This is a genomic window from Ammoniphilus sp. YIM 78166, from assembly GCF_004522215.1.
In the GTDB taxonomy this organism is placed as follows: Bacteria; Bacillota; Bacilli; order Aneurinibacillales; family RAOX-1; genus YIM-78166.
Window position 1 is genome coordinate 971770 of record NZ_SDLR01000001.1, and the last position, 57457, is coordinate 1029226.

General features: G+C 44.3%; 63 protein-coding genes (2 of these 63 running past the window's edge). 44 read left to right on the forward strand and 19 right to left on the reverse strand.

Annotated elements, in window-relative coordinates; translation table 11 throughout:
• A protein-coding gene (locus tag EIZ58_RS04805) for a hypothetical protein (RefSeq protein ID WP_134699349.1) crosses the window boundary here: on the forward strand, positions 1 to 345 show its 3' portion. It extends 285 nt beyond the left edge of the window; only the last 345 of its 630 coding nucleotides appear in the window; its start codon lies beyond the left edge, outside the window; its stop codon occupies positions 343 to 345.
• Between the two features lie 97 nt (positions 346 to 442).
• Here EIZ58_RS04805 and EIZ58_RS04810 read toward each other — a convergent pair whose 3' ends face one another.
• Positions 443 to 688, reverse strand: a complete 246-nt coding sequence (locus tag EIZ58_RS04810; protein ID WP_134699350.1) for a hypothetical protein — start codon at positions 686 to 688, stop codon at positions 443 to 445.
• A 346-nt stretch (positions 689 to 1034) separates the two neighbouring features.
• On the opposite strand from EIZ58_RS04810, the gene EIZ58_RS04815 reads away from it, so the two are divergent.
• The 13 genes from EIZ58_RS04815 to EIZ58_RS04875 all read left to right on the forward strand — a co-directional run bounded on the left by EIZ58_RS04815 (position 1035) and on the right by EIZ58_RS04875 (position 12616).
• Positions 1035 to 1697: a CAP domain-containing protein gene (locus tag EIZ58_RS04815; protein ID WP_134699649.1), complete on the forward strand. Its 663-nt coding sequence runs from the start codon at positions 1035 to 1037 to the stop codon at positions 1695 to 1697.
• 280 nt (positions 1698 to 1977) lie between these two features.
• Positions 1978 to 2991, forward strand: a complete 1014-nt coding sequence (locus tag EIZ58_RS04820) for an SIS domain-containing protein (RefSeq protein WP_134699351.1) — start codon at positions 1978 to 1980, stop codon at positions 2989 to 2991.
• Positions 2992 to 3063: 72 nt separating this feature from the next.
• On the forward strand, positions 3064 to 3801 hold the full coding sequence (locus tag EIZ58_RS04825; RefSeq protein ID WP_134699352.1) for a GntR family transcriptional regulator: 738 nt from the start codon (positions 3064 to 3066) through the stop codon (positions 3799 to 3801).
• 100 nt (positions 3802 to 3901) lie between these two features.
• The gene (locus EIZ58_RS04830) at positions 3902 to 5206 is read left to right on the forward strand and encodes an ABC transporter substrate-binding protein (RefSeq protein ID WP_167577490.1); all 1305 of its coding nucleotides are present in this window, start codon (positions 3902 to 3904) and stop codon (positions 5204 to 5206) included.
• Between the two features lie 59 nt (positions 5207 to 5265).
• Positions 5266 to 6150, forward strand: coding sequence for a carbohydrate ABC transporter permease (locus EIZ58_RS04835; protein WP_134699354.1), 885 nt, complete (start codon positions 5266 to 5268; stop codon positions 6148 to 6150).
• Between the two features lie 6 nt (positions 6151 to 6156).
• The gene (locus EIZ58_RS04840; protein ID WP_134699355.1) at positions 6157 to 6984 is read left to right on the forward strand and encodes a carbohydrate ABC transporter permease; all 828 of its coding nucleotides are present in this window, start codon (positions 6157 to 6159) and stop codon (positions 6982 to 6984) included.
• Positions 6985 to 7113: 129 nt separating this feature from the next.
• Entirely contained in the window at positions 7114 to 7950 is an 837-nt protein-coding gene (locus tag EIZ58_RS04845; protein WP_167577491.1) for a TIM barrel protein, read from the forward strand.
• Positions 7951 to 7968: 18 nt separating this feature from the next.
• Positions 7969 to 8631 (forward strand): HAD family hydrolase, encoded by a 663-nt coding sequence (locus EIZ58_RS04850; RefSeq protein ID WP_134699357.1) that lies wholly within the window; start codon positions 7969 to 7971, stop codon positions 8629 to 8631.
• Between the two features lie 14 nt (positions 8632 to 8645).
• Positions 8646 to 9659 (forward strand): SIS domain-containing protein, encoded by a 1014-nt coding sequence (locus EIZ58_RS04855; RefSeq protein ID WP_134699358.1) that lies wholly within the window; start codon positions 8646 to 8648, stop codon positions 9657 to 9659.
• 20 nt (positions 9660 to 9679) lie between these two features.
• Positions 9680 to 10534, forward strand: coding sequence for a PfkB family carbohydrate kinase (locus tag EIZ58_RS04860; RefSeq protein WP_134699359.1), 855 nt, complete (start codon positions 9680 to 9682; stop codon positions 10532 to 10534).
• 228 nt (positions 10535 to 10762) lie between these two features.
• Positions 10763 to 10945 carry a hypothetical protein gene (locus EIZ58_RS04865; RefSeq protein ID WP_134699360.1) on the forward strand — a complete coding sequence of 61 codons (183 nt, stop codon included), beginning with the start codon at positions 10763 to 10765 and terminating at the stop codon, positions 10943 to 10945.
• Between the two features lie 359 nt (positions 10946 to 11304).
• Complete coding sequence (locus tag EIZ58_RS04870; protein ID WP_134699361.1) at positions 11305 to 12183, forward strand: DUF1002 domain-containing protein; 879 nt, start codon at positions 11305 to 11307, stop codon at positions 12181 to 12183.
• A gap of 175 nt (positions 12184 to 12358) precedes the next feature.
• Positions 12359 to 12616 carry a MerR family transcriptional regulator gene (locus EIZ58_RS04875; protein ID WP_167577492.1) on the forward strand — a complete coding sequence of 86 codons (258 nt, stop codon included), beginning with the start codon at positions 12359 to 12361 and terminating at the stop codon, positions 12614 to 12616.
• A gap of 48 nt (positions 12617 to 12664) precedes the next feature.
• On the opposite strand, the gene EIZ58_RS04880 is transcribed toward EIZ58_RS04875, so the two are convergent.
• Positions 12665 to 13111 (reverse strand): hypothetical protein, encoded by a 447-nt coding sequence (locus EIZ58_RS04880; protein ID WP_134699363.1) that lies wholly within the window; start codon positions 13109 to 13111, stop codon positions 12665 to 12667.
• A 189-nt stretch (positions 13112 to 13300) separates the two neighbouring features.
• Here EIZ58_RS04880 and EIZ58_RS04885 point away from each other — a divergent pair, with 189 nt between their 5' ends.
• The 3 genes from EIZ58_RS04885 to EIZ58_RS04895 are packed head-to-tail and all read left to right on the forward strand — an operon-like array spanning position 13301 to position 14313.
• On the forward strand, positions 13301 to 13546 hold the full coding sequence (locus EIZ58_RS04885) for a hypothetical protein (RefSeq protein ID WP_134699364.1): 246 nt from the start codon (positions 13301 to 13303) through the stop codon (positions 13544 to 13546).
• Positions 13547 to 13560: 14 nt separating this feature from the next.
• Positions 13561 to 13806, forward strand: coding sequence for a hypothetical protein (locus EIZ58_RS04890; RefSeq protein WP_134699365.1), 246 nt, complete (start codon positions 13561 to 13563; stop codon positions 13804 to 13806).
• Between the two features lie 12 nt (positions 13807 to 13818).
• Positions 13819 to 14313: a hypothetical protein gene (locus EIZ58_RS04895; RefSeq protein ID WP_167577493.1), complete on the forward strand. Its 495-nt coding sequence runs from the start codon at positions 13819 to 13821 to the stop codon at positions 14311 to 14313.
• A gap of 5 nt (positions 14314 to 14318) precedes the next feature.
• Here the strand turns inward: EIZ58_RS04895 and EIZ58_RS04900 are convergent, their stop codons facing one another.
• From EIZ58_RS04900 to EIZ58_RS04915, 4 genes are all read right to left on the reverse strand, one after another.
• Positions 14319 to 14648 (reverse strand): hypothetical protein, encoded by a 330-nt coding sequence (locus EIZ58_RS04900; RefSeq protein WP_134699367.1) that lies wholly within the window; start codon positions 14646 to 14648, stop codon positions 14319 to 14321.
• A 13-nt stretch (positions 14649 to 14661) separates the two neighbouring features.
• Positions 14662 to 14886, reverse strand: a complete 225-nt coding sequence (locus EIZ58_RS04905) for a hypothetical protein (protein ID WP_134699368.1) — start codon at positions 14884 to 14886, stop codon at positions 14662 to 14664.
• 193 nt (positions 14887 to 15079) lie between these two features.
• The gene (locus EIZ58_RS04910; RefSeq protein WP_134699369.1) at positions 15080 to 15280 is read right to left on the reverse strand and encodes a hypothetical protein; all 201 of its coding nucleotides are present in this window, start codon (positions 15278 to 15280) and stop codon (positions 15080 to 15082) included.
• 267 nt (positions 15281 to 15547) lie between these two features.
• On the reverse strand, positions 15548 to 16534 hold the full coding sequence (locus EIZ58_RS04915) for an extracellular catalytic domain type 1 short-chain-length polyhydroxyalkanoate depolymerase (protein WP_205672108.1): 987 nt from the start codon (positions 16532 to 16534) through the stop codon (positions 15548 to 15550).
• Positions 16535 to 16943: 409 nt separating this feature from the next.
• Between EIZ58_RS04915 and EIZ58_RS04920 the strand changes: the two genes are divergently transcribed.
• Entirely contained in the window at positions 16944 to 18719 is a 1776-nt protein-coding gene (locus EIZ58_RS04920) for an SLC13 family permease (RefSeq protein WP_134699370.1), read from the forward strand.
• A 49-nt stretch (positions 18720 to 18768) separates the two neighbouring features.
• On the opposite strand, the gene EIZ58_RS34775 is transcribed toward EIZ58_RS04920, so the two are convergent.
• Both EIZ58_RS34775 and EIZ58_RS04925 read right to left on the reverse strand, forming a co-directional pair.
• Positions 18769 to 18903 (reverse strand): hypothetical protein, encoded by a 135-nt coding sequence (locus EIZ58_RS34775; protein WP_255438203.1) that lies wholly within the window; start codon positions 18901 to 18903, stop codon positions 18769 to 18771.
• A 46-nt stretch (positions 18904 to 18949) separates the two neighbouring features.
• Positions 18950 to 19213, reverse strand: coding sequence for a hypothetical protein (locus EIZ58_RS04925; protein WP_134699371.1), 264 nt, complete (start codon positions 19211 to 19213; stop codon positions 18950 to 18952).
• 157 nt (positions 19214 to 19370) lie between these two features.
• On the opposite strand from EIZ58_RS04925, the gene EIZ58_RS04930 reads away from it, so the two are divergent.
• Positions 19371 to 19631, forward strand: a complete 261-nt coding sequence (locus EIZ58_RS04930; protein ID WP_134699372.1) for a hypothetical protein — start codon at positions 19371 to 19373, stop codon at positions 19629 to 19631.
• Between the two features lie 83 nt (positions 19632 to 19714).
• Here the strand turns inward: EIZ58_RS04930 and EIZ58_RS04935 are convergent, their stop codons facing one another.
• The gene (locus EIZ58_RS04935; RefSeq protein WP_134699373.1) at positions 19715 to 21382 is read right to left on the reverse strand and encodes an AAA family ATPase; all 1668 of its coding nucleotides are present in this window, start codon (positions 21380 to 21382) and stop codon (positions 19715 to 19717) included.
• Between the two features lie 172 nt (positions 21383 to 21554).
• Here EIZ58_RS04935 and EIZ58_RS04940 point away from each other — a divergent pair, with 172 nt between their 5' ends.
• The 6 genes from EIZ58_RS04940 (at position 21555) to EIZ58_RS04965 (ending at position 26504) form a co-directional block, all read left to right on the forward strand.
• Entirely contained in the window at positions 21555 to 22085 is a 531-nt protein-coding gene (locus EIZ58_RS04940) for a DUF3231 family protein (RefSeq protein WP_134699374.1), read from the forward strand.
• A gap of 156 nt (positions 22086 to 22241) precedes the next feature.
• Positions 22242 to 22823 carry a hypothetical protein gene (locus EIZ58_RS04945; protein ID WP_134699375.1) on the forward strand — a complete coding sequence of 194 codons (582 nt, stop codon included), beginning with the start codon at positions 22242 to 22244 and terminating at the stop codon, positions 22821 to 22823.
• Complete coding sequence (locus tag EIZ58_RS04950) at positions 22823 to 24502, forward strand: GMC family oxidoreductase N-terminal domain-containing protein (RefSeq protein ID WP_134699376.1); 1680 nt, start codon at positions 22823 to 22825, stop codon at positions 24500 to 24502. Before EIZ58_RS04945 ends, EIZ58_RS04950 begins: the two co-directional genes overlap by 1 nt.
• Positions 24503 to 24609: 107 nt before the next feature.
• The gene (locus EIZ58_RS04955; RefSeq protein ID WP_134699377.1) at positions 24610 to 25224 is read left to right on the forward strand and encodes a PH domain-containing protein; all 615 of its coding nucleotides are present in this window, start codon (positions 24610 to 24612) and stop codon (positions 25222 to 25224) included.
• A gap of 125 nt (positions 25225 to 25349) precedes the next feature.
• Positions 25350 to 26276, forward strand: a complete 927-nt coding sequence (locus EIZ58_RS04960) for a ketopantoate reductase family protein (protein ID WP_134699378.1) — start codon at positions 25350 to 25352, stop codon at positions 26274 to 26276.
• 33 nt (positions 26277 to 26309) lie between these two features.
• Positions 26310 to 26504: a CDGSH iron-sulfur domain-containing protein gene (locus tag EIZ58_RS04965; RefSeq protein WP_134699379.1), complete on the forward strand. Its 195-nt coding sequence runs from the start codon at positions 26310 to 26312 to the stop codon at positions 26502 to 26504.
• Positions 26505 to 26865: 361 nt separating this feature from the next.
• Here the strand turns inward: EIZ58_RS04965 and clpP are convergent, their stop codons facing one another.
• Together clpP and EIZ58_RS04975 are read right to left on the reverse strand one after the other, a co-directional pair.
• Positions 26866 to 27444: an ATP-dependent Clp endopeptidase proteolytic subunit ClpP gene (clpP, locus tag EIZ58_RS04970; protein ID WP_305033873.1), complete on the reverse strand. Its 579-nt coding sequence runs from the start codon at positions 27442 to 27444 to the stop codon at positions 26866 to 26868.
• A 69-nt stretch (positions 27445 to 27513) separates the two neighbouring features.
• Positions 27514 to 28272 carry an RNA polymerase sigma factor gene (locus tag EIZ58_RS04975; protein WP_167577494.1) on the reverse strand — a complete coding sequence of 253 codons (759 nt, stop codon included), beginning with the start codon at positions 28270 to 28272 and terminating at the stop codon, positions 27514 to 27516.
• A 213-nt stretch (positions 28273 to 28485) separates the two neighbouring features.
• Here EIZ58_RS04975 and EIZ58_RS04980 point away from each other — a divergent pair, with 213 nt between their 5' ends.
• Complete coding sequence (locus EIZ58_RS04980) at positions 28486 to 29829, forward strand: flavin monoamine oxidase family protein (protein WP_134699382.1); 1344 nt, start codon at positions 28486 to 28488, stop codon at positions 29827 to 29829.
• 127 nt (positions 29830 to 29956) lie between these two features.
• Positions 29957 to 30940, forward strand: a complete 984-nt coding sequence (locus EIZ58_RS04985; RefSeq protein WP_134699383.1) for an aldo/keto reductase — start codon at positions 29957 to 29959, stop codon at positions 30938 to 30940.
• 61 nt (positions 30941 to 31001) lie between these two features.
• Here EIZ58_RS04985 and EIZ58_RS04990 read toward each other — a convergent pair whose 3' ends face one another.
• A complete protein-coding gene (locus EIZ58_RS04990) occupies positions 31002 to 31985 on the reverse strand; it encodes a glycoside hydrolase family 43 protein (RefSeq protein WP_134699384.1) in 984 nt (327 codons plus the stop codon).
• A 190-nt stretch (positions 31986 to 32175) separates the two neighbouring features.
• Between EIZ58_RS04990 and EIZ58_RS04995 the strand changes: the two genes are divergently transcribed.
• From EIZ58_RS04995 to EIZ58_RS05015, 5 genes are all read left to right on the forward strand, one after another.
• Positions 32176 to 33888, forward strand: a complete 1713-nt coding sequence (locus EIZ58_RS04995; RefSeq protein WP_167577495.1) for a cache domain-containing sensor histidine kinase — start codon at positions 32176 to 32178, stop codon at positions 33886 to 33888.
• The gene (locus EIZ58_RS05000; protein ID WP_134699386.1) at positions 33885 to 34649 is read left to right on the forward strand and encodes a response regulator transcription factor; all 765 of its coding nucleotides are present in this window, start codon (positions 33885 to 33887) and stop codon (positions 34647 to 34649) included. Before EIZ58_RS04995 ends, EIZ58_RS05000 begins: the two co-directional genes overlap by 4 nt.
• A gap of 121 nt (positions 34650 to 34770) precedes the next feature.
• Positions 34771 to 36090 carry an extracellular solute-binding protein gene (locus EIZ58_RS05005; RefSeq protein ID WP_240688973.1) on the forward strand — a complete coding sequence of 440 codons (1320 nt, stop codon included), beginning with the start codon at positions 34771 to 34773 and terminating at the stop codon, positions 36088 to 36090.
• Positions 36091 to 36189: 99 nt separating this feature from the next.
• On the forward strand, positions 36190 to 37068 hold the full coding sequence (locus tag EIZ58_RS05010) for a carbohydrate ABC transporter permease (protein WP_134699387.1): 879 nt from the start codon (positions 36190 to 36192) through the stop codon (positions 37066 to 37068).
• A 55-nt stretch (positions 37069 to 37123) separates the two neighbouring features.
• A complete protein-coding gene (locus tag EIZ58_RS05015; RefSeq protein ID WP_240688974.1) occupies positions 37124 to 37978 on the forward strand; it encodes a carbohydrate ABC transporter permease in 855 nt (284 codons plus the stop codon).
• A gap of 24 nt (positions 37979 to 38002) precedes the next feature.
• Here the strand turns inward: EIZ58_RS05015 and EIZ58_RS05020 are convergent, their stop codons facing one another.
• Entirely contained in the window at positions 38003 to 38599 is a 597-nt protein-coding gene (locus EIZ58_RS05020) for a YesL family protein (RefSeq protein WP_167577496.1), read from the reverse strand.
• A gap of 119 nt (positions 38600 to 38718) precedes the next feature.
• A complete protein-coding gene (locus EIZ58_RS05025) occupies positions 38719 to 39096 on the reverse strand; it encodes a VOC family protein (protein WP_134699390.1) in 378 nt (125 codons plus the stop codon).
• Between the two features lie 138 nt (positions 39097 to 39234).
• Here EIZ58_RS05025 and EIZ58_RS05030 point away from each other — a divergent pair, with 138 nt between their 5' ends.
• The 8 genes from EIZ58_RS05030 to EIZ58_RS05065 all read left to right on the forward strand — a co-directional run bounded on the left by EIZ58_RS05030 (position 39235) and on the right by EIZ58_RS05065 (position 47744).
• Complete coding sequence (locus EIZ58_RS05030; protein WP_134699391.1) at positions 39235 to 39705, forward strand: DUF2306 domain-containing protein; 471 nt, start codon at positions 39235 to 39237, stop codon at positions 39703 to 39705.
• Between the two features lie 42 nt (positions 39706 to 39747).
• On the forward strand, positions 39748 to 40620 hold the full coding sequence (locus tag EIZ58_RS05035) for a VOC family protein (protein ID WP_134699392.1): 873 nt from the start codon (positions 39748 to 39750) through the stop codon (positions 40618 to 40620).
• Between the two features lie 136 nt (positions 40621 to 40756).
• The gene (locus tag EIZ58_RS05040; protein ID WP_167577497.1) at positions 40757 to 41833 is read left to right on the forward strand and encodes a ParM/StbA family protein; all 1077 of its coding nucleotides are present in this window, start codon (positions 40757 to 40759) and stop codon (positions 41831 to 41833) included.
• A gap of 12 nt (positions 41834 to 41845) precedes the next feature.
• Positions 41846 to 42334, forward strand: coding sequence for a hypothetical protein (locus EIZ58_RS05045; protein WP_134699394.1), 489 nt, complete (start codon positions 41846 to 41848; stop codon positions 42332 to 42334).
• Between the two features lie 122 nt (positions 42335 to 42456).
• Positions 42457 to 44106, forward strand: a complete 1650-nt coding sequence (locus tag EIZ58_RS05050) for a spore germination protein (protein WP_134699395.1) — start codon at positions 42457 to 42459, stop codon at positions 44104 to 44106.
• Between the two features lie 24 nt (positions 44107 to 44130).
• Entirely contained in the window at positions 44131 to 45225 is a 1095-nt protein-coding gene (locus EIZ58_RS05055) for a GerAB/ArcD/ProY family transporter (protein WP_134699396.1), read from the forward strand.
• Entirely contained in the window at positions 45218 to 46366 is a 1149-nt protein-coding gene (locus EIZ58_RS05060; protein ID WP_134699397.1) for a Ger(x)C family spore germination protein, read from the forward strand. The genes EIZ58_RS05055 and EIZ58_RS05060 overlap by 8 nt, the downstream gene beginning before the upstream one ends.
• A gap of 115 nt (positions 46367 to 46481) precedes the next feature.
• Positions 46482 to 47744 (forward strand): Glu/Leu/Phe/Val family dehydrogenase, encoded by a 1263-nt coding sequence (locus tag EIZ58_RS05065; RefSeq protein WP_134699398.1) that lies wholly within the window; start codon positions 46482 to 46484, stop codon positions 47742 to 47744.
• A 51-nt stretch (positions 47745 to 47795) separates the two neighbouring features.
• Here EIZ58_RS05065 and EIZ58_RS05070 read toward each other — a convergent pair whose 3' ends face one another.
• Positions 47796 to 48734, reverse strand: coding sequence for a response regulator (locus EIZ58_RS05070; RefSeq protein ID WP_134699399.1), 939 nt, complete (start codon positions 48732 to 48734; stop codon positions 47796 to 47798).
• A gap of 4 nt (positions 48735 to 48738) precedes the next feature.
• Positions 48739 to 50058: an ATP-binding protein gene (locus EIZ58_RS05075; RefSeq protein ID WP_370297609.1), complete on the reverse strand. Its 1320-nt coding sequence runs from the start codon at positions 50056 to 50058 to the stop codon at positions 48739 to 48741.
• A 168-nt stretch (positions 50059 to 50226) separates the two neighbouring features.
• Here EIZ58_RS05075 and EIZ58_RS05080 point away from each other — a divergent pair, with 168 nt between their 5' ends.
• Positions 50227 to 51189 (forward strand): glutaminase, encoded by a 963-nt coding sequence (locus tag EIZ58_RS05080; RefSeq protein WP_134699400.1) that lies wholly within the window; start codon positions 50227 to 50229, stop codon positions 51187 to 51189.
• Between the two features lie 31 nt (positions 51190 to 51220).
• Positions 51221 to 52648, forward strand: coding sequence for an alanine/glycine:cation symporter family protein (locus EIZ58_RS05085; protein ID WP_134699401.1), 1428 nt, complete (start codon positions 51221 to 51223; stop codon positions 52646 to 52648).
• 80 nt (positions 52649 to 52728) lie between these two features.
• Here EIZ58_RS05085 and EIZ58_RS05090 read toward each other — a convergent pair whose 3' ends face one another.
• The 3 genes from EIZ58_RS05090 to EIZ58_RS05100 form a co-directional block, all read right to left on the reverse strand.
• Positions 52729 to 53367, reverse strand: coding sequence for an ABC transporter ATP-binding protein (locus EIZ58_RS05090; RefSeq protein WP_134699402.1), 639 nt, complete (start codon positions 53365 to 53367; stop codon positions 52729 to 52731).
• Positions 53368 to 53369: 2 nt separating this feature from the next.
• Positions 53370 to 55001 carry an ABC transporter permease gene (locus EIZ58_RS05095; RefSeq protein WP_134699403.1) on the reverse strand — a complete coding sequence of 544 codons (1632 nt, stop codon included), beginning with the start codon at positions 54999 to 55001 and terminating at the stop codon, positions 53370 to 53372.
• Positions 55002 to 55123: 122 nt separating this feature from the next.
• Positions 55124 to 56215, reverse strand: a complete 1092-nt coding sequence (locus EIZ58_RS05100; RefSeq protein ID WP_134699404.1) for a Fe(3+) ABC transporter substrate-binding protein — start codon at positions 56213 to 56215, stop codon at positions 55124 to 55126.
• A gap of 300 nt (positions 56216 to 56515) precedes the next feature.
• Here EIZ58_RS05100 and EIZ58_RS05105 point away from each other — a divergent pair, with 300 nt between their 5' ends.
• The gene (locus tag EIZ58_RS05105) at positions 56516 to 57013 is read left to right on the forward strand and encodes a PTS sugar transporter subunit IIA (protein ID WP_134699405.1); all 498 of its coding nucleotides are present in this window, start codon (positions 56516 to 56518) and stop codon (positions 57011 to 57013) included.
• A gap of 25 nt (positions 57014 to 57038) precedes the next feature.
• On the forward strand, positions 57039 to 57457 hold the 5' portion of the coding sequence (locus EIZ58_RS05110) for a PRD domain-containing protein (RefSeq protein WP_134699406.1). Its footprint extends 436 nt past the window's final position; only the first 419 of its 855 coding nucleotides appear in the window; its start codon is at positions 57039 to 57041; its stop codon lies beyond the right edge, outside the window.

Here is a 57457-nt window from a genome sequence, read left to right on the forward strand (position 1 = left end):
ATACGCCTCCGTGCTGTAGCTCTACTTGCCCAAGAAAAAGGATATACCCCCCAACCGGAAGAGGTTGAGGAAGGTCTGATGGAAGCGAAAAAGGCCTATCAAACTTCACCGGTTGCCATGAAGCTCATCCAGGGCTATGGAGAGGAAAAATTTTGGGAACAGCAGGAAGTTCAGCATGAGAGGATTGTACTAGTAAAGAAGGTTCAGCAAGACATCCTAGCTAACGTGAAGCGAGCCAATCCGGAAGCAGCCGGCAATGAACTCGTAATGCTCGCCGAGAAGAAGTATGAAGAATTGTTGGTTTCCCAGGTAGGAAGCTTAAATATCTTAATCGCCAAGAAGTAGATTAAAGGATTTATGTCTTGTCTAGCCGGACACAGGAGTGGCTTGCTCACATTAAATGACAAACAGAAAAGGCCTGCCGCTGGGCAGACCTTTCTTTTTATTGCATTCGCTTAGCTTGTGCTTTCGCTAGATCCTGTTGAATTTCTGCTTGAACTTTATGCGCTCTTGTCCCGGCAAATCCTGGTTGTAAGATATCCTGATAGGTGGGAGGAACGACTGGCGCTGTATCCCTCGCGATATCCTCTTTCACTTCTTGTACATTGGTCATCGAAAACTCAGCATTAAGTATGGCACCTGCACTAGGATCTTGATTTTCTCCATTTGGATAGGGATTGGGATTCATAAGGTTTGCTCCTTTTTGTCGAGATAAGGTTAGCTTTTCCTCATTCCTAAGTATTCTTGCAAGGTTTGCAGTTTTACCTGTCGGCAAAGAGAGTTCAATGTAAAATTTGTTCATTCTGAAGACGGCGCGGGTATTCTCCTTTAACTCCAGCTTTTGACTCTTCTAACAAGATCTGATTGAATCTTTATCGTCACCAAGGAAGAATTTGCGTGTTTACTTTACCTAGCAATCTTTTCTATTATAGTAGCAACTCTATTGACCCATAAAAAGTAATAGAGTTGCGAAAGTATAAGAGTACCAACTAGATTCAACATATGGAGGAGAGGAAAGCATGCTCAAAAAAGCGATGAAACGAACGATGATTGTAACTGCATCTGCTGCACTTCTAGCTATCGGCTTGTCTTCACCTAGCTATGCTGCAACCGAGAACACAACGAGAACGTATTATACTTTCACATGGAATGGCTATCAATTTAAAGTTCCTATTGTCTATCAAGTTCAGCCAACTCAACCGAAGCAAACAACACCGGTACCGACGCAAACCACGCAACCGACACAGGCGCCGGCACCTACACCTACACAGACGACTCAACCGACACAAACGACTCAACCGACATCGACTGTCGTGTCTGAAGTGCAACAAGTTGTCAATTTAGTTAATGCGGAAAGAGCAAAGGCCGGTCTGGCACCATTGAAGGTGAATACCTCCTTAGCCAACGTAGCGAAAGTAAAAGCTGAGGACATGCGAGACAACAAGTATTTTTCCCATACTTCACCAAAGTATGGATCACCATTTGATATGATGAAATCTTTTGGAATCAAGTACTCCACTGCCGGTGAAAACATCGCCGCAGGACAAAAAACTCCAGAAGAAGTGATGAAGGGCTGGATGAACAGTCCTGGTCACCGAGCGAATATCCTTAGCAGCAACTTTACCGAAATTGGCGTAGGCCTAGCTAAGGGTGGAAGCTACGGAACCTACTGGGTACAAATGTTCATGAAACCATAAGAGTGCCTGTCACTCCCCGAATATTGTCGAATGTAGAGCCTTTTCTTCCAGATTCAAGTCCTTCTTGGGTCTGGGGAGAAAGGCTCTTTATTATTGCCGACAAATTAAAATCCAACTTTTCAAATAAGGTTGAGATCAATGCAATAAAAATATATTGATTTTTTAGAATAGATGTTATATTTTAATATCAGTAACCAATATAGGAGGTAATAGTAATAAGTCAAATGGTATATACCATTTAGGTTTAACTCAATCAATCTAACTAATCTGGAGGTCGACTATGCTGAATTTTGACAGGGAAAGGTTTTTACGCATCCAGCAAGGAGCTGTCGCTTTGAAGGAACAGATTGATGAAGTCATTGATCAGCTAAGCACAAAAGGATTCGAGAATCTATTTTTTATAGGTTCTGGTGGTGCGGCCATTCTCATGCAGCCAGCTGCTCATTTTCTGAGGAAGCATACTGATCTGCCTGTGTTTACCGAGATGGCTTCGGAACTTATGCTCCTGGACCTAGCGCAGTGCAATGGTAAGTCCTTAGTTGTGTTGCCTTCACTATCTGGGACCACAACAGAAACTATTGCAGCTGCCGAGTATTGTAAGGCAAAAGGGGCGGTGACGATATCGCTCGTAGGACATGCCGGAACCCCTTTAGCTGAAGCGACAGACTATACATTTATTAACTTTGCGGAAGATGATACGTCTTGTGAATCTTTTTATCTGCAAACGTATTTGCTGGCTGCACGGATCCTGTATAACCGCGGGCAATTCTCTGACTATGAAAGGTTTGTAAGTGAAATGACAGCACTTCCTCCACTGTTGATTGGGGTAAAGGAAGCCACCGAAGAGAAGGCTAGGGAGTTTGCCGCGAAGTATAAGGACGAAGCCTATCATATTTTAGTTGGATCTGGTAATTCATGGCCGGAAACCTACTACTATGGGATGTGTATCCTTGAAGAGATGCAGTGGATCAAAACAAGACCCGTCCATGCGTCTGACTTTTTCCACGGCACGTTAGAACTCGTCGAATCTGACACCAGTCTTTTGCTGCTCAAAGGGGAAGACTCAACACGCCCATTAATGGAGCGAGTACAAAAATTCGCTGAAGGTTATACTAAAGAGTTGACGATCTTCGATACAAAGGATTATGAACTTCCAGGGATATCGGATGACCTCCGTGGATATTTTTCACCCATCGTACTCGCAACCCTATTGGAACGAGTCAGCAGTCATCTGGAGAGGATAAGGAATCATCCCTTGACGACGAGAAGATATTATAGAAGAGTGAAGTATTAGCCCCTTGACAGAATCGTCAGACTATTATAAACTAAACTCAAATCGGTATATACCAATCAGGAGTTGTAGAGTATGAGTCGAATCCATCGTGAAGATGAGGATATCCCTTACTATAAGGTTCTAAAAGACAAGATTATAGAAGACATCGAGAGCGGAAAGCTAAACCATGGGGATAAGCTGCCATCTGAGAGGGAACTGGCTGAACAGTTCGGGATTAGCCGAATGACGGCGAGGCATACTCTTTCCATCTTAGAAAGAGAAGGGTTAGTGGAGCGCAGAGTCGGCGCGGGCACCTTTATCACCAACAAACGAATTGAATTAGACACCATTACGTTTAACAGCTTTTCCAAGAATATGCTGGGCAGAGGCTACATTCCAAGCACTAAGAAGCTATCTATTCAAAGAATTCCGGCAAAAGCAGTCTTAGCAAAGAAGCTTAGAATTTCTGAAGGGGAAGAGCTTATAGCAATCAAACGTCTGAGGCTCGTGAACGATACCCCGGTTGCCATCGAGGAATCCTGTATCCCTTATAAGTATTGTGTAGGCATTGAGGACTTGATCCAAGAGGATGCATCACTATACCAATTGCTAGAGGAGAAGTTTGGCATTGTGCTCGTCCGAGCACAGGAATATATGCAAGTCACCTTTTGCGACGAATCAGAAAGTAAACTGTTGCGAATTAAAACGGAAAGTCCATGCATTTTACTAGAGGCCGTGGCCTTTGACAAGGAGGAGCGAGAAATCGAGTTTTCCAGGTCTATCACGCGAAGTGATATCGTAAGATACTATTCGGAATTGCGCCTTAGATGATTTTTGTTTTTTTAGAGGAAATGGTATATACCATTAGTGCAAAGCCACTAGGTAACGGAATAATGCTGTAGCAATGAAAGAAAAAGAGGAGGGTTACATTTTGCTAAAACTAAACAAAAAATTAGCACTAGCCGCTACATTGATTTTTTCCTTACTCATCAACGGATGTTCCAGCACAACCTCGAATCCTCAGGATGCAGCAAAAGATGGACAGATCGAGTTAAAGTTTTTGCACAAGTGGCCTCAACCAGAATATGCTCCTTACTTTGATGAAGTAGTAAAGGACTTTGAGGAGAAAAATCCCCATATTAAGATCAAGATGGAAGCGGTTGCAGATGAGCCAATGAAGGATAAGCTCCGCGTGGTGATGGGGGGAGGAGCCGTGCCTGACATCACCTTCTCTTGGTCGGGTGAGTTTGCTCGAAAATTTGTCCGTTCGGGAGCAGCCCTGGATCTGACACCGCATCTGAACGCGGATCCGGAATGGAAGAACAGCTTTATCCCTGCCTCCTTACAGCCATTTACTTCGGACGGTAAGAACTATGGGATCCCTCTTCGTTTCAATGGCAAGTTCTTTGTCTATAACAAAGAAATCTTTGATAAGCATGGATTACAAAAGCCGCAAACTTGGGACCAATTCTTGCAGGTTCTTGACCAATTAAAGCAAGCGGGTGAGACCCCTCTTATTCTAGGAAACGCCAGTCCTTGGGCTGCCATTCATTACCTAACGGGCCTAAATCAAAAAATGATCGACACGAATGTAAGAATGAAAGATTATAATCCGAGTTCCGGTGAATTTACGGATCCCGGTTATATTAAAGCGATGGAATATTTAAAAAACTTAGAGGTTAAAGGGTACTTCAACAGCAATGTGAATTCCAATTCGCATGACATGGCCTCCCAATTATTCTATACAGGAAAAGCGGCGATCGTTTACCTGGAGTTAGAGGAGTTTCCTTTAGTAGAGGGTAGTCTCAATGCAGAGTGGGATTTCTTCCCAATGCCGGATATTACGGAAGGAAAAGGGAATCCGAAATATATTACAGGGGCTCCAGATGGGTTTATTGTCTCTTCCAAAACAAAGTATCCAGAAGAAGCTCTGGCATTCTTGAAGTTCTTGACCAGCAAGGAAAATGCAGAAAAAATGGTGAAGCAAATTGGCTGGCCTAGCCCGATTGATGGGGCTACGAATCCGGACACTGCACTAAAGCATGTGGTCGAAGGCGTACAAGTTATGAAGACGGCAGAGGGAATGGCTGAGTGGTTAGATACCGATGTTCATGCCAAAGTGGCGGATGTCTATTTGACCAATATTCAGTTGCTTCTAGACGGGTCAAAAACCCCTGAACAAATCATGAAAGAAGTTCAAGCCGTAGCACATGAAGTAGCGAAGGAAGTTAAATGATTCTAAAGGGTTGGTCGCCTAAGTAGGCGGCCGGCCCCCTCCAAGGAGGGAGAAGGAAGTTGAACTCATATCAATCTGCTCGAGCCGCACTCCCTTACATTGTACCCGCACTCCTTCTTGTCCTGATTTTCGTGTTTCTTCCGGTTTGCTTCAACCTTTATTACAGCATGTTCAGGTGGAACGCTTTTGAGATCAACCGGGTGTATGTAGGGTTAGAGTATTATGTGAGATTGTTTTCCGATCCAGTTTTTTATATCGCCTTAAAAAATAATGTCATCTACGCTGTGATCTCCATTCTATTTCAAGTCGGAGGTGGTCTCGTATTAGCTGCTGTACTGGAGGATAAGGTCATCCGAAGATGGCAAACGTTGTTTCGCACCATCTTTTTTATCCCCTCTGTAATATCCATTGCCGTAGTCGGGTTGATGTGGCAATTACTGTACAATCCTGACATCGGTTTAATTAACGGAGCCCTGCGGGCAATCGGTCAGAATGAATGGGCGCACGCCTGGCTGGCGGATAGCAAAACGGCCATCTATGCTGTCGTAGCGGTATCTCAATGGCAATTTACTGGGTATATGACCATGCTATTCTTAATTGCCATGCATAAAATCCCTGGAGAATTATATGAAGCATCCATGATTGATGGAGCCAATCGCATTCAAACCTTTTTTCATATTACGATACCACAGATCAAAGAAATGATTTTGGTAGGAACGATGATAACAGTCATTGGCGCCTTTCGAGTATTTGATGAAGTCTACGTCATGACCTTCGGAGGACCCGGGCGTTCCACCGAGGTCATGGGTACAATGCTTTATCGGGCTGCCTTCCGTAATGATGAGATGGGGTACGCTTCCGCCATTGCGACCATTATCTTTGTGGTCACTCTATCCCTATCTTTACTGCAAATGAAGCTGGCGAAATCTGGACAGGAGGACTAGGGCTTCATGACGTTGAGAAATCGATTGTTTCAATCCGTGGTATTGATTTGGTTTTTGTTATACTCTATCGCCGTTGTTTATCCTTTGATTTGGCTGATCATGAATGGCTTAAAATCGAATCGGGAGTTTTTCCTCGATACCTGGTCTTTACCTAAAGAATTGTTGTGGAGCAATTATGTCCTTGCTTGGAATGCGGGGGTAGGAAGGTTTTTTTTCAACAGCGTGTTCGTTACTGTTGTTTCGGTATTGCTTGTTTTGGTGCTCGGTTCCATGGCTGCATACGGCCTGAGTCGTTTTCGCTTTAAGGGTGCTAATGTTCTCCTGATTATAATTCTTAGTGGCCTGATGTTGGCTCCGCAAGTGAGTTTGATTTCCTTGTATAAAATGCTGCAGACCATTGGGCTTTACAATACGTATTGGGCATTAATTATTCCTTACGTAGCCTTTCAGTTGCCTTTTGCTATCTTCCTCATGAGATCTTATTTTCTCTCAATCCCTAGAGAACTAGAGGAATCCGCGGTCATGGATGGCTGTAATACCTTCAAGGTTTACTGGCATATTATTCTTCCGATTGGCAAGCCCATCTTGGCTTCCGCCGCGCTGCTAACCGGGATGAACGTATGGAATGAGTTTATGTTTGCTTTGGTATTCGTCGAGGACACGGCCTTACGGACCATTCCCGTAGGATTAATGAATCTAAGAGCACAGCTCAATACCAATTTTGGCGTCCAGCTGGCGGGCTTAGCGATTTCAGCTTTTCCTATGATTATGGCATTTATGTTGTTCCAGAAACAATTTGTGCGAGGATTATCTGCTGGGAGTGTAAAGGGGTAGGCGGTGAGCCTTCCTCATCTTGAATAATTGGTATATACCAAATGATGCAGGGGATGAGCGCATGGCCATAAGAGGAAGTCCGTCATCTTAAGTCGTGGCATGATAGTTTCTGTGATGGGAGGAGTAAGAATGAACAGAATCTTAAGGTCTCAGCTTACAGGCATGAATTTTCATTATCTGCATTACCCTTTACCTTATTTTTTGGACGCCATGGCTCTTTACGGGTTTGAGAAGATCGAGCTGTGGGGGGCAGCGCCTCATCTTTATGTGGAAGATGCCTCGTTGTCGGAGATTCATCAGGTCAAGCAGGAAATCGTTCAGCGCGGATTAGAGGTCGTCTGTTTTACGCCGGAGCAATGCATGTATCCGATTAATCTCGCGGCAAAAGAAAAGGAGATACGGGATCGAAGTCTTCGCTATTTTAAAAAGTCGATGGACATCAGTGTCGAACTTGAGTGCCCCATGGTCTTGGTTACCGCAGGCTGGGGCTATCGAAATGAACCGATGCAGGAAGCGTGGGATCGGGCGAAGGAGTCCTTGCATAATCTCTGCGACTATGCTGAGCAGCGGGGGTTGACTCTGGCCCTCGAGCCGTTATCGAGGGTGGAGTCCAATTTGATCACCGACCTTCCTACCTTGACAACTATGTTGGATGCAATCTCTTCTCCTGCGTTAAAAGGAATGGTCGATACGGTTCCGATGGCCATGCTCGGAGAGGAACTAAGGAGTTATTTCGATAGGCTAGGCGACGACCTGATTCATATCCACTTTATAGACGGGAATCCTGGCGGTCATTTAGCCTGGGGGGATGGCTGTCTTCCCTTAGAGTCGCTGATGGAAACCTTATGCGAAGTGAATTACACAGGGGCCCTGTCGTTGGAATTTACATCAGCCCAGTATCTCGAGAATCCGAATCTAGCAGTGGAAAAGAGCTTGAAACGGCTGGAGCCCTATCTGAGAACTTAAGAAGGAGTCCCTATTAAGATGTCTGAGCTAAAAGCAGTGATATTCGATTTTGACGGATTAATTATCGATACCGAGACCGTTTGGTTTGAGTGTTATAAGGAGGTTCTAGCTCGGTATCAGGTGAACTTTACGATTGAAATGTTTGCTCCCTTTATCGGTACCGAAGGCAATGTTTTTCATGAATCCCTTGCCCAACAAGTTGGGGAACAAGTAAAGATCGATGTCGTAAGGAGGCTTGTGGGGGACCTTCACCGGGAGAAGATGAAACAAGTCAGCCCTCGTGGAGGCGTCCGAAATTATTTGGAAGAAGCGAAGGAAATGGGACTAAAGATCGGTCTGGCCTCAAGTTCCGACCGTGAGTGGGTTGAAGGATTCCTCCGAAGACTTGAACTCCTTCCTTATTTTAGCGTGATGAAAACCGAGGAGGACGTGCAACACGTCAAGCCAGATCCGGAGCTTTACCTTCAAGCGATTGAAGCTCTTGGCTTACGTGCAGACCAAGCGTTTGCGTTTGAGGACTCGGTCAATGGGTTGAAGGCGGCTAAGGCGGCCGGGTTAATTTGCGTAATTGTTCCGAATCCGTCAACCGAGGGGCTAGTTTTTGAAGATTATGATTTGAGAATTCGTTCCATGGCAGATCAGTCGCTAGCTGAATTACTTAAAAAACTTCAATATGAATAATGGAGGGGTTTACTTTGTTAAAATTTGATACTGAAATGTTCTATAAGCATGTGGGAGATGAAGCGTTAGCTCTTCGAGGACAAATTGAAGCGATCGTAGATGAGGTGACGGCAAAAGGTTATAAAAATATTTTCCTGATTGGATCAGGCGGTACAATTGCCATGATGTATCCTTTTGAATATATCCTCAAATCTCAATCAACAATCGAAGTTCATGCCGAAATTGCCGCGGAACTTCTAGTAATGAACCATAGGAAGCTCAGCAAGGATTCCGTATGCATCTTTGCTTCTGTGACTGGGACGACAAAGGAAACTGTAGCTGCCGCCCAATATTGTAAGGACCAGGGGGCAACGACGATCGGTCTCGTTGCTATGCCAAATACGCCATTGGCCAACACGGTAGATTATTGCATTTCAACAGGGAGAGAAAAATACGCGTTTGATGTTTTCTTCATCCATCTCTATATGCTGACCTTCCGATTCATGCACAACCATGGTGAGTTCCCGGAATATGAACAGTTTGCCAAAGAAGTCGTCCGCCTTCCGGAAGGGATGGTGGCAGCCATGGAATCCTTCGATCAAAAAGCCGAGGCCTTTGCCATCAAGCATAAGGATACCGCCTACCACATGCTGACTGGAGCGGGAATTCTCTGGGGGAATACGTATTCCTACGGCATGTGCATCCTCGAAGAGATGCAATGGATCCGCTCCAAGACGATCCATGCCGCAGAGTTTTTCCATGGTACGCTAGAATTATTAGAAAAGGATACGAGCTTGATCCTGTTCAAAGGGGAAGACGAAACGCGGCCACTCGTGGACCGAGTAGAACGCTTTGCAGAAAATATCACTGATGAATTGTTTATTATTGATACCAAAGATTTTTCTCTTGACGGAATCAGCGAACCCTTCCGAAAGTTTTTTGCAGTCAGTGTGAACTGGGCGGTTCTGGGTCGTATCAGTGTGTTCCTTGAGCGGGAGCGTAATCATCCCCTCGAGACACGTAGATATTACCGCAAGATGGAGTATTAGGAGAAAAGGGAGGAAGCGGCATGAAGGTCGTCGGGTTCGGAGATAATGTGGCTGACGTTTATATCCATACGAGAACAAGATATCCTGGCGGAAATTCCGTTAACTTTGCCGTCTATGCCAAGCAACTGGGGATACCTTCAGCCTATATGGGTGTTTTCGGTACAGATGAGATTGCGGACTTCATTCAAAGGGAACTAAGAGAGATCGGTATCGATCTCTCCCACTGCGAACGGCGGGAAGGAGAAAACGGGATCGCTAAAGTAAATCTCGTGGATGGCGATCGCGTATTTGTTGGAGGAAATGGCGGGGGAATCTCCGTTCAGTGTCCGCTTCGCCTCACCCAGGATGGGCTAAGGTATCTAAGCGAATTTGATCTTATTCACTCCGGTTGTTATGCAAATATGGAATCCGAACTTGCAAGACTAAGAGAACTTAACGGGTTGGTAGCTTTCGACTTTTCTGAAGAAGCGTCCCATCGTGAAGAGGCTTACTTGCAGCGAGTGTGTCCTTATATTGATTTTGCCTTGTTCTCGGGAAGCCAATTGCCGGATGAAGAAATCCAACAGCTCGTAGAGCGAGTTCGGGCGTATGGGGTGGTACACGTCCTAGTTACCAGAGGGGTAAAAGGTCCTTTGTTCTTCAGCAGTGGGAACGAGGTCTTTGAGGGGCGAGTCGAGTTGATTGATGCGGTGGATACCATGGGGGCAGGGGATTCTTTTCTAACAGCCTTTCTTATCCATCTCGTGCAAAACGGCTGGTCTAAGACCTCCGGCCCTTCATCTCAAGCCATTGAAGAAGGATTGAGAAAAGCCGCTACCTTCTCCGCCCAAACCTGCCTAATCGATGGTGCTTTTGGCCACGGGCAGAAGTATTAGGGTGCCTGTCACTCCCCGGTTTTTGTCGATGATGAGCTGAACCTGAGTGTTTTTCATTCAAAAGGCAAAAGGGAAGCGAATTGGTATCCTAGCCTGCCAGGGGAATGAATTTCATACTGGTGCGGAGGGACTCGCTTAAATTGCACATGCAATTTAAGTAACAAACCTAGTCCTCTATTAATCTAGCTACATATATTATTACTAGATTAATAGAAAGGAGGGAAGACCATGAATAAATTCTGGTCATACGTAGGTGGGTTAGCTGCAGGGCTAGTGATTTCCGCAACTACCTTCACAGGCACCTTCTTATCCGATTTCGGACCATTTTTTGACGTCGTTTCTCTACTTGTTGTGCTAGTTTTTGCTGGTGGACTTGTCTGGGAAGGCGTAAAGTCTATGTTTAGAGATTAAAAAATCTGAACTCCTGAGTAATCAGGAGTTCTTTTATCTGATTCAAGTAAATTCACTCAAGACATAAGCCATCTTTAGATGGCTGCTTTATAAAATTATTCCATTAAATACATATGTATTGAGGGGGGGGGGAAGGAAGATACATGAATTTCCCTTCACCAAAGAGGCGCAACAGGATAACTCTAAAGCCGCAAGAGAATGGTTGGTCTTTCCACTCCGATGGCTTATCCACTCTGGGATTACTAGGTTCTGCTAGTAATTGCAACTTGCAACTTGTCAGCCCCATCCCTTCATTTTTAAAGAGACCAGCCCCTTTCTTAGAATTTATGCTATATTAATCTTTGGAGGTGGAGAAAAAAATGAAGATGAAAAAGAGTCTACTAAGCATTCTACTCGTGGCTTTAATGATGTTCAGTTCGGTTGCTTCTGCTGACGTTGCCGTTGGGGACCGGGTGATTACGCTTGGAGCGGACCTGAACGCGAGTCAAAAAACTCAGATCTTGAACGGATTTGGGCAGAAGAGCGAGGACTTGATGGTAACGATTACTCACCAAGACGAGGTGAAGTACCTGACCGGGCTTGTTCCTCCATCGGTCATTGGAACGCGTGCTATTTCGTCGGTCCTCATCACCTTTGGAGATCAAGGGGACGGGTTAACCGTAGAAACGAATAATATTAATTGGGTAAGCCAGGATATGTATCGTAACAGTCTTCTTACAGCAGGGATTAAAGATGCTCATGTTGTAGTTACCGCTCCGTTCGCTGTGTCCGGAACCGCCGCACTTGTGGGGATCACCAAGGCTTTTGAAACGGCAACGGGCGAGAGTCTTCCTGAACAAAATAAAAAAGTGGCCAATGAAGAGATGGTCAAAACCGCCACCTTAGCAGATCAAATCGGGGACAAAGAAAAAGCAGCTCAGTTCATCTCGGCCCTAAAAGAAGAAATTCAAAAGAAAAACCCAGTGAGCGATGCCGATTATACTACGATCATTCAAACTGTCGCCGAACAAATGGGAATCACGCTAAACGATGAGCAGATGACATCTCTTATGGATCTTTTAAAAAAGATCAAAGAGCTCAACATTGACTGGCAGGGTGTAGCTAATCAAATCAGCGATATTGCGCAAAAAGCGAATGCCTGGTTTGAGAACAATCCCGAAAAAGTAGAAGCAGGAAAAAACTTTTTGGCATCCATTTGGAACGCGTTAATTCAACTTTTGTCCACATTCTTCTCTTAAAATGAGGGCCTATTCTCAACGATTTGCAGTTGAGGGTAGGCTTTTTTCACTTTTTATCCGTAACTTTAGGAAACGGTACCTCGTCAAATATGGAGGAGGGATATTATGAAGAACGAAAGCATCTTATTGCCACTTTCCCTTTGTTCTTGGGGGGTGTATAGTCTTTTCTACTTTGATGATAACCAAAGGAATGCAAACGAGCGCACCGGCAGTAACAACGAAAGCACTGATGTCTGCAGAAGAAGCAGCACACTATATGGGGATTCCGTTAGAGGATTTCCAGATGCTCATCGAGGCTCAAATCAAGCAAAAAGCGAATCTTCCGTCATATGATACCTATCGGTTCATACCCTATATCGACATCGGAAGCAACAGGCTTTTTAACCAAGAGGAGATCAATAAGTGGATTGAGTATAATATGATTAATAAGTAATTTTTAACTGAATGGGATTAGGCGCTCTCCGCCTAACCCTTGTCCCACCTAGTCTAATTTCCTAATCGGAAGAGAGACATACTCATGATCCTCATGTCTAACGAGTCTAATTTCTAATACGCCATCCTTCAATATCGCCTTGCCGCCCCTACGATGAACCATCCCCGGTAGTGTCACCTCAAAGGGCAACCCGCTAGGTAATCCAGAGACTACAATTTTATAGGAATTCTTATCGACTTGTAGGAGGTCCATGTTGGTTTCTTCCGATAATTTAATCTGAACAATGATAAAACCGTGGATTTCGATAATTTTGACCTCTGGCTCAAGTGGATTTTTCTCGTGTGGTTGAGGATTCGATGGATCTTTCCAATCGATAGCGTCCTCTCTCATACACTCCGAGATGATGTTTTGTACATATTGATCTACCCCTGAAGCCCATTTTTTTTCCCTAAGATGAGCTAGTTGCCTAAAAGCTTCTGTTTTTCTCCAATCCATTCTTCATCATCCTTACGCTAATCTTGCTTGCTTTATCCTATGATATGGACCTATACAATGTTCTACAAACTAAGGAGACTCACCCGGTAGGTAAGTCTCCTTAAACACCTTCTCTTTCACTTGTGCATAAAGTGAAGTGAAGTGTACGCATAGTTATTTGCCTAACTCGAATAAAAGGGTGGGGAATAGGTGGCTGTTATCGTTAATGTATTTGCAATTAATGTGGTTGTAGTGAATAATAACTCAGGCGTTTTTATAGGAGCCAATAACCAAGCTGGATGGGACTCTCATGCGAAATTTAACATGGGTACGGGAACTGTCTTCGGATCCAATGCAATCGGTCATAATCTAACCACATTAAATGACACGGATTTTATTGATGCCCCTATGGTCAACGCAGATTTTAAGCCGGGGTATCAGACGCAAGTCTTATAATAAGGGGGTATATCATGGCCATCGCGGTTAATTTTGGTGCGTTAAACGTGGGTTCGCTTAGCAACAATACGGGAATCTTTATCGGTTCAAACAACCAGGTCGGATGGGACTCCCAGACCAAATTTAGTCAAGCAAATGGACAGTTTAATGGGGCAAACGGTTCCGTAAATAATTTTAATATACTTCTTGATTCCGATATTATTGATGCTCCAGCTAATATTCAAAATGTGAAGCCCGGATTCCAGAATCAGCAGGTCTAGGATGTGTTAGATGTGACAAAGTCAAATGTCCAAGTCTCCTTTTCCCATTTTCAAATTAATAGTGTGCAAGATGGATCAGGGGTATTTACCGGGACGAATTATGCAGATGGGTGGAGTAGCTTTTCTAAGGTAAATAATGGTTTTGGATCAGTAAGTAAGTCTAAAACCTGGAATAATTATTGTTTTGTTTACGATAACGATCAAATAGATTGCCCGATTGATGATCGTGATGTTTTTATCACCACGGATAGGGCGAGTGAAGTTCAACACCAATTTGATCTTCAGTCCATCAATGTGAATGCACTAAACAGTAATTCTGCTATAGCTGTAGGGGAGAACAACCAGACGGGTTGGAGTGGCCATAGTAAAAGAAATCATGGGACCGGGAGTTTTACGGGTCAGAATGTAGCCACCCACATTCGCAATTGGTTGGAGGATAATGATTATATTGATGCTCCCATTCACGACCAGGATTATAAGCCGAGCATCATGAATCAAAAGCTATAGGAGTCTTAAGGACTTTCACCATCAGGCGCAGGAGTGATGTCCGCGTCTTTTTTCTCTTTTTCCATCATTTCCTGCATGATTTCACCCAACCATTCCGGGATATCGTCCTTCATCGAGCCGTTGAACATATCCAGGAAATCGCCGTCATCTAATAGTGTACGAGTATCCAACATTTCGTTATGGTCGCCGCTGATATTACCGAAACCCTGGTTATGCTTTTTCTCACTGCTAAATCCCGCATTCGTGTTATTCCCAAAGTTAATGCATGAAGAACCTTCTACGGAGCCGATGCGAATTTGACCAATATAAAATGTTGGAGAGAATGACGAAGTCATAGCATTCCTCCTTCTAACGACGTTCCGGATGTGCTTGATAGACATCCACAGTGTCCTTATCCGAAACGACACTGTGATTTTGTTCAACTGAATTATCCTGACCCTCTAAAGAGCCGAACCCGTCATTGCGCTTGGAATAGCTCCGCCAATTGATGTGCTTGTTCTGACCGGAAAAGACTCCTGAGGATCCGGATAAACGTTCAATCGACAACCCCTTGAAAAATATCTTTACCGACATTTGCCAGCACCTCCTATCGTATTCTTACCATATGCGTGGTTTGATTTTTTCATGAAAAAAGCGTGTTTAGAAGCTATGTAAACAGACGTCCCACATCCCAAGAAAGAACCTTATCGCGTTTCCCATAGTGGGGAGGTCTTTATGGAGAACTTATCATTTTGATTGGAAGGACAGCTGCAGAGCTGTCCTTCATTTATGAATTTTCCTCTTCATTCCCTTCCGGAGAAGGACATCCAAGCAAAAACTCATCTCCAATCGCGATTTCACCAGTGTTAATCTTTTGATTGGCTTGGAAGCCCTTAAGAATGGAAGGACCTAAATTAACAGAACCACCGTCAGTCACATTTTCTATTCTAAAGTTAAAGATGGTTGTGCGGGGACCGGAGTAGATCACGCTACTACCTCCTTCTTTTTACGTCTATTTCTTACGATATGTAGGGAAGAGGAGCCAAGTATGGTCCATTGTCCCTTGCGTGATTATACCTCTCAGCCTATTTTAGGGATGGGTGAAGACTAGTTGCCACTAAACCTGCCTAAGGTTTAACAAGAACGAACTCGCAGGTATACCCTCCATACTCCTGAAGATAGGCTAAAAACGCCGCTATCTGTTTGATTTCCTCTAGGAGCTACCGGAGTATTGCTTGTTAGTTAATACTGTCTATCACTCTGCCTTCAGCTTAAACTGTTTAAAAAATCGGACCATCTCAGCTGATGCTTTCGGACCTTTGGGATCGGTGTAGGAACCACTTGTGTTCCCGCCGGACCAACTATGAGGCAAGTCAGATACGATCCATTTTTCCATGATTAACTTTTTACGGGAATCAACATACTTGGATTGTGTATAAGAATAACCATCAGCAATTTGGCCCTGCGTAATTTCAAAAACATCATCACGAATACTTTGATTTCGCAACCCGTCGTCAGCATAGTCATTGGTTACACTCCATTGCGTAAGGACTTGATGACCATTCGTTATATTGACTGTCTTATCTGAATCTCCATGGAATACGATAACGGGTACAGGGCGATGATGTTCCTGCATCGCTTCAAAAGCTAATTTTCCCTGTCCGATTGGGTCTGGACCGCCCAGAAACATGGCACCAACTGCACTAGGAAGATCTGTCCCCGCTTGATATTCAAGTCCGGAATGAACCCCAATGGCCGCATAGAGATCTGGATAAGTGGCACCAAGGATAACGGACATCGCTCCGCCTGCGGACAGCCCTGCTACATAAACCTGCTTTGCATTAATCCTATATTTCTTAATCACATCGCTCGTCATGTCGGCAAGAATGGAAGGTTCTCCTTTTGCGCGCTGTTGATGTTCTGGTTCAAACCAATTCCAACACCTGCCCCCGTTGGCTTCCGTTGACTGCTCCGGATAAAGAACATAAAAGCCATGTTCCTCTGCGAATGCATTCATTTCTGTTCCTAACGAGAAATCTTGAGCATTCTGCGTACAACCATGGAGCATCACAAGTAAAGGGAGTTTCTTCTGGTTTGTTTGAGTCGGGATAAATAGTTCATAGGATCTTGTACCGGCTTCATTGGTAAAAGAATCCCGAAGCATCCCTTCTTCGGCACCGGAAAAGTGGAGTGGGAAAAACGTAAACAACATGGCAAAAGTTAGTACGAGACGCAGCATCATACAGGATTAAACCTCCTTTATTAGTGGATGTTTGTATTATGACATGCCCTAGTTACATTCAAGTTCACCTTCAACAAAAACAATTGTAAATTGCAAATAATAGTATTCTAAAAAAGAAATTGATGCACTTTTGGTAGGAGCAGTCTTTCTCAAGCATGGTTGGCGAATCACTCGGGATCTCGGAGCCATTTCAGGTTCAGGTTCAGGTTTAGGTTCTACCTTGGTATAAAAAGTTCAATGATTGTAAATTTGCTAAGGGGGTGGAAAGAGTTAAATGTAATTCATAGTTGACGCATTAGATATATAGGAATAAAATTGAAAGTATACTAAGTTGGTATGAATTAACGGGATAATTCCTCGACAAAATTCGGGGAGTGACAGGCACCTTAGAGTGAGAGGAGGGGGAACGATGAATTTTGAAATTGCGTTTGTGTTGCTGGTTGTTGCTGGTATGTTCATTGGTTTAATTAAAGAAGTGGCAAGTCCCGCCTTCATCGTCTTGTCTGCTCTGGCTGTCCTACTATTGGGTGGGATTCTATCCCCGGCTGATGCTTTAAGAGGATTTGCTAATGAAGGAATGTTAACCGTCGCCTTGCTGTTTATCGTAGCTGGCGCAGTGAAGCAGAGCGGGGTATTAAGTCAACTCCTGACAAAAGCAATGGGTTCCGGTAAGAACCCTAAAAAATCTCTTGCTCAAATGATGCTTCCGACGGCAGGCTTATCTGCTTTCTTAAATAATACACCGATGATTGTGATGTTCACGCCTGAGGTTCGTAAATGGTGTAAAGACCGAAACCTCCCACCGTCTAAATTTTTAATCCCGCTATCCTACGCTACCATTTTTGGAGGAACTTTGACCCTGATCGGAACATCCACTAACCTGGTCATCCACGGGTATATGCTAGAGCAAGGATTTACTGGATTCTCGATGTTCCAGCTGGCGATCGTTAGTCTTCCTGCCGGACTTATTGGAATTGTGTTTATGCTGACCATTGGTTACAAGCTTCTTCCTTCACGGAAGACATCGGAGGAAACCTTTGTAGAAAGCTCTCGGGAATACTTGTCGGAGGCTTATGTGGAAGTTGACTCCCCCCTTATCGGCAAGACCATCGAGGAAGCGGGGCTAAGAAATCTTCAATCGCTTTACCTTATTGAGATCATCCGGAACGGCGAAAGAATTGCCCCTGTTCCATCCTATAATAAGCTAAAAGAGAATGACCGGCTGATTTTTACAGGCATGCTTTCGACCATCGTGGAGCTACATAACATTCCAGGATTAAGAGTGGAGACAGGGATTAACTTAAAATTAGAGGATCTACAGAACGGAAGTGCCTCTTTGGCGGAAGCAGTCGTTTCCCATCAGTCCATCCTCGTTAATAAAACCGTCAAAGAAACTCAATTTCGCAAAATTTACGACGCAGGAATTGTCGCCGTACACCGTAATGACGAGCGGATTAACCACAAGGTGGGGGACATCCGTTTAAAAACGGGAGATACCTTGCTTCTCCTAGGTGATAAAGATTTTATAAATCGACTCTCCGGTTCGAAGGATTTTTACCTGATCTCGTCCATCGAAGAACCTGAATTCGGGGATTCCAAAAAATCTATCCTTGGCATCATCACCTTATTGGGGATGATCCTGTTAGCCACCTTTAATATTCTACCGATGTTTAAGGCAGCCGTCTTAGCCGTCATGATCTTGTTCCTTACAAAAACCGTAAACTTTGAAGGAGCGCGAAAATATATACAGTTTGATGTCTTGCTCGTGATTGCGGGTTCCATCGGAATTGGCTTAGCCTTAGAAAAAACAGGAGCAGCAGCACTTATCGCCGAGCATTTTGTTCGATTTACACAAAGCACCGGTGCGCTGGGGGCATTAACTGCAGTCTATTTCTTAACGACAATATTTACCGAAATTATCACCAACAACGCCGCAGCGGTGTTAATGGTACCGATTGCCTTGTCGATTGCTAATCAATTATCGGTAGACCCGATGGCTTTCTTCGTCGCCATTGCCATCGCCGCTTCAGCCAGCTTCGCCACACCGATCGGGTATCAAACCAACCTCATTGTATATGGACCTGGAGGCTATCGTTTTTCAGATTATCTAAAGATCGGGATACCGCTTAATGTGTTATACCTCATCGTTACCGTTGTCATTGTATACTTTGTATGGTTAGTGTAGAAAAAGCGCGGATTCTCTAATGGAATCACGCGCTTTTTATGTTATGCATCTATTTATAATGTTGTTGCGTAACCTCGTTCATAAATTCCATCACAGAAGAAAGCAACTCCACACACTGAAATCCTATCAAAGGAAGTCCTACTAAGAAAAGAATAGCCTCACCAATCCACTTCGCTAACATCATATTAGATCATCTCCTTATATAATATAGCAGATTCTAGAAGTTAGAACTAATACAATGCCTTGCTGCAAGGTTGTAATAAGAGACGGTGCAATAGGATATAGAGCTTAGATGATGGATCGATGATTGGTCGAATAAACCAAGCCCAGTTAATCTTGTTGCTCACGATTCTGACGCCAAGTAGGTAGAATCGCATGATTCTGCTGCTTAATTTAAACTCTACGACCACCACGAAGGCGACTATTCCTAAGATCAGAGATAGTGTGAAAAACAAATCCTTCACATCAAACTGTAAGATCAGATCCCATTCCATCCTAGTCTGTAGCCTCCTTTCTTAACGGTGGGATAATTATACGGTTTCCATAGTGGAAACGTCAATAGAAAAAATGAACCATTCCGAATACTCTAGCATAGAATAGTCTACCTAAAAATAGGGAGCTGATGAAAGGATAGGTGACTGGATGCTCTATATGATGTGGGCCGTTTTTGGCTCGATGTGTCTAGATTTAGTTATCGGCTTTGGACGATCCTTCTGGGCAGGGACATTCTCCCAGATCCCGACCATGATTTTAGGTTATCTTAAAGACATTCTCTATTTTGTAGCACCGCTTACCGTCATCATGACCATGATGACCATTGATCCTACAGGATGGGTCCTTTTAATCCTTTACTATCTTGGTAGTTTAGCAGTTATTTGGAATTATTTAGTTGCAATTAAAAATAAATTTTAATCCTCATCTCCCATATCGGGAGATTTTTTCTTTCCAAAGGAAAACCACTCCATCTGGAAGAGGGAGTGGGGAAACTTTGCGTGTTATGGGTTGGCCAGGGCCGAACCTAGGAAGTCAGGGGGCTCTGGTCGAGTATGACCATAAAGCTTTACATAGATTTGTTCAATTTCTTCACCCGTGAGATCGCCTCGCAGGAGTAGCTCTCCAGCAATCGCATGAACGAACTCTGAATGCTCCTTTACAAGCTTTTTCACTTGATTCATTTGGCCTTGCAACAATTCATTGATTTTGGGGCGTAGAGCCTTTAGTCCGTCTATTCGTGAACCTAATGCAAGCCAGCTAAACAGCTCATCTCCCATGCCGACAACGCCCAGGTAGGCACCAGCCAGCTCTGTCGCACGCTGCAGGTCGGAGGTCACACCGTTCAACTTCTTGCCAAGGAACTCCTCCTCAACCGCACGGGAGGCCAGACACACTTGGATTTCTGCCAAGATTTCGTTGTCCGATCGATTATACCGTTCACGAGTGGGTTTCGTTGCAGCAAGCCCTAAGGCTCCACCGCGGCGGATGATGGTGACCTTCCAAACCCTCTCATGTGGTTTAAGCAGATACTGCGCCACGGCATGCCCCGCTTCATGATAGGCAACATTGCGCTTTTCGTCTTCACTCATGGAGCGCAGCGGCTGTTTAAGCCCCCATTCGTACGTCTCCATGGCAACACGGAAATCCTCGTAGTCGGCAAGCTGAGCACCGCGCTGATGAGCAATGACAACGGACTCGTTTACAATGTGTTTGATTTGAGCGGGGCTGTATCCGATGGTGTCTAGCGCAGCGCGTTCAGGGGTTAAAGTAGCATCGTGCTTCACTTTTTTGAGGTAATAGTGGAAGACATCTAAGCGCCCGTCGTAGTCAGGGGTATCGACCCATAGCTTTCGGTCGAAGCGGCCGGGGCGTAGCAAGGCAGGATCAAGAACATCCGGGAGATTGGTGGCGGCAATGGTGAGGACGGCGGGGCGCTCTGCCTTCCTGCGTCGGAGTCCAAGTGAACGGAAGAGTTTAGCCAACTTGGAATTATCAATGTTTGGGGGATCCATCTGTAAAAGCAGCTCGTTGAGCAGACCTGCTCCGCCCATGCCGAGCATTCCACCGCCTCCGCCGCCTGATTGGCGCTTCATGCCGATCGCATCTACCTCGTCTATGAAAATGATGCAGGCGCCATACACACTGGCAAGTTTTCGCGCCTTCTTATAGAGACCCATCACCTTCAGATTGCCGACACCAAAAAACATGTTTTGAAAGCTGGGAGCGGAAGCATAGGCAAAGGGTACTTGAGCTTCGTTAGCGATAACTTGAGCCAAGTAGGATTTTCCTGTACCGGGTGGCCCACAGAGCAATAATCCCCGAATGGCTTCACCGCCCATTTCTTTAAATTCCTTCACCCCCTTGAGCAGCGTCACAATCCGCTTGGCATTCTCTACGATTTCCGGATTACCTCGATAATCATCCCAAGAGGAACCGGTCTCGCCTGGCAAAATCCAATACGTACGCCCTCGGGCCAAAAACCAGAAGAGCGCCACAAACTGAATAATCAAGAACATCGCTGCAAACAGAAGCTGGAAAGCAAAGCCGAGAACTCTAAAGGCGATGTTCCAGATGGCTGGACCTCCTGCCCTTAACAGCATAAAAATAATGAAGAAGACGGAGAACCGAACTAAAAATTTACGCCACTTGATCCACTGGTACCTATTCATGTGTCCTCACTACCCTTTTGTCAGAGTATTTGCAAAAATAGTGTATGTGGATTTTATCATTCGAATGACTAGTATATTAGGGGCTGCTTGTCTCCTTTCTCAAATCGTTTGGCGCTTTTGCATTTAATGTTGTTTGTTGGACACACTGAATCAAAAAGGAGGTTAGAATCGGATGCCTAATGCCTTTGAATTAATGAAAGACTTTTTTGAACCTTTTATGGATGGTGAAAAGAAGCCCCTGAACGTGGGTGAAGTCATGAATTTATGGTTTTATCTCAAGGGTTCTGAAGAAACGCTCCGGAGCGAGCAAGTAGCTTTTAACGTGGTAGAAGATAAGGAATTGCGGAAACACTTTGAGGATGCGATCAATAATGTACATAAACCTATTATAGAAGAAATCAAAGAGTTCCTGACCAAGGAATCCGTCCCGTTACCTGAGTCGACTCCCGATATTCCACTGGGGGATTTTAGATCTGTTCCTATAGGTGCAAAATTAAGTGACGAGGCCTTTTGCAACCTACTGGAGTATAATATCATCCTTGGAATCAATTACGCCGTTCGAGGACTTACGGAATCTGTTCGTGCAGATGTTGGCTTAATGTTTTCCAAATTTCAGATGAGAAAAGTAGCGTTCAGTATTTCATTAAAGGAGCTTTCGGTCAAACGAGGTTGGATAAAGATTCCCCCTTACTATAAAAGTTAAATCGCTCGCTGATTAAACCGATCAATACCTGGTCGGTTTTTTATTTTCGCCTCATCGTTCTGTTATGGAGGGGGGGTGCCAAGACATAAAACAGGAGAGTAATATATATCTATATAGAGATATTCTGTCTTAAATCCTACAAGGCGGTGGTGCAATATGGCGGATTCACATACAAGAGCCACGTTTCAAGCACTTGTCGATGCGATCCTGCCAGCAACGTCCAAAATTACGGTACCTGGCCGAAACGAACGGGTGACAGGGGCTAGTGATGTATGTCTTTATAAATTTGTTATCCAGGAATTAGACCATTCCCACAAAATGGATATCCCCTTCTCTGAAGCTACCGCACAATTGCTTGATGTCGCTGCAGCAGAGCTTCTCGTAAAAGGCTTAGCTAAACTTCCATTTCAAGGCACGCCATTTCCTGGAGGTGGGCCGTTTTCTGCCCTTCTACGGCATGACCGGTTAAGAGCTATTGACCTATTGGACCAACTAAATATCGAGCTTCATACCCTTCCCATTCCTTACAAGGACAATGCACCTCTTATCCTAACTATGATGAATTCGCTCAATCAAATCACTATGTTTGGTTACTACGCAGGGTGGCGCGACTATGGAATAGAGCCTTATTCGTTTCCGCAAAGCTGGATTCAAGTAGGATATCCCGGACCCGCGTTCGGGTACCGTGATTTTCGTGGATTTGTATTGAAATTTCCACACAAGGGGGAAAAAGCCTAATGGCAGACCCGGATGTGATTGTCATTGGAGCGGGTGGCGGTGGTGCTGTCATAGCTAAAGAACTAGGGGAGATGGGGTTAAAAGTACTAGTACTGGAAGCAGGCCCTTGGTATGGCAATAAACTATGGCCCCACCCAAACAAAGAGCCCGGTGCTAAAAGGAGTTCCGATCCCGAGACATTGGATGTAAATCTTTATAGGAGATCATTCGATAAGCAAGAACTGCACATGAATGACTTGATTTCAGGAAGAGTTCGATGGGGACCGGCGGACCGTGACCGACCACCTTGGTCCAGAACTCTCTTACAAAGAGGATTTGTCTGGCAAAATTCCGGTGTGGGTGGAAGTACACTGCACTATCTTGCCAATTCCCCTCGTGCCTTTCCGCAGGCGATAGATTCGAAGTGGCCGATCTCATATCGTGAACTGATTCCCTACTACGAAAAAGTAGAGGAAACCTTGCCGGTTAACTTTGCACCAACTACTTCGAAAGAAGAACTATTCTACTATGGTGCTCATAAAGCAGGCTGGCGATTGATTCCAACACTTGATGTGACAAGCCCGGGCTATCGGCCGCAGCCCAATGCAATATTGCTTCCGAATAAAAACCTTAACAATCCCAGCTATTCGCTAGAGCAATTATCTTGGATGGAAGGCTGCACACTTGCCGGCCATTGCATTAACGGATGTCCCCATGGCCCTTCGATGGAAAAGATCGCCAAGCGATCAACCAACGTCAGCTATATTCCACTTGCATTGAAAACAGGAAATGTCAGCATTAGGCCAAATGCATTTGCCATCAAAATCTTAACGGATGACCATGCTGCTGAGGGATGTCGTGCCATTGGGGTACAGATACGAGATACGTGGACAGGGGAGACAGAGGAGTTCAGGGCGGCTGCGGTGGTGATGTCGGCTGGTGCCGTGGAAAGCCCGCGACTTTGGTTAAACTCGGGACTGCCGCAAAATCCATGGGTTGGGAGTGGGCTCGTCAGCCATTATTTCGATTGGATAACAGGTATATTTGATGGAAAGAATGTCAATCCCTTTACCGGTCATACGTCAGGAGCAAGGTTGGATTTGCCTGGATTGGGATCCATGCAGGTAACGGGGGTTAGCCCAGGCTTATTTGCTTCAATGACCTACGGCTTAAGTGATTCAGGCTATAACTTCCTGCATCCGCTGAAGCCTGGAATGCCCTGGGATCTCCGTGGCCGTATCGCCGGAGCTGAGCTGAAAGAGTTGATGTTCAACTATCGAAGATCGTTGAGCATTGCGATCTTTTCCGATGACCAGGTGGACCGACGAAACGGTATTAGAGTAGACCCTACAACTCGAGATGAGCACGGTCCAATCCCAATAGTCAACTATATTCCAACTACACGGTCCAAGAGAAATCGCAACCATTTAGTTAAACTGGCAACCGAGATTTTGAGACGAGCGGGAGCCGCAAAAATTATTCGATCGGATTGGCCTACGGCCCTCATGATACATATGGAAAGCACGATGCGAATGGGATATGTGGCAAATGCAAACGGCGAAGCCTATCAAGTGAAGCGCCTCTACATCGCTGACAATAGCTTGCATTTTAATAATTTGGGTGGAATGAATCCGACCCTCACGACGCAAGCTTTAGCAACACGAACATCTGAAAGGATGGTAAGAAAGTATTTTAGCTAGATATAACAAAATTACCATATGTTAAGGAGGGAACTATTCCCAACATCTAAAATTCGTGCTACGATTGACCAAATGTGTAAGGTTTCTACAAAAAAGGGGAGAGGCGTATGTTCAGAAAATTAGCTTCAGAAGCATTAGGGCTAAGTGATATTGGAAAAGTAATTGACCCTAAGGACTATGACAAGGTGGATTCGGATGACTATGTTATGCATGAGGACAAAGAGAAGATCTACTTCTTAATCAAGTCCAAGAAAGATGAGTATTGCTTCACCAATCTTGCTCTGATCCACCTTGATGGGGATAGCGCGGTAAGTTCTAAGCGTGTGTTGAAAAGATATGATTGGCATACCAATCAAGTTACGAATGTGTACTTGGAAACGGCAGGCACGATTGACTTGGATTGCGAAATCAAGTTTCAACTTGGGGGCACTTCGTTCTCAATTGACGTCGATAAAAATCAGATTGAAAAGCTAAAGGACTTGTACAAGACATTAATACGAATCTCTCAAATCGCCTCCTCCAATCACACGAAGCACGAAAATGCACACAAGAGTCTTAGTACGGCGGTGGATATTATTAAGGGTCTCACTCGCACGGAGGCAGATCTTTCTACTCAATTTTCAAAAATCAATGAAATTACGTTCAATTGGTTAGAGACAAAAAGAAACGAATATCAGGTTGCTGATTATGGCTACGTGTTTGAGAAGTATATTAATAACTAGTGTATCAGAGGGCTACTCAAGTAGAGTAGCTCTTCTTCAGTGTAAAGATCCTAAATCTAAAGGAAAAACACAAGGAAACGAGAATTTATGTAGGTAATAGATAAAACGAAGGAGTGAGGGACCCCGTGAGAAAAATTGAAACGGTTTCACTAGTTGGTCTTGGGGCAATCGGCGCAGCTTACGGCAGTAAACTGCATGATTTGTTGAAGGATTCGTTCCGCGTGGTTGCAGATGAAAAACGCATACAAAGAAATGAAAACGAAGGAATAAGGGTTAACGAACGGGTGTATCATTTTAATTATATGACGCCCGAAGCACCAACGGCTCCGGCTGACCTCGTGATTTTTGCCGTAAAAAATGCGGAGCTGCCTCAAGCAATGGAGGATATAAAGCGTCACGTTGGACCTGAGACCATCATTTTATCATTGCTAAACGGGATTTCAAGTGAAGAGGTAATCTATTCTGTTTACCAGAATGATCATATTCTTTTCAGTATGAGCGTCGAAATCGATGCGGTTAGAAAAAATAATGAAATCCAGTTCAGTACACTAGGAAGAATTGAATTTGGCGAAAGAAATAATCAGCTGTCACCCGACGTACAAGCTGTTCAAGATCTATTGGAGCGAGCTGGGATTCATTATAAAATCTCTGAAAACATCACCCATACGATGTGGTGGAAGTTTATGATCAACGTTGGAATTAACCAGACTTCTGCCGTATTAAAAGCACCCTATGGCGTCTTCCAATCCTTGCCGATGGCCTATGAGTGGGTAGAGTCTGCTATGCGCGAGGTGGTGGTTCTGTCGCAAAAGGCGGGAGTACATTTAACAGAGGATGACCTGAAAAAGTTTTGGCCCATTTTAAACAATCTTTCACCCCAAGGTAAAACCTCCATGCTGCAAGACGTGGAAGCAGGAAGAAAAACAGAGGTCGAATACTTTGCTGGCAAAGTGTGCGAGTTGGGGGAAAAATATGGGGTTCCTACTCCCATTAACAAAGAGTTATATCGAATGATTCGCATCATTGAAGGCATGGCAGGGTTGGGGAAGTGACATACTAACTTCTAAACTCAACGTTTAGGAGGAATGATGATGACTGAAATTAAGGTGAATGATAACGGATCTTTACGCATAACAGGAGAGTTCACTTTATTAGACGGGGAAGGAAACCCCATTGAAACAGGGAATTCCATTTCTTTATGCAGATGCGGATTGTCGGGAAAGAAACCTTTTTGTGATGGTACGCATAAAGGAAAATTCGAAAGCGTAATAAGAGCCTGATAGACAGCGAAAGACCCTAGCGTTAAGGGTCTTTTTTGAAGGGATTACCTATACATTATTAGGTATTTTGTGTATTCAAATAGTCAGTTGCCGGTAAACGTTCCTTATATGCCAGTAAAACCATCGAAGTTGCTGGTAAAATAGAAAACTCGCCGGTATTTCTACGAAAGCACCATGGAGAGAAGCGTATTCTAGCTAAATCTGTTAAGAATACCCCCAACCTCCAAGCTCAACCAGTTATTTTTTGGGATACTTGCCTGTATTTCCCGAAAATTGCCGGAACGAGAACGATACTTGCCAGTGAATCTGTTAAATTCGCCGATACTCGCTCCATTTCCGCCGGAAGCTAAACGAGCGGACGCTAGCCTTGAATCACGCTATCAATCAAACCATATTTTTTAGCTTCTAGAGCTGACATAAAAAAATCTCTTTCCGTATCTTGCCTTACTTTCTCAATAGGCTGGCATGTACGGTCAACAAGGATTTGGTTCACCATCGCTTTCATCCTTAAGACTCTTTCAGCTTGAATTTGGATGTCAGTTGCTTGCCCTTGTGCTCCTCCGGATGGTTGATGAATCATAATTTCAGAGTGGGGAAGAGCAAAGCGCTTCCCCTTTTCACCGGCAACTAAAAGCAGTGCTCCCATCGAGGCAGCCAATCCTATACATATCGTTGATACTGAAGGTTTAATAAATTGCATCGTATCATAAATGGCCATCCCAGCTGAAATAGAGCCTCCGGGAGAATTAATATACAAGTGGATATCTCTATCTGGATCGTCAGCAGCCAAGAAAAGCAATTGCGCTACAACAGCATTCGCTACTTGATCATCGATAGCACTACCGATAAATATGATTCGATCCTTAAGCAGCCGTGAATAGATGTCATAGGATCTCTCACCTCGATTTGTTTGCTCGATTACAACAGGAATCATATTCATATCCATCGTCCCCCTACTGATTAAGATGTTTTCATGGATATAAACGTATTTTCTTTCCTAATCGATACGCTAGGAGGCTTTAAAATAAGTGGGGACCAACATATCTATCCCTTCACCTTGAATACGAGAGAGAACAAATCCATTACCTTGGCTCGTGATGGCCAAGGCCGACATTCCTTGGGCAAAAGTGTGGCGGTCGACCCTGGATTGATGTAAGCTCATGGTAAATACGTTTGCCAAGGAAGCAATCTCTCTGGCATCTTGAGCTTGAAAGGCCTGCATGTAGGCCTGAGTAAGCGATTCGCTTGCGCCCTCTTCATCAGCGTCTTGATTAATGGAAGATAACTTTTTCCGTGCTCGATGCAAAGATGCTTTGACTGCGCCCTCCGTTGAGCGGAGAAGTTGAGCTGTCTCTACAGCTGAATAGCCCATTACATCCATGAGGAGAAAAATAGACCGCTGTGGCGGAGTTAAATTCTTCACAAGCCATTGAATGGCTGCTTCAATTTCGTACGTTTCTACCTCTTCCTCCTGTGCAATCCTTTCAATATCCATCATGTGGTGGATAGGACAATGCTTTTTACGACAGAAGTTCAACCAAGCATTATAGGCAATCTTCATTAAATAAGCTCGGTTTTGTAGAATAAGCGGATTTTTCATATACATTTTAAAGGCTTTAAATAACGTTTCTTGAACTAGATCTTCGCCGTCACTAGAATTTTTTGTCAAATAGTTACAGTAAGCTTTTAGCACCTCATAATGAGGTCTGATTGCGGATTCGAATTCGGTGAAACGGTGATCCGTTGCTTTGCTTGGTAAAAGGCTCAATGCACTTCCCTCCTTGTAGTAAGGGCTTCCATATAAATAAACGAAAATCTAGTCAAAAAAGAAACGCACTAACGAAAATATTTCTTACCCCTTAGATAATAAAGTATGATCCTGTCCAAAAAAAATTGTAATGGAGTAGGGTATCTATCAGTATAAATGGAATACTTACTAATAGGATCTTAAACGTTCGTTAACATACGAGCAAGGAGGACTATGGCCAAACAAGTAGACATCGTGATTGTTGGCGCTGGGATGGCAGGATTATCTGCGGCTTTAGAGTGCCAAAGAAATCAGTGTTCGTTTGTTGTACTGGAAGCGAGAGATCGTCCCGGAGGCAGAATCCAAACGATCAGAACAAAGGATGGACAAGTACTAGATTTAGGCGCTCAATGGGTAGGAGCCAATCAATCTAGGCTTCAAGCATTAATTGATACCTATGGGTTACATACCACACCGACGTACACGAGAGGAAAAACCATATATGAAATCAAGGGTAAGTTAAGAGAGGGCGGCAGGCTCCCGCCATTATCCCCCTTAGGTGCTCTGGATCTCTTCCTGCTCAAGAGAAAGATCAACCAACGAATTAAACGTTTGCCACAATATCCATGGATTCACTCCCCGCATGCCTATGAATTCGACCAACAAACAATTGATCAATTTATTGAAAACAATATGTTTAGTCAAGACGCAAAAGCCTTTTATAAGATGGTCATTGAGGATCGAATGTGCTGCTCCATGTCGGAAGTATCACTCTTAGATTTATTATTCCTGGTCCAATCCACGGGAACGGATAATTATTTAATGGAGGCGGAGACTGAGTGGATTGTTGAGGGGGCACAGTCGCTTGCGGAGAGAATGGCTCAATCGCTGGGGTCAGCTATTCTCTATAGCTCTCCTGTTTTACGAATATCGTATGGGGGAAGGGTTACATCGGTTTATACAGAAAATCAATGCTGGAAAACTCAAAAGGTGATACTGGCCGTTCCGCCCAACCTCACAACTCGAATTCAATTTCATCCACCTTTGCCCGCGTTGCGAGCGCAATTAAGCGAACGCTCAGGAATGCCATCCGTAATCAAAATGGCCGTTCTCTATCCCGGACCTTTTTGGAGAAGTAAAGGGTGGAATGGAAGGATGTATTCTAACCAAGAACCCATCATGTCCACGATGGATATCTCACCGCCAAATGAAAGCACTGGAATTCTAGCCGTTTTTATAACAGGGAAACAGGCTCGGGAGATGGGGAGGATGACAGTTGGCGAGAGGGAGCAAAAGGTCATTCAGAGTCTAACCAAATTCTTCGGCCCTCAAGCGAGTCAGCCCCAAGCCTTTTATGAAAAAATATGGTCAGAGGAGGAGTGGACGAAAGGAGGTTATGCTACCCATTATGCACCGGGTGTCCTGACGCAGTTTGGTCATGCTCTCTTCGAACCTGTTTCCAACCGTCTTCACTGGGCAGGGACGGAAGCTGCCATGGAATGGAGAACGTATATGGAAGGGGCGGTCCAATCGGGACAGCAGATAGCGACGGAGGTCATCCGCTCCCTACATTCGTAAAGCGGATATTAGCCAACTTTCTTTCGGTGTGGCTAGTATCTGCACCGCCAAGTTAGTTTAAACAATCGACAAACTAAGTCCTAAATGTTATGATAAAATCAAATCCGCAAGGGAGAGGAAGGATAAAATGAGGTACCGCAATCTAGGAAATACAGACCTTAAAGTGAGTGAAATCAGCTTTGGCACATGGGCCATAGGAGGTTCCTGGGGAAATGTGAGGGATGAGGAATCCTTAGCGGCCTTAGATTATGCGATCAAAGCTGGCGTGAATTTTTTTGATACGGCGGATGTGTATGGCAATGGCCACAGCGAGGAGCTGTTGGCTAAAGCAACAAAAGGACTGGAAGACCAGATCTACATCGCAACGAAATTTTGCCGAGCAGGAGACATTCATGACCCGCAAACCTACTCGGAAGCCTCTATCCGTGCGTACTGCGAAGCGAGCTTAAAGAGATTAGAGCGAGAGCGAATCGATCTCTACCAAATTCATTGTCCGCCTCTAGCCATTTTACAGCATACGGACGTGTTCGGTGTACTCGACAAGCTCCAGCAGGAAGGAAAAATTCGTTACTATGGAGTCAGCGTGGAATCGGTGGAAGAAGGGCTGTTTTGTTTAACCAACCCTAATGTAAAAGCGCTTCAGGTAATTTTTAATATTTTTAGGCAAAAGCCGCTTGATCAGCTGTTGCCTGCAGCCTATGAAAAGGGCGTCGGCATTCTGGCGCGTCTACCGCTCGCAAGTGGACTGTTAACCGGAAAGTTCAGCAACGATACGGTATTTGAAGATGACGATCATCGTCGCTTCAACGAAAATGGCGAATTTTTCAACGTAGGGGAAACCTTTGCCGGTTTAGGTTTTCAAAAAGGGGTAGAACTGAGCCGGGAGCTGCAATGGATTGCGGAAGGAAGAGAAAACATGACCCGCGCAGCACTTCGCTGGATTCTGGAACATGAGTCGGTTTCTTGTGTCATTCCGGGATTTAAAACAACCAAGCAAGTGGAAGATAATCTAAAGGCGCTAGAAGTCCCAGGCTTCTCCATGGAAGAGAAACAAGAGCTTAAGGATTACTATCAACAGCGTGTAGCCCCGTTCATTCGTGGCGCGTATTAAGAACCCAAAAAAAGGACTTCTTCACCGACGGATGTTGGAAGAAGTCCTTCTTTTTAACGGATTAATCTTGATAAGGATCGATGGTCTGAATCGTCCCATCTTCATTATAGCGAAGTTCTGCGTACTTCACGGAACGTTGGTGGTTCAGCCCTCCTGACAAGGAGCAGTCATGGTAAAATAGGTACCATTTCCCCTCAAACTTAACGATAGAGTGATGGGTCGTCCAACCGATGACAGGTTTGAGGATTGTTCCTTTATAGACAAAAGGGCCCTTCGGATTTTTACTTATTGCATACGCAATATAATGGGTTGTTCCGGTAGAATAAGAAAGATAATAATAGTCGTTATATTTATGAAGCCAAGGGCCTTCAAAATATCTTCGTTCCTCATCACCCGAAAGGAGAGGGTTTCCCTGCTCATCCACGATCGATATTTCCTGTGGCTTTTCTTTGAAGGTAAGCATATCTTCGTTTAATTCAGCCACCATGGGTCCTAGAGCCGGCTCATTTTTATCCGGACCCTCCGCATCGGGTTTGAAGGTTCCCGTCTGCCATTTTTCAAGCTGGCCTCCCCATAGTCCGCCAAAATACATGTAAGCTCTTTGATCCTCATCGATAAAAACGGCAGGATCTATACTGAAGCTGCCTGGGATGTAATGGTCTTGTGGAGTAAAGGGACCAGCAGGACTAGAGCTCGTGGCTACTCCAATACGAAAGATATCGTCATGATCTCTTGCAGGGAAAAATAAATAGTACGTATTGTTTTTATAAGCGGCATCTGGCGCCCACATCTGTTTTTTGGCCCAAGGGACATCCTTGACGTGCAGTACCTGCCCGTGGTCTACGCAGGGTGAATTGAAATCCTCTAGGGATAAAACATGATAATCTTCCATGGCATATTGGTCCCCATTGTCGTTGGAAGGTTGATCATGGACAAGATCATGGGATGGATAGATGTAGATCTTGCCTTCAAATACATGAGCGGAAGGGTCTGCGGTAAAGATATGCGTGACTAATGGTTCATTTGGTTTTGGAATTTTACTCATGTTCACTTCTCCTTATCCAATTCAACTGGTCTATTCATTCTTCTATGGTAACAGAAGCAACACACTTTGTGCAACCGTTAAACTAACTATTATTTTATCTCTAACAAAAGGCAGGTTCTGCATTAGGCAAAAGGGTGGACCGTATGGTACTCTCATATCAATTAAACCGATTCGTTGGGGGTTAATCATCGTGAATACGCTACGAAATCAAATACTCCTTGTCTACTTGTTGGCCATGGTAGCGGTTCTGCTATTGGTCAGCGGAGTCAGCTATAATATCGTGTTAAGCCTGATTCAAGAAAAGGCGGAAAGCCAAATTCAACAAACCGCAAGGGAAGCAACGGGCCGTATAGAGTCGCTCTATCAGCAAATCAATAATATCAGTATCCAAGTGGCTACTCATCCAGAGGTACAACAGCTGTTGACCCAAGAGATGATGAACCGCCCCATTCGCTTTTCGGAAAGACAGTCTCTGATGGAAACCATGAATAAGCTTCAAAGCTATGCCGACGGCATTATAGGAATGGAGCTCTATACCAAAGCGCATGATAGGCTCGTTCCGTTGGATGATCTTAATTTATCCAGTCGTTTAAAAGACGAATGGATTGAACGGGCAGAAAGGGAGCAAGGCGGGCTGGTGTGGGTAGGAAGAACCCCTGGATCTCCTCATGATTTCCTTGCTATTCGGAGCGTGAGCTTGTTCCACCAATCTTTCGCCTCGGGAGGATATTTGTTGATTCAAGTTAGCCCTTACTATTTTCAGTTGGCCAATTCCATCGAGCGGGGGAGTTATATGGTCTTGCTCGATCAGAATCAGGAGCTCATCACCTCCAATTATCCTAAAAATTTAAAGGAAGTCCTACCGATTGAAGAATCTAGGGTTACGATAGAGGGTAGCGAGTTCATAATCGTGAAGCAAAAATCTAGATCCACAGGCTGGACGGTTGCGATCTTGACTCCTGTTGACACCCTCATGAAGGGCGTTATGGTTCTTCAAACGGCCACCTTTTTATCGGGGCTTATTGGTGTGTTGCTATTTATCATTCTTTCTTATTTTCTCTCTACTATGATTACCAAGCCGATAAATAAATTAACGAAAGCGATCAAGCAAAGGAAAGAAGGCGAGTTATTGCTTACACCGGCAACCTCGTCCACATCAGAAGTCCAGGAATTAAATCATGCGTATAACCACATGGCTAAGGAAATTAATCATTTGATTCAAGTGGTGTATGAAAAAGAATTGGTCCGGAGCAGAGCAGAATTGAAGGCCTTACAATCCCAGATAAATCCTCATTTTCTTTACAATACGCTCAATGCCATTTATTGGTCCTTAGAGGAACGAGGGGAAGAGGAGCTAGGGGAACTGATTATCGCGTTGTCTGATTTATTCCGCTATACCATTGATGACCACTCAAAAAATGAATGGGTCACGATCAAACAGGAGTTGGATCATATCGAAAAATATATGCAGCTCATGAAGTTTAGACTTCAGCATTTTACATGGGAGATCCTTCTTACTGAAACATACGAGCAGGTTAAAATTCCAAAGCTTACCTTTCAGCCATTAGTGGAAAACGCTATACTCCACGGCTTTAATAAGCAAACGGAAGCAGGGATCATTACGATTGAGGTGGGAAAATCCACCAGGCCAGGTTGGCTCTTGTGCAAAATCACGGACAATGGCCAGGGCATGGACAAGGAGTTGGTACAGAAGCTGATGAGTCATATGGAAATGGGAAAGACCACGGAAGCTAAAGGAAGCGGGATCGCCCTGATAAATGTGAATCAACGACTGAAGCTCTACTATAAAGACCATCCTATCGAAGGAATCAAGATAAAGAGCGAAGTGAATAAAGGAACTTGCTTTCATTTTGAAGTTCCAATACAGGGAGCGGAGTCATGAAAAAAAACATTTTGCTCGTTGATGATGAGCCCATAACTCTCCAAGGGCTGAAGAAAACGCTGGAATCCTGGGCCAAGGGAACCTATGAAATCCTCACAGCCCACGATGGAGAGGAGGCCATGGAGGTATGTAAGCAACAGATGGTTCATTTGCTCATCACAGATATTTCCATGCCGGAGATGACGGGATTAGAAATGCTTAAAGCACTGAAACAGAGCACGGCCTCATTTCCGGTCGTCATCATTATCTCTGCTTATTCGGAATTTAAATACGCGAAGGAAGCGATTGAAATCGGCGTCGTTAATTATCTTCTTAAGCCTATAAAGAAGGACAAATTGATTGAAGAGGTCGAGAAAGCCTTAGAAATAGAGGAAAAGCGCCACCGTTTTAACTTAATTGAAAAAGTGGTTGATGAAAGACTGGTCCGGTTCAAAGCAGAAGAGGCGAGTGAGGGTCCATTAAAGAAAGCCGTGGATTATATAGAAAAGCATATCCACCAGCCCTTGACCCTTAAGGAAGTCGCCAATCATGTCCATTTAAACCCCAGTTACTTTAGCGTGTGGTTCAAAGAGCAGACCCAAATCACTTTCAGTGAATATGTCACGCGAAGCAGGATACAAAAAGCGAAGGGTTTATTGTTGAATTCCAATCTGTCGGTTAACGAAATTGCAGAGCTCGTGGGCTATAGCACTTCTAAATACTTCATTAAGATCTTTAAAGAGTATGAAGGCGTGACCCCCCATAAATATAAAAAGGACTAGTTCCTCAGAACTAAAAATAATAGGATTTTACCTAATCATCGTAGCCTTACTCCAGGAAGATCCGATGCTAAAATGTAAATATAGAAAGTCCATCACAAGAATACAGGAGGTAATGACCTTGTTGAAAAAGAAAGCACTTCCATTAGTTGCAGCAATGACCTTGCTTGTGTCAGGTGTATTAAGCGGTTGTGGTGGAGGTCAAACCAGCGGTGGTCCGACTCCGAGTGCAGATGCCGGTGAAAACGTAACCGTGAAGTTCATGCATTTGTGGCCGGCTGGAAGCTCGAAGCAGCATAATATGATTGTAAGCAATATTGTAGAAGAGTACCAGACTGCGAATCCGAACGTCAAGATTGATCTAGAGGTATTATCCAACGATCAATATAAAGAAAAAATCAAAGTATTGGCTTCGTCTAACCAATTGCCGGATATCGGATTGACTTGGGCTGCTGGATACCTTCAGCCTTATGTAGAAGGCAACAAGTTCGCCACTCTTGATGATGTGCTAGATGGAGGACTGCGTGACTCTTTTGTTTCAGGAACAACCGAAGCTTATGCAGTAGATGGAAAAACCTACGGTCTTCCGCTTGAGCTTAATATCGCACCAATCTATTATAATAAAGAAATTTTCAAAAAGTACAATCTAGAGGTTCCAAAGACCTTCGATGAATTTAAGACTGTTGTGAAAACGCTTGCTGATAATGGGATTGCTCCGATTACAGTGGGGAATAAAGAACCTTGGACAGGCTCCATGTGGTATATGTATTTGGCGGACCGCATCGGCGGACCGGAAGCGCTAACCAACGCGATTAATCGTACAAGCAGCTTTGAAGATCCGGCCTTAATTCAAGCCGCTGCAGAAATTCAGAACTTGGTTGATCTCAATGCTTTTGTAAAAGGATACAACGGACTTTCCAATGAGGAAGCAAAAGGACCTTTCATGAATGGTCAGGCAGGCATGTACATGATGGGAACGTGGGAGCTGCCAAACTATACGACAAATGAAGATGTACCCAAAGAATTCAAAGACTCCATTGGCTTCTTTAAGTTCCCTACAGTAGAAGGTGGAAAAGGGGATAGCAACAGCTTCGTTGGAGGTCCTGGCGTAGGGCTATTTGTTTCCGAAAACTCTAAAGTAAAAGAGCAAGCTAAAGATTTTGCCGCATTCTTTGTACAAAAGTGGGGAGAAAGATCGGTCACAGATGCCGGGGTTATCCCAGCAACCAAAGTCGATACCTCTAAATTAGATTTGCCGCAAATGTATATTGATGTTCTAAATGAGTTAAGCAATGCTTCCAATATCACGCTTTATGCGGATGTTCAAATGAGTGCAGCGGTGGCCCAAGTCCACTTGAACATGATCCAATCCTTATACGGCAAGCAAATTTCACCGGAAGAATTTGCCAAGAAGCAAGAAGAAGCACTATCCAATGATAAATAATTAAGTTAAATAGTTTTGCAAAAAGGGCATATGAAAAAAGATGGATATGCCCTTTTTCAATAGGGCATATTCTTACATTTTTCTAAAGGGGATGAAAAAATGAACAAAGTCATGTCGAATAAATTTATCATCGGATTGTATGTTATCCCCGCCCTTCTTCTCATCATGATCTTAATTTATATCCCGATCGTATTAACCGGGTATTATGGTTTGATGAAGTGGGATGGGATTGGACAAATGACCTTCATCGGTCTAGATAATTACACCAAGTTATTAAGTGATCAGCAATTTTGGAAAAGCACCTTGCATTCTTTCCTTTTAGCCCTATTCTCTGCTCTTAGTCTGGTTGGATACCTAGCGGTTTCGCTTGTCCTCGCTGCGAAAATCAAAGGGGCTAACCTGTTAAGAAAAATATACTTAATCCCGATGCTGTTATCTTCTGTTGCCATTGCCCAGCTATGGTTAAAAATCTATCATCCGTCAAACGGATTACTGAACAGCTTTCTTATCTCCATTGGTATTGATAATCCACCGGCATGGCTGGCTGAGCCGCATTTAGTATTAGGGGCCATCTTCGTCCCCATCATTTGGCAGTATGCTGGGTTTTATATATTAATCTACTATGCAGCTCTTAAGAACATCCCAGATTCCGTTATTGAAGCAGCAAAGATTGATGGGGCGTCTCCATGGCAAATTGCCTATAAAATTAAGCTTCCGCTTATTGCTGGAGTAATTAAAGTTACCATTGTATTAGCTATTGTCGGATCCCTCAAGTACTTTGACTTGATCTATGTCATGACTGGCGGCGGCCCGAATGGTGCAAGTGAGGTTATCGCTTCCTATATGTATAAGCAAGCCTTTGCCAGCTATAACTTTGGATACGGAAGCGCGATCGGCTTCGCCCTATTATTATTTTGTTTACTCGTCACCCTTCTCATTCGGAAGTTAACGGCTACGGATGAGGAAATTCAGTACTAAGGGAGGTTAGCAACCAATGAACACTACGGAGCAGCTGCAGTCCAACCGTAAAGTCATGGAAGGGTTACACCCAAAACGAAACGTCTTAGAGCAAATTGGGTACGGTATTTTATATTCTATTCTTGGCGTAATTGCTTTTTTTCAAATCTATCCGCTCATTTGGCTGGTCTTGTTCTCCCTAAAATCGAACCAGGAAGTGTTTAATGCATCCCCGTTTGCCTTGCCGATTGATCCCAAGTGGGGGAATTACATTAACGTTTGGACACAAGGGAATATTAGCCTATACTTTTTTAACAGTGTCTGGATCACAGCCGTTTCCGTTACATTAACGGTACTGGCAGCAAGTTTGGTCACCTTCGCCATAACAAGAATGCAGTGGAAGCTGAGCAAGCTGGTATTAGGTTTATTTATGATAGGACTCATGATTCCAGTGCACTCTACCTTAATCCCCTTGTTTGATTTTTTCTTAAAGCTTAACTTGATTGATCATCCATTAGCGATCATTCTGACGTATACGGCCTTTAACCTGCCGCTTACTATCATGATTTTACTCGGGTTCTACTATGCTTTGCCACGTGAAATTGAGGAAGCAGCTGTCATCGATGGATGTTCGGTCCACCGTATTTTCTTCCAGATCACGTTGCCGATGACCATGCCGGTTATCTCCACGACAGCGATCATTAATATGATTTACAACTGGAATGAATTCGTATTTATTAATACCTTTATCAGCTCCGATAAGTTTAAGACGTTAACCGTCGGGATCCAAAACTTTATTGGACAGTATTCCACGGACTGGGGAGCGATTGGAGCAACGTTAGTCATCAGCATTCTTCCCATCTTGATTGTCTTCTTCTTCTTAAGCAATAAGATCGTCGAAGGAATTGCATCCGGCGCTGTTAAAGGATAGATCAGAAAAAAAGAAGCCCTATAGTCAACCGACTTTAGGGCTTCTTTTGCGCTCCACCTGTAAAATTCCTTGATAACAGCACCACATGATCACAACAGCTGAAGCACTTCCCCCGAAAAAAATGGCTAATGGCGGCAAAATGTTCACCAAGAGATACATCAAGGCCAAGGCAAGAAGCATTACAACCGTATACATGGGATTAATGAGCATGATAAAGAGGGCATTCTTAAAGACCTGAAAGAGACTGACATCATAATGGACATAGATAGGAAAAACATATAAGATCACCAAGCTAAACAGCAGGACCAACAGAAATAGAGGATATTTGCTCCATTGCAGTAACGGTTGGGAAGCCTGGTTGATAACCGAAAATTCAAAGTAGATGAAAAAGCCAATCCCTACAAGAATCCCCCCTAATCCATTGCTCCTGATCCACTCGCTTTTATATGTAGTCCAAAACGTTTTAAATATCGGAATATCAGCCTGCCCTAGAATCCATTTTCGTATAACAGCAAACATCGCAACGGTCGACGGAAAAAAGCCTAACAAAACCACTCCTAGCAACGTAAATCCAATCCATAAGAAATTGACGAAGGCAAGCCTCATAATCCACTCGCTCACCCTATAGATAAATGATCCCACCAAGTTCAAGGCTGTTTCACTCCTTAGACATGCAATAGTAGTAGTATAACATGTCTCTTGGAGGCCATGCGGTACCAAATGCTAAGCTATTTATTATCCTATTTATCTTCTCTTAATAAATACTCATTACCATCTTGATCCTTGAAGTTGAACATGGTTCCAAACGGCATTCTCACCATTTCTCCTACATCTACTCCGTTTTGCTTCATGCTTTCATATGCCGATTCGATATCCGTTGTGCTGAAAAGAATCGAGGGATGTGCAACCGCAGCTGGTTTTTGCTGTTCCATAGCCGACTTGGAGTAAAGGACTAGTGTGGTAAATTCGTCTTCGCTTGGCCCGACTTCGATCCAGGAAAGTCCAGGTCCCATGGGTTGCTCCATTTTTAAGACGAAGCCGATTCTTTTGAGCCAAAAGTCTTTAGCCTGCTCTTGGTCTTGTACATAAACGGTAACTTTTCCTATTTTATTGATCATTTTCAAGTCTCCTGTTCCAATTTTTTCTCGATAGTTGATTTTATCAAATCAGGTATGTCAAAAACAAATTTTTGCCGGCGGTTGGCACTTCCTGGTAAAATGAAGAAAAGAATGCTTGTGTATAAGGAGAGGAAAATTTTGTTTACCTTATTTCTATTAACCCATATCCTAACTGGTTTCGTTTGTTTAATTAGTGGCATAATTGCCATGGCTGCAAGGAAAAAGAGGGGGACCCATACGTTATCAGGTGAAATCTACCACGGGGCCTACGTCTTGGTTTTTATTACCTCAGTCGTCATGTCTATCATTCATTGGGAAGAAAGTGCTTATCTCTTTTACATTGGCACTTTTTCCTATGCGCTTGCGTTATTAGGCTATTTATCTGCCAAATTCAAATGGAAGAACTGGTTAGGCTCACATATTGGAGGAATGCTCGGTTCTTACATCGGTATCGTTACAGCTACGATCGTAGTTAATATCTCTAAGATTCCGGTTTTAAACGAGCTGCCTGTGCTCATCTTTTGGTTTTTGCCTACGATAATGGGAACACCGTTCATCATCAGAATCGGGAGAAAGTATAAGACCTCCAAAAAGAGGGTAAGCATTTAAAAAAGCAAAGCTGTCACTACCACATTCAAGGAGGGGAATGGGATGCAGAAGATTAGTCCATATCTGTGGTTTAATGGGCAAGCAGAGGAGGCTGGCCAATTCTATGTTTCTATCTTTCAGAACTCAAGAATAGTCAAGGTAAATCGTTTGAGAACCGATAATCCTGAAACCACGCTCGTTTCTACCACTTTTGAACTAGAAGGGCAAACGTTTAAGGCCTTAGATGGAGGACCGCAATACCAGATCACGCCAGCCCTTTCGTTTTTCGTAAATGCAGACACCACAGAGGAGGTTGACCAGCTTTGGCAGAAGCTGTCCGCGGGCGGATTTATCATGATGCCCTTGGATGCCTATCCCTTCAGCGAAAAATTTGGATGGGTACAGGATCGCTTCGGTGTTTCATGGCAAATCAACTTGGGCAGCCGCAAGCAAAAAATCACACCTTTTCTTATGTTTGTCGGAGAGCAGCATGGTAAGACCGAGGAAGCCATGCGCTTTTACTTTACCTTGTTTGATCATTCCAGCATGAATCAGATCGTACGTTTTGAGCAAGGGGAAGGCGAGCCCGAAGGAACAGTGAAGCACGCAGTGTTCTCTCTCCATGGACAGGAGTTCATGGCCATGGAAAGCGCCTTAGGGCATCCTTTTACTTTTACAGAAGCCCTATCTTTGTTTGTCAGTTGCGAAACGCAGGAGGAAATTGATCTACTTTGGGACAAACTTTCTGAAGGGGGACAAACCCAAGCGTGCGGCTGGCTTAAGGATCGATTTGGCGTTTCATGGCAAATCGTTCCGGGTGTATTAAGCAAGCTCTTGTATGAGTCCGATCCTGCGGTATCTTCGAGGGTGATGAAAGTCGCCCTTAAGATGAAAAAATTTGATATTAAAACGCTGTTGCAAACAGCTAAGGAATGAACCCAAAAGGTCTGAACCCACAAGATGTGGACTCAGACCTTTTTTCATATGTCACACACTGTCGCCTCCTATCATATTATTTTGTGAGTTGGGCTCTAATTTTTGTTTTATTCCTTATCTGATGGAGGGGTACAAAGTGGCTAAAAATAAACTCATTATTATGGGAATCGATCACGGGAATGGGTACTTTAAAGGTTTCAGCAATGACTCAAAGGGAATCGTTCTGCCGAGCGGATTTTTAACAAAAGAGAGTGTGACAAGAGAAGATTCCACGGGAGTAGGGGATATCAAATACAATGAGTTTGAATCCAGTTTATTTTCCGGAGAACGCTACGTGTGGGGGAACGACATCAATAAAGCTAAAGGAAGATTTCTTTCTACTTATACCAATGAGGACCGATATACACAAAAACAGTTTAAGCTGTTAAGCCAGTTTGGCTTAGCTAGCCTGATCACAGCTAAGAAAGGAGTATTTGACGTTTTGCTTGTTACCGGATGCCCTTCGCGAGAAAAAGGAACCAAACGGGAACAGGAATTGATTAAGGTGTTTAAGGGCAAGCACACGGTACAAATGAACAATGGACAAAAGACAATCCATGTCAGGGAATGCAAGGTGTTGCCTCAGCCTCTCGGAACCGTTCTCGATCTATACATTGATAAGAATGGTAATGTGGAAAGCGAAGAAATGGCCACCTCCTACATTGGCATCATCGATATTGGCTCCGGTACAACAGATTGCGATGGAATTGAATCGTTAAAAGCAATGCCTGAGGACCGGCACACCATCCCGGTTGGAGTTTACGAAATTTACCAGCGCCTTGCCGATTATATTAATTCCCAAAACATTGATGCCTATGCTACAGCGCGTAGTGTCGAACTGCAGTTTGACAAAGATGAATACCAAGCCTCTAAACGGCTGGCAGTCCCCATCAAAGAGGCGAAGGAACGAATTGTCCGGGAAACGGCTGAGTATCTCATCAATCAGCTTCAATTGCGTTGGAAAAACAGGAGCAAATTTGACATCGTCCTTTTGACTGGGGGCGGGGCCCAGCTGATGCAGCCCTGGTTCAAAGACTTCATCAAAGACATACGGGTAATTCAGGATTATCAAATTGCGAATGCTAGGGGCTTCCTGAAGTTCGGCCTATTGCTCTCCAAGGACTACGAGATCCAACCTCATGAGGAAATAGTAGAAGAGACCGTAACAAGCTAGGAGCTGATTCCTGTGAAGAAAAGCGAATCGATTGTTTTCGATGTAAATTTTTCAGATTTTGAAAACAAGGGCAAGGCGGATCGTTTTTTTGCACTCTATAAACAATTGCGGAGAAATCGTGAGTTAAGACGATTCTGCCGTGAAGCTTTTATGGAAAAGGCCCAACGTTACCTAGGCGGGGCGGAGGAACAACACGCAGAACTTCAAAAGTATATTAAGTCGAGAGGGATCGGATATGTTCTTGATTCCCTGCGAGAAAAGGAAAATCCCCAACCCGCATTGGTTTTGGACCAAACACACCTGGAAAGTTTGACGGAGAAAATCATTGAAGTGTTAAGAACCAAATTACCTCACAGCGAAGACCTTCCGGAACCGGATAATCAAATTACTACCCTAAAGGCTGTTGAAGCCACAGAATCTATGACGATCCATGAAATCGAGGCAAATCCATTATCACCCCCTCATAAACCAAATATGGAGAAGTTAAAGGCTTTGTTGTGATATCACGCGTCGAGAAAGATGATCTCTGTATTAAGCAGGGTTCATCTTTTTATTTTCCAAACTGAACATAGTTATTGGGATTTTGAGGGAAAATATTTCAAAAAGCAACCAAGGGGCTCAACATGGTGTGGCAAAGATTAGTGGCACTACTTCCTGAACTGAAGATCTGGATAGGGGCTTTGATTTCTTTTCTTCTTCCCTATAGCATATCAAAAATTTCTCAAGTATTACCTAGTGGAAAAAACCAGCTGTATAAACGTTTCTCTAACAGGAGGGCGACATCAGACAAGAAAAAGGCCGACCAGCAGGAACTGAAATTCAATAGACGACTTCAACCGAACCTGGAAACGATAAAAGAGGCTATTGGACATAGCCCTGACGTCATCTTTCGCGAGTTTAAGATTGGATACTCAGAATGGAAAGTAGCGGTTGTATACGTAGATGGTTTGATAGATAAGGATACCCTTCACACCCACGTAACCGAACCTCTTACTCACAATCGAGCGTTATTGGAAGGCACGATCGAACGCGCCAAACGGAGCATTCTTGACCATATTATTACATCCACGCAAGTACAGGAAGTGACTGATGTAAATCAATGCATTTTAGAGGTGCTTTCCGGAAATGCGGCCTTATTTCTAGATGGCGTAGACACGTGCTTAGTCCTTGGGACAACAGGCTGGGAGAGTCGCTCTGTAGATGAGCCCGTCACGGAAGCACTCGTGCGAGGCCCTCGTGACGGTTTCGTGGAGACTCTCCGCAGCAATACAGCCTTACTCCGCAGGAGAATTAAAGATCCCAACTTTACGATGGTCAACTATAAAGTAGGCCGACGCTCTAAAAAAGATCTCTCCGTTATCTATATTAGGGGACTTACCAACGAGGAACTGGTTGACGAAGTAAAACGAAGAGTCGAGCGTATTGATATTGATGATGTTCCAGAGTCGGGGTATGTTGAACAGCTAATTGAAGACAACTACCTCTCGCCTTTTCCTCAGGTGCAAAATACAGAACGGCCGGACCGCGTGGTGAGCGCATTAATGGAAGGGCGCGTGGCCCTGTTGCTGGATGGAACCCCTTTTGCTCTAATCGTTCCCGTTACGTTTCCCATGCTGATGACCTCGCCGGAAGACTATTATGAGCGCTGGATGCCAGGATCGCTAATTCGGATCATGCGTTATTTCGCAGCATTTATGGCTTTATTTCTTCCGGCCCTTTATATCGCGCTCATCTCCTATCACCACGGACTCATTCCAACGAAATTGGTTCTCTCCGTAGCCTCAGGGAGGGAAGGTGTACCTTTCCCTTCTATTATTGAAGCATTGATCATGGAAGTGACCATCGAAGTGCTTCGAGAAGCAGGGGTCCGCTTGCCGAAGCCAGTCGGACAGGCTATTGGTATTGTTGGCGGCCTGGTCATCGGTCAAGCCGCGGTACAAGCAGGGATCGTTAGCCCGATTATGGTCATTGTGGTCGCCTTGACTGCGATTTCCTCTTTCGCTTTCCCGCAATATGGAGCGGGGATCGCCATTCGGATGCTTCGATTTGGCATGATGCTGGCAGCTGCAGTCCTGGGTTTGTATGGCATCATTTTGTTCTATGTGGTCATCAATGTGCATCTTGTGAAGCTTAAAAGCTTTGGGGTAAATTATTTGTCCCCTTTCACTCCCTACCGGGTAGCGGATTGGAAAGATCTAATTATAAGATTGCCGTTGATGTTCATGAAAGAACGTCCCGAAATGAACAAAACCCAAAATCGGAGACGCCAATAAAGTGGCTCAAAGGAGGTCTTTACTGTGATTTCGCATCCAAAAGATCAAATCACGACCATTCAATCGGCCTTAATCGTCACCAATGTGATCATCGCAACAGGCATCATTACGCTTCCTCGGGCCGTGGCGAAGGAAGTGGGGACTCCAGATGGATGGATCTCGGTGATCCTTGGCGGTCTGATGGCCTTATTTTTTGGTTGGGTTGTAGGAAAAGTGAGTCAGCGTTTTCCTGGTCAAAGTTTTTATCAGTACAGCCAAGAAGTGGCGGGAAAGTTTCTGGGTAGGGTTCATGGGCTGCTGCTCATCGTATTCCTCATCGTATCGGCTGGCTATCAAGCGCGAATCATGGGTGAAGTTATCCGCATGTACCTGCTGGATACTACCCCACTTGAAGTGATTATCATTAGTTTTATGTGTGTGGGGGTGTACTTAACAAAGGCGGGAATCAATCCGATTGGACGAATAAGTGAACTGTTTTTCCTAGTGATCATCGTTCTACTACTCTTCCTGATCATATTCAGTTTCCGAAATTTCGAATTGGATAATCTTCGTCCCGTTCTCGGAGAGGGATTTCTTCCCGTATGGAAAGGAATTAATGCCACGGCGCTTTCTTATGGCGGTTTCGAGTTGATGCTTGCTTTGGTCTTTTTCATGAAAGAGCCACAAAAGGCAGCGAGATCCATCATGGCTGGCATCACCATTGTCATCCCTTTTTATACGTTAGTCGTAATATTGGCTATTGGCACGTTGACATTAGAGGAGGTGAAGACGCTAACCTGGCCAATGATGTCCGTGGCCAAAGCCATTGAGCTGCCGGGGGGATTTTTCGAACGGTTTGAGGCTTTATTCGTTGTTCTCTGGGTTATGGCCATGTATACTTCCTTTGTTCCGTTTCACTATACGGCTTGTCTGGGGCTGGGGCAATTCTTCAAGAAGGATCACCATATATTCGCATTAGGGTTACTGCCTTTGATTTACATGGTTGCGTTATATCCGGAAAATTTGAATAGTGTGTTCAAACTGGGCGAGTATCTTGGATACTCCTACTTATTACTGGGAGCAGTAATGCCTCTTTACTTCTGGATGATCGCGAAGATAAGGAGGAAGGGAATTGATTAAATATAAAAGGACGTTGAGCGCACTATCTCTCCTTTTCCTGCTGCTTTCTGCGGGCTGCTGGGATCGTAAGGAGATTGAAGATACCGGAATAGTCTTGGGACTCGGGATGGATAAAGGCAAGCACAATCGAATTTCATTGATCCACCAATTCGCTGTTACGAATCCTTCGTCTGAAAAAGAAGGAGGGGGAACGCAGGGGAATTATGTTAATGTGATAAATGAAAGTGCATCAATATTTGCAGGCATTCGAGAACTGGCCACACAGTCAGAACGAGCGCCAAGCTATGAGCATTTGCAGGTCATTGTGATCAGCGAGGATATTGCACGCACAATCGATTTAAATGAAATCATCAACTTTCTCATGCGCAATACGGAGTCCAGACGTACAATCAAGATGGTCATTGCTCAAGGGGAAGCCAAGGAAGTTTTTGAGAGGTCTCCATCCATTGAACAGAACCCTTCGTTGAAATTAAATGATCTGATGCATCATACCAATAAGACTTTGCGCATGGCTCCTCAACTCAATTTGGGGGATTTTTCGGAAAGGATAACAGCAAAAAGAAGCTTTGTCATTCAACGAGTAATCATTTCCAAAAAAGACATGAAAATATCCGGCGCTGCCATTATCAAGGGGGAAAGCGCCAAGATGGCTGGGTGGCTGGAAGCAGAAGAGACCGAAGGACTCAATTGGCTGAGCGGGAAAGGAAAAGCGGGGCTGATTGAAGGGGTGGATCCTGAAACGGGTCAGCTTATCGTATATGAAGTAGGAAAAATGGAAAGCCGGATTAAACCCCAGGTCAAGGGAGGCCGAATCACTTTTACGGTGGATATCTCAACGGAAGGAAAGTTAAGAGAGGACTGGCTGCTACCCGGAAACGCCTTCGAGCAGGAGTTTATTAAAAAAGCTGAAAAGGTAACAGAAAAGGAAATCCTACGTTTAGCTGAAAAGGCTTTAGCTAAAACTCAGAAAGATTTTAAAGTAGATGTGGCCGGTTTCGGAAAGAAGCTGAGCATTCAATATCCTCAGGTGTGGAAAAAAGTAAAGAAGGATTGGGACAACCACTTCAGCGAAGTGCCTGTAGAGATTAAGGCTAACGTGCACATTCATGAATATGGAACAAGAGGAACGAAGTCGGGATAGACTGCCATTTGGCAGTCTTTTTTAGTACGAAATTTTGAGGTTTCCAGTTTCTTTCTGTAGTCCGACTATACAATAAATGAGGTGGTTGGAAACGCTTTTAAAAGGAGGAACGAACATGAGCTTGCAAACGCTGGACAAAGAGCAGTTGAATGTATTTCAAAGAACACAGCAGGTGATTGGGGTTGCGCTTAAAAATTTGGGGTATGGACAAGAAATGCAAGAATTGCTGAAGGAGCCTCTACGATTATTGACCGTGCGTATACCCGTTAGGATGGACAATGGCTCGGTCAAGGTTTTCACGGGCTATCGGGCCCAGCATAATGATGCGGTAGGACCTACGAAAGGAGGCATTCGTTTTCACCCAGAGGTAACTGAAGAAGAGGTCAAAGCGCTCTCCATCTGGATGAGCATTAAATGCGGCATTACGGGGCTTCCCTATGGAGGGGGAAAAGGCGGAATCCAGTGCGATCCGCGATCGATGTCCTTTCGAGAATTGGAGCGTTTGAGCCGCGGCTATGTTCGGGCAATCAGTCAGCTTGTTGGACCGACCAAAGATATTCCAGCCCCTGATGTGTTTACCAATTCCCAAGTCATGGCATGGATGATGGACGAGTACAGCCGCATCCGTGAATTTGATTCGCCGGGCTTTATCACGGGCAAGCCATTGGTTTTGGGGGGGTCAGCAGGGAGAGAATCTTCCACTGCTAAAGGCGTGACGATTGTCATGAGAGAGGCAGCCAATATGGCGGGTATCTCTATTGAGGGTGCAAGGGTCATCATTCAGGGATTTGGGAATGCAGGTAGTTTTCTAGCTAAGTTCCTCTATGACGCGGGAGCGAAAGTGGTGGGTATATCTGATGCCTATGGGGCCCTATATGATGCGGACGGACTGGAAATCTACGATTTGCTGGATAAGCGGGATTCTTTTGGCACGGTCACGAATCTCTTTAACAATCGAATCACGAATCGTGAGCTGTTGGTACAGGAGTGTGATATTTTAGTGCCAGCGGCGATCGAAAATCAGATTACAGAGGAAAATGCCTCCTCGATTAAAGCGAGGATTCTAGTCGAGGCTGCCAATGGTCCTACGACTCTAAAAGCTACAGAAATCTTGACTCAAAGAGGCGTCTTGATTGTCCCTGATGTACTGGCTAGTGCCGGAGGCGTAATTGTATCTTATTTCGAATGGGTACAAAACAACCAGGGCTACTATTGGTCAGAGGAAGAGGTGGAGGAAAAACTGGAAAAGATCTTGATCTCTTCCTTTTCAAATGTCTACCGGACAGCAGAACAAAAAGGGATCGATATGAGGTTGTCCGCTTACATGGTTGGCTTAAGACGGATGGCAGAAGCAGTGAAATGGAGAGGGTGGGTCTGATTGATGTAAAACAAAGAGGTACTTTAAGCCAGTACCTCTTTTCTTTTGTTGTCAATATGACTCCGATTGAACTTGTTTCGCTTCATGATAGAGAACTTGGATAAATTTCTTGGTATTAATTCGGGCAAGAGAGGTTGTCGATGGAGAACTTGTCTCTAATTCCGTCATCCTTTTTCTTACACAGGAGAAATCGAAAAACTTGGAGGCGTAATTTTCAAATTTCCAATTTGAAAAATCAGTAAGGCCGAGGGACGCCAAATGCGTCATCGATTGGTTGATTGCACGACGGACCCGTTGTTCTGAGGCTTTAATTTCTTTTTTTAATGCGGTCTCTTCAGCTGATGGTCCAAGTCTTTTCTGAGCTAGATCCCAAAAGATCTCTTTTAGGGCAGGAACACCTTGATTTAACGTTTGAGTCTGCTCATATTGATGCAAATAATCCAGCATGTCCAGTAGATCCTTACTTCCGCTGTCACCAGCTATCCCCAATTCAGATAGAAGAAACCGGCCTGAAGCCCTAATAGGCTGCTTGTTTGAAGACTTTTGCGGTTCCACCTCTTGCGTGTGATTGAGCTTAAGCACGGAATGAAGTGATTTATGAATGTCCTGGATTGATTTTTCTAATTGAATGCGTTCGATCACTTTTCGAATGATGGTCACTACTTCGACCCTATTGACCGGTTTCGTTATATAGTACTCAATGCCGAGAGAATAGGCCTCACAAACCAGCTCCTTAGATTCCACTTGAGAAATCATGATGATCTTTCCCTTGAATAAAGGTTTGAGTTGACGAATCGTTTCAATTCCGTCTTGATTCGGCATGAGCAAATCGATCAATAGAATATCGATATTTTTAAAATTCAGCGTTTGCGCATCGAGAGATGAGCCATCTTCGGCTTCTCCAGCGACTTCACCAAGATCTTCATCTTCGATGATCTGAGCAAGCATCGAGCGGACAGCTTCATCGTCGTCCGTAATATAGAAAACCATCGAGTCACCCCTTTTCCGTTAAATTTATTATCGGCAGCCGTATTGAGAAGGTCGTTCTTTTTCCTTCCTGCCCATCTTCAACCGCAATGTCACCCTCCAGTTGTTCCACCATTACCTTCGTATAGGATAGACCGATACCTGTTGAGGGGGTGCCGGACAGATCATATTTGGATGTGAAACCCGGCTTAAAAATTAAATGTTTTTGCTTCGGCAAAATGCCTGGACCATCATCGCTAATTTGAAATTCAACGGACTCATCATTTCGACGAATACGGACTTCAATATTTCCGGTGTGTTGGATGGCTTCTACCGCGTTTGCGACAATATTATTGATGATCGACAGCATGATGAAAGCGTGGTAGGGAGGATGAGTTCCTTTTATCCCATAGGTAAATTGGATATCTTTACCCAATAACTGCGCATATTTCTCATTAGTTCGCACGATAATGTCAACGAGTTGATGCAGGTCCATATAATCCGTTGTGCTTTCGTCCGATATGAGTTTGGAAAGTCCAGCAAATATCCGCTGGTTATCTTTTTTAATTTCGTGGACTTCCCCGGCGATTTCCAATGCCTCTTTTCGGCATTCCTCAAGCGGTACTGCGCTGTGCTCTTGTTTTAAGCGGTTGAGACTTCTGTATAAATCATACGATTTTTTAGTGATGCTTTCCGCATTTTGTAGTGTCTTCTTCAAGTGGATCGATTCCTCAAATAAATTGGATACCAGCATGAGCATGTGTTCATTCTGCTTTCGAATTTGCCTCTCCCTTGATTGGGCTTCATACAACTTCATTATACTGAAAAAGCTTATCACGATAAAACTATGGGAGAACGCGATAAGGATGATTTGATGCAGGTCTTCCAGCGTGAGAAGTAGCTGTTCTAACAGGAAGGATTGCGCCAATAACTCTGAGAGGTCAGACAAGATTTCAATGACAATGCCAGCTCCCCCAATGACCAAAGGGTGCCTGTCAAAATGGCTGAGTTTAGTCCAATAAACAAGAACAGAAAAAGTGAAATAGTAAAAAAAACTGGAGTAGTGCGCATGAAATGAGGATACCCAAACAAAATCCCCATGAGTGAAATAATCTAATAAAATTCGAAAACCTGCCACCCAGGCCCCTGTCAAAAAACCAGGGATTACGGACGGGATTTTTCGAAACAACAGCAAAAAAAAGAAAAAGGTGGGGGCTCCAAAGCTGACCCGGAAGGTTTCATTGAATGGATAAAAATTCAATTCGCCAGCTAATGGCACCGCCAACATCATAAGAACAAGAATATAGATATCTTTTCTCAATATAGGACAGTTGTTCAAAAATGTCACTTCCTAATTTTGTTTACAGCGATGTTTTTATTTAAACCATGACAGCGACGAAAAGTCAAAAAATTATTTTATGTATTTTTTCTGTTGTTTTTTGTTTCATTCTGTAGTTCAGCCTTAGAATGATAAAAGGATTTGAAAGCGTTTTTAATCAAGAAAAGGTAGGGGTCGATGTTGATGATTACAGGTGTGATAAAGAATGGCTTGGATGAATGGGTGACACATTATCGTTCGTTTTCTGCTAATGGACAGTGTGCCACGTATATTCCTGCACTGGGAGAAGCTGATCCCTCTCAATTGGGCATCTGCATCATAGATCCTGATGGAAAAGTCTTAAGAGCAGGGGATTGGAACGTTTCCTTCACGATGCAAAGCATCTCGAAAGTGATCACCTTTATGGCTGCATGTTCCCATCGCGGTATCCCTTACGTGATGGACCGGGTGGATGTGGAGCCAACGGGGGATGCCTTCAACTCCATTATCCGCCTGGAAATGCATAAGCCGGGCAAGCCCTTTAATCCCATGATCAATGCCGGCGCGATCACTACCGCTTCTCTTCTTCCAGGAGAATCAGCGAAAAAAAAAGCAGATTCGGTGTACGCTTTATTCGAAAAAATGACAGGAAAGCGTCCTGCCATTAAGGAGGAAGTCTATCATTCCGAATGGCAAACAGCCCATCGAAACAGAGCCTTAGCTCACTATTTGAAAGAGTCCGGTTATTTGGAAGCAGAGGTGGAGGAAACGTTAGAAGTGTACTTTAAACTCTGCTCGTTAGAAGTAACCACAGAAGACATCGCTTTGATAGGACTGATTCTTGCCCAAGATGGATTTCATCCGATACAGAACGAGCAAATCTTGCCTAAACAAGTGGCTAGGATAACCAAAGCCCTCATGCTGACTTGCGGAATGTACAATGCTTCTGGGAAATTTGCTGCTTTTGTTGGAATACCAGCTAAAAGCGGAGTGTCAGGCGGTATTATGGCAGCTGTTCCATCTGGATTAAGAAAATTTCCTTTTCATTACGGTTGCGGAATTGGAGTCTATGGACCGGCTATTGACGAGTACGGCAATAGCCTCGCGGGAATTAGGCTATTGGAACATATAGTGCAGGAATGGGATCTCAGTATTTTTTAAAAGATAGAATAGAAATGAAGGGAATGATTGGATGTTGGAAAATTTTGTTGCTGTAGGGAATGATCTTTTATGGTCCTATGTTCTCATTGCGATGCTAATTATTGTCGGTTTATATTTCACTTATAAGACTAAATTTATACAAATAAGACAACTTGGTGAGATGATCAGGCTGCTAAGAGAGGGCGTGGGTGAATCAGTAAACGGTGGAAAGGGGGTTTCTGCTTTTGGAGCTTTTGCTCTGAGTACCGCCTCACGTGTCGGAACAGGCAATTTAGCGGGGGTTTCACTGGCTATCTCTATTGGTGGACCTGGAGCTGTGTTCTGGATGTGGCTGATCGCTCTAATCGGTTCGGCTTCTGCGTTCGTAGAAGCTACTCTGGCTCAAGTTTATAAAGTTAAAGATCAAGGCGGCTTTCGCGGCGGTCCTGCTTATTATATGGAAAAAGGCTTAAATAAACGATGGATGGGCATTATTTTTGCTATTTTAATTACGACTAGCTTTGGACTCGTTTTTAATGCCGTACAAGCGAATACCATAACGCTAGCCGTCGAAAATGCTTATGGCATCGACCGGATAGTAACGGGTATATTTCTTGCTGCTGTGACTGCTTACATCATTTTCGGGGGTGTAAAACGAATCGTCGCCATATCGGAATGGCTAGTGCCAATTATGGCCGGAGGATACCTGTTGATTGCTGGATACGTAATGATTGTCAATTTCTCTGAGCTTCCTGCCGCAATCACACTCATAGTTAAAAGCGCCTTTGGTTTAGAACAAGCTTTTGGTGGCGGTATGGGTGCTGCTATGCTGATGGGGATTAAAAGAGGTCTTTTCTCCAATGAAGCAGGAATGGGGAGTGCGCCTAACGCTGCCGCTACTGCAGATGTGAGCCATCCTGTCAAGCAAGGTCTGATTCAAGCGCTCGGCGTATTTGTGGATACCCTTTTGATTTGCAGTGCTACAGCGTTTATTGTTTTATTATCGGACTCTTATCAAACTGAAGGCTTGGAGGGCATACAACTACTGCAAGTGGCTTTGAGCTCCCAAGTCGGTTCTTGGGCTATGAGTTTTGTCGCTATTGCTGTACTGCTTTTTGCATTCACATCTGTTGTAGGAAATTATTATTACGGACAAACCAATATTGAATTTATTCATTCCAATAAAAAGTGGATCTTTGTCTATCGTTTGGCTGTGGTGGGCATGACGTTGTTCGGATCTATCGCTAAAGTCTCGATCGTATGGGATTTGGCTGACTTGTTTATGGCGCTCATGGCGCTCACCAACCTGATTGCCATCCTTTTACTTGGGAAAATTGCATTTGCAGCATTAGAGGACTATCTTCAGCAAAGGAAGCAAGGGGCAGATCCGGTATTCCAGGCAAGCTGTATAGCAGGCCTCATGAATGCCGAGTGTTGGGAAGAAGAACAGGACGCGAAGAAAGAAGAGAGAATATCTTAAGAATCTATCGTTTGCCTACAAGTGAAAAGCTAATAAAAGAAAGCCCTCTGGTATTCGAGTCCAGAGGGCTTCATTTTTTTTTAACTCATTTTAATGGCTCTATCGCATATCGCTTCAACATCTTGATGATCATGGGTGACAAACATGCAGGTCATGCCGGCTTTTCGTAGGATCTCTTGAATCTCGCAGCGTATCGAGCTCTTGAGGTCGGCATCCAGGTTACTAAATGGCTCATCCATCAGCAAAACCGAGGGCTGGGGAGCCAGCGCCCGGGCAATGGCCACTCGCTGCTGTTGACCTCCACTAAGTTCATGGGGATAACGGGAAGCAAAATCTCCGAGTTGAACTAATTCTAGCATTTCCTGTGCGCGACTCATGCGATCCCGACGAGGGAGACGGTGCAGACCAAAGGCGACATTCTGGGCAACCGTCAAATGTGGGAACAGCGCGTAATCCTGAAACACCATTCCGACTCCTCGCTGTTCGGGCGAAACACAAGTCCGGTCATCGACAACGGTTTTGCCCGAGAGCATAACTTTTCCCTCAGAAGGATGTTCCAATCCCGCTAGTACGCGCAGCAAAGTGCTCTTCCCACTGCCGCTGGGGCCGAGTACGCCAACGATTTCTCCTTTATTAACGGAGAAGGATAAATCATGAAAGACGGGTTCTTGCTTTCGATGATATTGAAATGAAATCGAGCAAACTTCAACTACAGTCATCCTTATTTCTCCTCCCCGATACGATGGAATAATAGAACGGAAAGCATGCTAACGGCAATAATGCATAGGGATGGGATAGAAGCCTCAAAAATCCGTTCATCACTTGCATATTGATAGGTTTTGGTAGCAAGCGTTTCAAAATTAAAAGGACGTAACAGTAGGGCTAAAGGCAATTCTTTTAAGATTTCTACAAAGGTTAGAATGGCTCCCGTCAACAGGGCGCGACGCAGGAGGGGAAGATCCACCTTCCAAAACGTCCGCGTGATTCCTAAGCCTAACAAGCGAGAGGCTTGGAGGTACGAAGTGCCTATTCTTTCATAGCCCGAATCCACTGCATTGTAACCTGTTGCCATAAACCGAACCACGTAGCCAAAGATGAGCATCGCGATAGAGAGACTTAACCACAAGGCCTCTTCCCCACGCCATTGGGAAAGCTGATGGTCCAATCCGATAAACACATGCAAAACTCCAACGGCAATAACAGCACCGGGAATGGAGTAGCCAGCGGTAACAGCTTTCGCTAACAAATTCGAGAACAAACTGGGCTGCAAGCGACAGCTGTTGGCTACCAGGACGGACACCACCATGATGATGGCTGTGGCGATCGCTGCGACCTTGAACGTGTTGGCCATTAGTTGGTAAAAAGCAGACGTCCAGACGCTCTCAAAAGACCATGTTGCCCAGACGATCAGTTGTACGAAGGGAATAAGGAACGAAAAGGCAAACACTAGTGAACAAGCGATCCAAGCCAGCCCTGCCTGTACACCGGTGAGACGCTTCGGTAAAAACGAACGGGATTTGCTGGTCGATGCACTAAATTTCCGGTTACTCCGCAAGAAGTGTTCGAGAGCAAATAGCCCTAATATGCCGACCATCAACCAAGCGGCCAGACGTATGGCAGAATCCACATCGTACATCCCAAACCATGTCTTAAATATCGCGGTAGAGATGGTCTGGACACCAAAATAACTGACCACGCCAAAATCACTCAACACCTCAAAGGTGACTAGCATCAGGCTGCCTACAAGAGCAGGGCGACACAGGGGAAGCGCTACGGTAAAGAAGATACTGAAGGGTCCCCGACCTAGCAGTCTAGCATTTTCAATATAAGATCCGCTCTGCTTCGAGAAAAAAGCTTTAGTCAAAAGAAATACATACGGGAAGAGGAAAAGGGTGAAGATCATCACCGCACCTCTCATGGACATAACGCCAAACCAGCTTGGGTCCGGGGAATAGCTGAAATAGTCTCGCATCGTTTTTTGCACAATCCCGGTATAACTAAACATATTACTATAAGTATAAGCGGCAATATATGGGGGAACAGCGAGCGGCAGCAACAACGCCCAGCTGAAAAAGCGCTTCATGGGAAAATCATAGGCGGTGACGAGCCAAGCTAAGCTTACCCCGATACAGGCGGTAAGAAGCACGGTCATGAGTACCAATTGGGTGGATTGGATCACCGCATCGACTAATACATATTCTCGAATATGTCCCCAGTTCTCAGTTGCCGGCTGAATAATAGATAAGAGGATCGAAAGAATCGGTAGCAAAATCACCAACGCAGCCACGATACTTGGTATCCACCAGCTATGAAGTTGTCTTCGCAGATCTCGGATGTATCTGAGGTTCGTCACAGCACGTCACTCATTTCAATTAGATACTGATAATGATTATCGCTCTTTGTATACTAGCACTTGTATCCGAAATTTGTCAATGTCAAAAACGGGCAGCCGTTTCGTGCTGCCCGTTAAGAAGATTATTTCCAACCCACTTGGTTCATGATTTCTGTTGCTTTTTTATTGTTTGTAGCCAAAGCGGAGTAGTCTAGCTCTTGAGCCTTGAAGCTTCCCCAGCCCTTTAGAAGGTCAGGCAGTTCAGCTTCTGCATTCACAGGGAATTCGAAGTTCTCATTGGCTGCGATCGTTTGAGCTTCTTTGGACGTTAAGAATTCAACAAGCTTAATGGCATTTTCTTTGTTCTTACTAGACTTAAGAAGACCTGCTCCGCTAATATTCACATGCGTTCCAGTCGTTTCTTGGTTCGGGAAAAACACGCCAATCTGCTCTGCTACTTTTACTTCTTCTGGATCTTTCGAAACATGCATCAATCCTACATAGTAGGTGTTCGAAATTCCAACATCCCCTTGGCCTGCAACGATGGCTTTCATCTGATCACGGTCTCCGCCTTCAGGGTCACGGGCCATGTTTCCAACGATTCCTTTGGCCCATTCAGTCGTTTGCTCTTCGCCATTCAATTCAATGAAGGAAGCCAATAAAGATTGGTTATACGTGCTGCTAGAAGAGCGAACGAGGACTTTCCCTTTCCACGCTTCCGTAGCTAAATCCTCATACGTGGACAATTGTTCTGGTTTCACACGGTCTTTAGCATACACAATCACCCGGGCGCGGGTGGAGATACCTACCCAAAGATTTTCCGGGTCTTTAAATTGGGCAGGAACCTGGCTGTTTAATGTCTCAGATTCCATCGGCTGGAACATCTCTTCCGCATTGTTCAAAGCTCCTCCATCAACCGTGATGAAGAGGTCAGCAGGAGAACTGTTGCCTTCGCGCTTCAAACGTTCTGTCAGCTCATCTGCCTTGCCTTTTACCACATTTACCGTAATACCAGTTTGAGCTTTAAATTCTTCGAATAATTTATCATCGACTTCATAATGACGAGCCGTATAGACATTGACTTCCTGAGGTCCTGCAGGAGCTGCATCTGCCTTAGGAGCTTCCTGAGAAGGTTGTGCTGGTTGTGTTTGAGTTTGACCGGCCCCGCATGCGCTAAGAAGCGAGGTAGCAAGAGCTGCTGTTAGTAGAGTGGACACCCACTTGAATTTTTTCATTTTTCCCCCATCCTTTTCTATGTATTAATGAGAATCAATCTCGTTGACCATATGATAACATTTATCAATTTCAATGGTCAAGGGTTTTGCTGAAAAAAAGAGAGATTGACAGTCAGAAGAAACTCCATTAATCTAATATCAAATCAATAATGTGGATTGTGACTGGATTGCCAGGCAAGACCAATTGAGTGAAGGGAAGAAAACGGATGTTTTCGTCTCTTTAGTTCGATTTGGTCTTTTTTTATTGGCCAAAGGAAATTCTAAGATTTAAGATGCTCATACTAGCTAGGGGGAAATAGGATGTTTAAAAAACTATTCGGGCTGAAAGAAAAAAAGAGAGTAGAGGTGCTAGTCGCACCGCTTTCAGGAAAGGTTATGAACCTCGAAGAGGTACCAGACCCGGTTTTTTCGCAGTTGATGATGGGGGACGGATTAGCTATTGTACCGACGGAAGGAAAGGTAGTTTCGCCGGTCGATGGAGAGATTGTTCAATTTTTTCCTACTAAACATGCCATCGGCCTCCTGTCTGATGTTGGCGTGGAGATTCTCATCCACGTGGGACTTGAGACGGTTCACCTAAAGGGCGAAGGGTTTGAAGGGCATGTTGAAGTTGGGGATCAAGTCAAGGCTGGCGATTTACTCCTAAGCTTCGACTTAGACTTGATCAAAGAAAAGGCCAAAAGCACGATTACACCTATCGTGATTACCAATGGGGATGTGGTCGAAAGTCTTGAAAAAATGATCGATCAAGTCGTGGTTCATGGGAGTCAAACTGTTATGACAATTAAAACCAAATAAGCTCAATCTCGACGAAGGGAAACGTATGGCTTACCGAATTCATAGGATTCTGAATAACAACGTCGTGGTCGTAATCGATGAAGGAAAAGAAAAAATCGTAATGGGTCCTGGCATTGCGTTTCAAAAGAAAAAGCACGACATCATTGCCAATGGGAAGATTGAAAAGATCTTTGTGATGGAAGAGGAAAGTGAAAAGTTCCAGGAACTGCTGCGTACGCTTCCAGAAGAACATATTGCTATTGCTGAGGAGATCATCAGCTATGCCGAAGGGGAATTGCGTGCCCCTCTTAGCAATCATATCCATATTGGCCTAACCGATCACTTGTCGTTTGCTATTGAACGCTTGCAGCAAGGGTATCAAATCCAAAATCGACTCTTGAGTGAAATTAAAGCTCTCTATAAAAAGGAATATAAAATTGGCCTTTGGGGAATCGGGCTGATTAA

Bases quoted from the DNA above. Each gene is read 5' to 3' on its own strand.
- EIZ58_RS04915 (WP_205672108.1), bottom strand. From the start codon at position 16,534: ATGATGCTGCGTCTCGTACTAACTTTTGCCATGTTGTTTACGTTTTTC.
- EIZ58_RS04810 (WP_134699350.1), bottom strand. From the start codon at position 688: ATGAATCCCAATCCCTATCCAAATGGAGAAAATCAAGATCCTAGTGCA.
- EIZ58_RS04880 (WP_134699363.1), bottom strand. From the start codon at position 13,111: ATGGATTGGAGAAAAACAGAAGCTTTTAGGCAACTAGCTCATCTTAGG.
- clpP (WP_305033873.1), bottom strand. From the start codon at position 27,444: ATGAATATGATTCCTGTTGTAATCGAGCAAACAAATCGAGGTGAGAGA.
- EIZ58_RS05010 (WP_134699387.1), top strand. From the start codon at position 36,190: ATGAACAAAGTCATGTCGAATAAATTTATCATCGGATTGTATGTTATC.
- EIZ58_RS04905 (WP_134699368.1), bottom strand. From the start codon at position 14,886: ATGTCGGTAAAGATATTTTTCAAGGGGTTGTCGATTGAACGTTTATCC.
- EIZ58_RS05090 (WP_134699402.1), bottom strand. From the start codon at position 53,367: ATGACTGTAGTTGAAGTTTGCTCGATTTCATTTCAATATCATCGAAAG.
- EIZ58_RS05070 (WP_134699399.1), bottom strand. From the start codon at position 48,734: ATGGTTTTCTATATTACGGACGACGATGAAGCTGTCCGCTCGATGCTT.
- EIZ58_RS34775 (WP_255438203.1), bottom strand. From the start codon at position 18,903: ATGATGTTAGCGAAGTGGATTGGTGAGGCTATTCTTTTCTTAGTAGGA.
- EIZ58_RS04900 (WP_134699367.1), bottom strand. From the start codon at position 14,648: ATGACTTCGTCATTCTCTCCAACATTTTATATTGGTCAAATTCGCATC.
- EIZ58_RS04875 (WP_167577492.1), top strand. From the start codon at position 12,359: ATGATAACCAAAGGAATGCAAACGAGCGCACCGGCAGTAACAACGAAA.
- EIZ58_RS04920 (WP_134699370.1), top strand. From the start codon at position 16,944: ATGAATTTTGAAATTGCGTTTGTGTTGCTGGTTGTTGCTGGTATGTTC.
- EIZ58_RS04945 (WP_134699375.1), top strand. From the start codon at position 22,242: ATGGCGGATTCACATACAAGAGCCACGTTTCAAGCACTTGTCGATGCG.
- EIZ58_RS04820 (WP_134699351.1), top strand. From the start codon at position 1,978: ATGCTGAATTTTGACAGGGAAAGGTTTTTACGCATCCAGCAAGGAGCT.
- EIZ58_RS05100 (WP_134699404.1), bottom strand. From the start codon at position 56,215: ATGAAAAAATTCAAGTGGGTGTCCACTCTACTAACAGCAGCTCTTGCT.
- EIZ58_RS04840 (WP_134699355.1), top strand. From the start codon at position 6,157: ATGACGTTGAGAAATCGATTGTTTCAATCCGTGGTATTGATTTGGTTT.
- EIZ58_RS04925 (WP_134699371.1), bottom strand. From the start codon at position 19,213: ATGGAATGGGATCTGATCTTACAGTTTGATGTGAAGGATTTGTTTTTC.
- EIZ58_RS04845 (WP_167577491.1), top strand. From the start codon at position 7,114: ATGAACAGAATCTTAAGGTCTCAGCTTACAGGCATGAATTTTCATTAT.
- EIZ58_RS05000 (WP_134699386.1), top strand. From the start codon at position 33,885: ATGAAAAAAAACATTTTGCTCGTTGATGATGAGCCCATAACTCTCCAA.
- EIZ58_RS04825 (WP_134699352.1), top strand. From the start codon at position 3,064: ATGAGTCGAATCCATCGTGAAGATGAGGATATCCCTTACTATAAGGTT.
- EIZ58_RS04850 (WP_134699357.1), top strand. From the start codon at position 7,969: ATGTCTGAGCTAAAAGCAGTGATATTCGATTTTGACGGATTAATTATC.
- EIZ58_RS04865 (WP_134699360.1), top strand. From the start codon at position 10,763: ATGAATAAATTCTGGTCATACGTAGGTGGGTTAGCTGCAGGGCTAGTG.
- EIZ58_RS05085 (WP_134699401.1), top strand. From the start codon at position 51,221: ATGTTGGAAAATTTTGTTGCTGTAGGGAATGATCTTTTATGGTCCTAT.
- EIZ58_RS04980 (WP_134699382.1), top strand. From the start codon at position 28,486: ATGGCCAAACAAGTAGACATCGTGATTGTTGGCGCTGGGATGGCAGGA.
- EIZ58_RS04985 (WP_134699383.1), top strand. From the start codon at position 29,957: ATGAGGTACCGCAATCTAGGAAATACAGACCTTAAAGTGAGTGAAATC.
- EIZ58_RS04950 (WP_134699376.1), top strand. From the start codon at position 22,823: ATGGCAGACCCGGATGTGATTGTCATTGGAGCGGGTGGCGGTGGTGCT.
- EIZ58_RS04990 (WP_134699384.1), bottom strand. From the start codon at position 31,985: ATGAGTAAAATTCCAAAACCAAATGAACCATTAGTCACGCATATCTTT.
- EIZ58_RS05105 (WP_134699405.1), top strand. From the start codon at position 56,516: ATGTTTAAAAAACTATTCGGGCTGAAAGAAAAAAAGAGAGTAGAGGTG.
- EIZ58_RS04930 (WP_134699372.1), top strand. From the start codon at position 19,371: ATGATGTGGGCCGTTTTTGGCTCGATGTGTCTAGATTTAGTTATCGGC.
- EIZ58_RS05015 (WP_240688974.1), top strand. From the start codon at position 37,124: ATGGAAGGGTTACACCCAAAACGAAACGTCTTAGAGCAAATTGGGTAC.
- EIZ58_RS04965 (WP_134699379.1), top strand. From the start codon at position 26,310: ATGATGATGACTGAAATTAAGGTGAATGATAACGGATCTTTACGCATA.
- EIZ58_RS05035 (WP_134699392.1), top strand. From the start codon at position 39,748: ATGCAGAAGATTAGTCCATATCTGTGGTTTAATGGGCAAGCAGAGGAG.
- EIZ58_RS05080 (WP_134699400.1), top strand. From the start codon at position 50,227: ATGTTGATGATTACAGGTGTGATAAAGAATGGCTTGGATGAATGGGTG.
- EIZ58_RS04860 (WP_134699359.1), top strand. From the start codon at position 9,680: ATGAAGGTCGTCGGGTTCGGAGATAATGTGGCTGACGTTTATATCCAT.
- EIZ58_RS04890 (WP_134699365.1), top strand. From the start codon at position 13,561: ATGGCCATCGCGGTTAATTTTGGTGCGTTAAACGTGGGTTCGCTTAGC.
- EIZ58_RS04940 (WP_134699374.1), top strand. From the start codon at position 21,555: ATGCCTAATGCCTTTGAATTAATGAAAGACTTTTTTGAACCTTTTATG.
- EIZ58_RS05025 (WP_134699390.1), bottom strand. From the start codon at position 39,096: ATGATCAATAAAATAGGAAAAGTTACCGTTTATGTACAAGACCAAGAG.
- EIZ58_RS05050 (WP_134699395.1), top strand. From the start codon at position 42,457: ATGGTGTGGCAAAGATTAGTGGCACTACTTCCTGAACTGAAGATCTGG.
- EIZ58_RS05065 (WP_134699398.1), top strand. From the start codon at position 46,482: ATGAGCTTGCAAACGCTGGACAAAGAGCAGTTGAATGTATTTCAAAGA.
- EIZ58_RS04955 (WP_134699377.1), top strand. From the start codon at position 24,610: ATGTTCAGAAAATTAGCTTCAGAAGCATTAGGGCTAAGTGATATTGGA.
- EIZ58_RS04815 (WP_134699649.1), top strand. From the start codon at position 1,035: ATGAAACGAACGATGATTGTAACTGCATCTGCTGCACTTCTAGCTATC.
- EIZ58_RS04870 (WP_134699361.1), top strand. From the start codon at position 11,305: ATGAAGATGAAAAAGAGTCTACTAAGCATTCTACTCGTGGCTTTAATG.
- EIZ58_RS04935 (WP_134699373.1), bottom strand. From the start codon at position 21,382: ATGAATAGGTACCAGTGGATCAAGTGGCGTAAATTTTTAGTTCGGTTC.